This is a genomic window from Bradyrhizobium sp. KZN70725 (genome assembly GCF_055264925.1).
Window position 1 is genome coordinate 1 of record NZ_JBUYWT010000030.1, and the last position, 56,727, is coordinate 56,727.

Sequence of the window (56,727 nt, forward strand, 5' to 3'; positions counted from 1 at the left end):
CTTCATGGCGTCGGCGAGGAACTTGCCGATCTCGGCATCGCCGTTGGCCGAAATGGTGCCGACCTGGGCGATCTCCTCGTTCGAGGTGACCTTCTTCGAGTTCTTCTGGAGGTCGGCGACCACGGCTTCCACCGCCATGTCGATACCGCGCTTCAGGTCCATCGGGTTCATACCGGCGGCGACTGACTTGGCGCCTTCCTTCACGATCGCGGCCGCGAGCACGGTCGCGGTGGTGGTGCCGTCACCGGCCGCGTCAGCGGACTTGGAGGCGACTTCGCGCACCATTTGGGCGCCCATGTTCTCGAACTTGTCCTCGAGCTCGATCTCCTTGGCGACGGCGACGCCGTCCTTGGTGATGCGGGGAGCGCCGAACGACTTCTCGAGCACTACATTGCGGCCTTTCGGACCGAGGGTGACCTTCACCGCGTTGGCAAGGATATCGACGCCGCGCAGCATCCGGTCGCGGGCATCGACGCCGAATTTGAGTTCTTTGGCTGACATGTCTGTCTCCCCTGAGTTGATCTCTGCTCCTCGTCCTGAAGTGCGTGCTCTTGAAGCGGGCGTCTCGAAGAACGAGACAGTTGGCTCTTGGCTCATCTTTCGAGACGCCGGCAGCGCCTGCTCCTCAAGGGAGCGGGCGTACGGCTTAAGCGGCCTTCTTGCTGGCGGAGGTGCCAGTGAGAACACCCATGATGTCGCTCTCCTTCATGATCAACAGCTCCTTGCCGTCGATCTTGACTTCGGTGCCCGACCATTTGCCGAACAGCACGCGGTCGCCGACCTGAAGGTCAATCGGGATCAGCTTGCCGCTCTCGTCGCGGCCGCCGGGGCCGACGGCGATCACTTCGCCCTGCGAGGGCTTTTCCTTGGCCGTGTCGGGAACGATGATGCCGCCAGCGGTCTTCTCTTCGGCGTCGATGCGCTTGACCACGACGCGGTCGTGAAGCGGACGGAATTTCATGCGATCCTCCCTGGCCTTGTGCGCAATCTCGGGATTCGCACCCACAATGAGCAAGTGCTAATCGCAGCTCACTTATACCTGTGACAGTTGGGCGCAAGAGCGTCCGCCTGCGATATTTCGCTGCAAATTGGGTCTCTCGAAGGAGAATGCCCGCGGCGATCGCTGGCGGGCGAAGCAATAGGCCGCCAGCAGTGTCTGTGTCCGATCTGGGCCGTCGCGACTTATTGCACCGCCACACGACTTCGGTGCGGACGGGACTAAACACCTAGGCGGACACGCCATCGTCGCGCACCCCACAAATTCACAGGTACAGACCTAGGAGCGTGGCTGGCCCGAATGATCGTCGCCACCGAGGTCCTCCGCGATCTCCTGCAGCAGCTTCGGTCCCCTGGCGAGCCTGCGGCCAAGTGCGGTGACGAAGGAATCGTAGCGTTCACCTCCCTTGGCGCGCGCGGCTTGCGCGGCCGGCTCCGGCAATGCCGGGGTCGTGGTCAACCAGAACCGGACGAACACGGCAAGCGTCTCGACCGCGATGCCGACGTCGCGCTCAAGCCGGATCATGCGGCGATCGAGCTGGTCGAGGCGCTTCGCGATCACCGCCTCCCGTCGTTCGGCCGCATCCGGGGACAGAAAGGAGGCGATCGCGGCCTCAGCGATCAGCGATTGAGGTTGGTTTCGGCGCGCGGCATAGTCCGTCAGCGCCGTCATAACGGCCGGGTCGAGGTAGACCGAAATCTGGACCTTCTTCTTGCGGACGGTCATGGCGGTCACAGCTCCGTGCCATCGCCGGAGTCCAGCGAGACCTGCCGGGCTACGCCTTGCATGATCCGGGTTATGCGGCTGTTGCGGACGGCCTCATGGTCCGCATCATCGACGGGATCGGCTTCGAACTCGTTCTCGATCGGCGCCCTCCTCTCGACCAGCGTCACGCGGCTGAGCTCGGGCTGCTGGCGGCGTTCGGATCCGGTCGGATCGTCATCTTCGATCGCAGTCATCGGGCCGGCATTGCCGATTTCCGCTTTCGGCTGCAATGGCCGGCCCGTCCAGTCATTCGGCCGCCCCTGGTTGGGAACAGTGAGTGCCGGCACCGGCAGAATGCGTTGCAGGAGGCGCGCGTCGTCGTAATAGCGCGCCTTCTTCGCCCGGATCGGCGAAGCGCCCGCAACCATGACGATCTCGTCCGTCGGTGGCAGTTGCATGACTTCGCCTGGGGTGAGCAGCGGCCGGGCCGTTTCCTGCCGGGAGACCATCAAATGACCAAGCCACGGGTTCAATCGGTGGCCGGCATAGTTCTTCATGGCGCGCATTTCGGTCGCGGTACCCAAGGCATCGGAGACACGCCTGGCGGTGCGCTCGTCGTTGGTGGCGAAGCTGACGCGGACATGGCAGTTGTCGAGGATCGAATTGTTCGGGCCGTACGCCTTCTCGATCTGGTTCAGCGATTGGGCAATCAGGAAGCCCTTCAGTCCATATCCTGCCATGAACGCCAGCGCCGACTCGAAGAAATCCAGCCGCCCCAACGCGGGAAACTCATCGAGCATCAGGAGCAGCCGGTGGCGCTTTGCCTTGGCCTGCAGGTCCTCCGTGAGACGCCGGCCGATCTGGTTGAGGATCAGACGGATCAGCGGCTTGGTCCGGTTGATGTCGGAGGGCGGCACGACGAGGTAGAGGGTCGCCGGTTGCTGGTCGCCCACGACGTCGGTGATGCGCCAATCGCAGCGCCGGGTCACCGCGGCGACGATGGGATCGCGGTAGAGCCCGAGGAACGACATGGCGGTCGACAGCACGCCCGACCGTTCGTTGTCGGACTTGTTGAGCAGCTCGCGCGCTGCGCTAGCGATGACGGGATGTGGACCGGCTTCGCCGAGATGCGCGGTCTTCATCATCGCGACAAGCGTCGATTCGATCGACCGCTTCGGATTAGAGAGGAACACGGCGACGCCCGCCAGCGTCTTGTCCTCTTCGGCATAGAGGACATGGAGGATGGCGCCGACCAGCAGCGCGTGACTGGTCTTCTCCCAATGGTTCCGCTTCTCCAGGCTCCCCTCGGGATCGACCAGGATGTCGGCGATGTTCTGGACGTCGCGGACCTCCCATTCGCCGCGGCGAACCTCGAGCAGCGGATTATACGCCGCTGACTTCGGATTGGTCGGGTCGAACAATAGGACCCGCCCATGTTTTGCGCGGAAGCCCGCGGTCAGCTGCCAGTTCTCGCCCTTGATATCGTGAACGATCGCCGAGCCCGGCCAGGTCAGGAGCGAGGGCACGACCAGGCCGACGCCCTTGCCCGAACGGGTCGGGGCGAAGCACAGCACATGCTCCGGCCCGTCATGACGGAGATAGTCACGCTCGTAGCGGCCGAGCACCACCCCATCGGCGCCAAGGAGCCCGGCCGCCTTCACTTCCCCCGTCTTGGCCCAGCGGGCCGAGCCGTAGGTCTCGACGTTCTTCGCCTCGCGCGCCCGCCAGACCGACATGCCGATGGCGGCAACGATCGAGATGAATCCGCCCGAGGCCGCGATGAACGCGCCGCGCACGAAGATGTCGGGCGCATAGGCGTCGTAGAAGAACCACCACCAGAAAAACGCCGGCGGATAATAGATCGGCCAGCCAACGACGCTGAACCATGGGGTACCCAACTGCCCCTGAAATCCGAGCTGCCAGGCGACATATTCCGTCGCACCCCAGGTCGTCAGAAGCACGATCGCGAGCACGGTCAGGATCTGTCCCCAGAGGATGGTGGTCGCGGACATGGCGTTGGTCCTTTCTGCGCGATCTACAGTCCAAGTCCCCGCTTTCGGCCAAAGCTCCAGTCGATGCCACCGTCGTTGCGTATCGTTCCGGTGACGTGGCGGCCGAGCTGTTTCTCGAGCGAGGGCGTCCAGGGCACGAGCTGGAAGCCGAGTCCGTCGTCGATCATGGCGAAGCGACCGGAGGCGAGCGTGAAGCGCTGGCGGTAGCTGCCGGCGACATGCTCGCCGCTGCCGGCTTGATGGAATGGCTGGCCGGTTCGGGACGCGAGCCTATCACCCAAGGCCTCCAGCTCCCGGCAACGCAAGGTGTCGATCAGGTTGCGCGAGAAGATGATGCGCTGGCCCCGCCGCTCGGCATAACCGCGTTCGAGCAAATGCTCGGCACGCCGCTCCATGGCCTGCCGCACCTCGGCGCCGAAGCCGCCATCCGAAAGCGCGGCCGGCGCGCGAGCGACCGCCTGCCGATCGAGCCAGGTCGCCCCCGATGCCGAGACCTGCGCAGCGAGGTTGAGATCCGACCGGACGGCGAGTGCCACGCGGCGACGTCCTTGCGGGTCGTCGAACTTGCGCAGCTCGACGATCGCGCCCGGCGCGCCGTCGCCGGCGGCGTCGAGATCGGGCAACCTCAAGTGATGGGTTCGCCCGTCCACGCCGTCGACCACGGCATAGGCCGTGCCCTTCAGCTCGTCGTCGAGGCCGCGATCGACCAGCCGGCCGACGATCGGCGCATCGAGGCTTTCAGCCGCGAGCACATAGCTCGCCGCGCCGCGTTCAATGCCGCGTTCGGCTAATGCCCCGTGCATGCGCCTGATGATGTCATCGCGCTCCCCCAGCTCGCGCAGCGTGGTCTCCGCCTGGTCGCTGACCACCCACCGGCCCGGCGCGACCTGATCGGCGAGGCCGAGGGATTCGAGCTTGCGCAAGCGACCGACCTTCAAGGCGTGATATTCGTCCGGCTGCCGGCCCCGATGGGGCGCGAGATCGATGACGCCGGTGGACTGACCGTCGCGCACCAACTGACGGTCCAGCTGGGTCCAGCGTTCGGCCTCGACCTGGCGCTCGAGGTTACGACGGATGCCGAGCTCGGTGCGCGGACCGAGTTCCTGGGTGACCAGATCCTGCGCGCGGGCACGCATTCCCTCCTTGATGTAGTCGCGCGAGATCACGAGGTCCTGGCCGTCATCACCCCGGCCGCGGAGGATGACGTGGACGTGGGGATTGTCGGTGTTCCAGTGATCGACACCGACCCAATCGAGCTTCGTGCCGAGATCCGTCGCCATCTGGTCCATCAGCTCGCAGGCGAAGGATTTAAGGTCCGTCATGTCCACTGCGTCCTCGGGCGACACGATGAAACGGAAGTGATGACGGTCGCCCTCGCACCGCGTGGCGAAGGCACGGCCATCAGCGTCCTCGGTCTGCGGTCCGAACAGGCGCGCCCTGTCCCCATCGCGGGTCACACCCTCACGACGGAGATAATTGAGGTGCGCGGCGAGCGGCGCGGCGCGCGCCGTGTGACGGACGACACGGGTCTTGATCACGGCGAGGCGCGAGCGTCCCGTCAGCAGATGGTTGGCCTGCACGCTGGCGACCCGGCCGCGTCCAAAGCGCGACCGGCTGCCCGGGATGATTCGGCCCGAGCGGGACACCTGCCCGCCGGCCTTCTGGGCCGCCGCAATCGCCTGCGCAATGAAGGGCCGCGCCCGCTGCGAAGCGGATGAGCGGATGCGGCCGGGCCGGATGCGAAACTCCCGATCATCGGCCATCGCCGACCTCGGCAATGTGCGAAAGATCGCAGAACGTCAGAGAGTTGGGTGCGGGGCGCACATTGCGGTCGGCGCGAGCACCTTGCGCGGAAGGCGGAGAACTCCGAACTACACGACGAACCAACCGAGGCGCACATTGCGCCCTTTTATCTCGCAGTCGTCCCGTCGTGCTTTCCCACTGCTCCCGGGTTTCCGCCAACTCCCCTCTAGCGCACCCCAGTGCTCGCCGGTTCACGTAGATGCTCATCGCATGTCTCCGGCTTCCGATTTCGCGATGAACAGGCCAGTCCCCCTGGGAATCATCGACGACAGGACGCCAGCGCCCGACGAAGCGAGAGCGCTGCTCGCGACGAATCCAGCCTGCCGCCGATCTGGAATGCTGTTGCGTTCCGATCGCGCGACGAAGAACGGTGCAGCGGTCCAGGAGAACTGGCCGCCGGACCGGCCAGAAGCGTACCTAATTCCCAGCAAGCTCGCGAGATTCGTGACATAGGCTTGCGTCTCGGCCGGCAAGGAAACACCGGCGAGGTGCTTTTCGTAACGTGCTGGTCCGGCGTTGTATGCTGCAAACGCGCCGGGCATCCCGTAGCGGTCGCTCAGCTCATGCAGATACGCCGTGCCAGCCAGGATATTGTCGCGCGCGTCGTAGGGATCGTTGCCGAGGCTGTACCGATGGCTTAGGTCAGCCCAGGTCCCCGGCATGATTTGCATCAATCCCATTGCGCCCTTCGGCGATTTGGCGCGCACGTCTCCAGCGCTCTCCAGCCGGATGATTGACCTGATCCAGCACACAGGCACCGCGAACCGCTGTGAAGCCTCTGCAATGAAGGGAGCAAATGCATTGTCGCCATGATGGTTCGCCGACTGGACCGTCGATTGCTCCGCTGCGAGAGCGGCACAGCTCCAAACCGTCAGGGCAAAAAGCAGCGTTCGGACAGGCCGAAAACACGCTCCCGACAAATGCAAGCATGCCGTCGTGCTCGCGCCCGTCCAGGGTGAAGCTGCTTCGCGACGGCCGTTCGGCCCCCCTGGACCGCCGCTGCGCGCGACAGCGCCGCGATCCCTGGTCGGGACGGAGGAATGGTCGCGCAACTGATCGAACAGAGAAATGGCAGATCGGAAGCACCAGCAAGGCACGGTCACTCCTCCCACGTCCACACGGGGAGCGCACGGCCGATGACAGCCGACGCAGGCAGAAATCCAAAGTATCGGCCATCCAGAGAGTCGCTTGACTGCCAGTTCATGAGAAAGAGCTCACCGTCGCCGACCACGGCGCATCCTTCCCACTTCGGCAGCGGCCGCCCGCGACCGTCGCGATCCCTCGCCTCGCCCACCGCAATCTCGTCGACAGAAATTGCGAGCCCGCTTCTGCAGACCGTCTGCCCTGGAAGCGCCAGCACCCGCTTGAGCATCGGGACGCCTGCGGGCAGATGCCCATTCAGGTCGAAAAAGGTCGCAAGCGGCTCGGGCGGCCGAACCGCAACCAATTCTGTGACGAAGAAGTCGCCCGCTGGCTCCAGGCGATAGAGTCCGATCGGCACACTGGCCGAAGCATTCCAGATGTAAAGCGGGCTTGGCCCCAGAACGACCGGAGCAACAAGCGTGGCGACACCGCAGACCATCGCGATCAACGTCTTTGAGCCGAACGTCATCGCATGAACCTCTGCCGATGCAGCCAGGCCTGGTGACGCCCCTTTGTGTACGCGCGCGGCAGCTCGTTGACAGAGAGGCGGTTATGAACGTGGTGCCAATAGTCGGGGGCTGCATCCGCCGGATCGATCCCAAGCCCCTCGATAGCGTCGATCAGTTGCAGCACGCGCTCGACCTTGGGCCAGCCCGACAACCGCAGCAAACTCTCACCGCCCGGCTTGACATAGGGGACCGTCGAGCGTCGCTCACCTGGAGCGACCGCGCGCAGAATGTCGATGCGCGAAATGACTGTTCCGAAGTCGCTCGACGTCCAGCGAACGAAGGCGAAGATGCTGCCCGGAGCAAATGACAGCACGCGGCGGTGTCGGTCGATCATCTTGTCTTCGACAGCACGGCCGAACCGAATCCGGTTTTCGATGCTCTTTTCGAGCCAAAAGACTTCGACTTGGGTGAGATCGCTCATGCCCGCGCTCCGTGATTCACAAACCCGGGTTTCTGATCGGAAACCTGTCGAGACCGGCCTTCAGCCGGTCATAGTCTCGCGCACCGGTTCCGCGGCCGACAAACGTCAGGCTCTCGTAAGGCGTTGCAGCCATCAGGCGTGAGGTCTTCAAGCCTGCGTCGCGTCCTTCGACGATCTGGGAAGCCGCCCAGATCAGGACGTCCGCATCCCGGATGGTCGCCATGCCATGTTCCGGCACGGCCTCGTCGCGAATGGAGATTGCGCCCGCGCGGAAATCGATCGGCACGATGCGCTTTGTTTTGGCGAGCGAGAACAACGGATAAGCCATCAGATCCTGCGCGTCGCGTGACGCGAGATCGCCGGGCTGCGCCCGAAAGAGCTCAAGCTGGTCGCGCTCGGAGCGATGTGTGCGCCGCATTGTCACTGTCCTCGCGCTGACATCAGCGACGTTCCTGGCCCGCATACGGGCGCAGCGTCGGGTGCTTCTTGGCCGGCAATACAGTCGCTTTGCCCGGATCAGACGTCGACGTTTTGGCGCCGAGGTCGGCCCAGGCTTTCAGGTCGTCCAACGCGTAGACGACGCGTCCGCCGATCTTCCGATACATTGGCCCGGTACCGAAGGTGCGGTGCTTTTCCAGCGTGCGACCGGAGAGACCAAGGTAGCGTGCAGCCTCCGGCGTACGCAGGAAGCGCGGCGGCAGGCCGGCCATTGGATCGGACATTTGAGAACTCCAGGGTGACAGCACGGAGCCGATTTCGGCGCCGGCGTGTGTGCGGTCATCTTGGAGAAGCGCGATGTCGGAGGGGGATGCCGAAGATTGAGGGGACGATTTTCGATACCCCAGGCGGGTTATGCTATTTGCCTGTGCGCCCGCGTCGCAGAATTTGGCGATAACCGCCGCGCACCAGTGCGAGGCCGGTTTGCACCAGGCGGACGGTCCGGTTGCGCAGATCGTGTGTCTTCCAGGCACGGTCGGGGATACGCTTCCTGCCGAACAATGCTTCTGCGATGATGCGATACGTGCCGCCGTCCCCACGCGCATCGAGCGCGCGAAGAGCCGCGCTCAACCGTTCGCGTCGCTGTTTGGATAACTCGTGAAAGGCAGGACCTGGCGCACGCCCGCTCATGGTTCGCCACAGCCGTCGCGCAGCGTACGCCCGCGCGTCGAAGTCGCCGTCGAACGACAACTCGACGACGTAGTGGGCAGCTACGCTTGGCGCTTCTCTTGACCAAACGCGGTGTTCCACCGCGCCGATGCGCAGCACCGCATGCCAGCCGTCGGCTGCACGGCGAACCTTGCCAGCTGCGAGATCAATCAACGGATGAGACGCTGCGTCACGGTCAATGGACGACGTCATTGCGATCGGAACGACGGTCGGCAGAACCTCGGGCGCCCAAAAGATCGTCTGCTCCGTAAACGACCTCAGCGGGTCATGGGCGAAAGCAGATGCCCCATTTCCTCCTAAACTCGGGTGTCACCTCGCCATCCGGGCTGTTGGCGATCATTGCTTCGTACTCGCGTCTATAGTTCACGTTGCGACGAAGACATTCCCAAGCGATGTCGGTGATCTCTGTATCCCGAAGACTCTTATAGGATTCCGGCGACCGCCAGTCGAACTCAGGCATTGCTTCCACCCGCATGCACGCAGCTAACAAGGATTGCGGTGCAATAATCGTGAACGGGCGAGTTGCAGGAAGTCCCTAGTTTGGCACCACGTGGTGCTCCCGGATGACCACGCTTCGGCGGGAGAAGGCGATTTCTCAAGGAATGCCTTGGTCAATGGATTTCTTCTAGTTCAACCCAGTGCCACGCAACAGACGTCCATGTTCGGTCATCCACTTCGCGCGCGCGAGGTGACTCTGGTATGCGTTGCGCGCCCGGTCCGGCTCACACTCCGGATCGATATGCAGGACGATTCGAGCGACTTCCCGCCAGTCTGCACCCTCACCCTCGGCTTGTAGAAGGCGAATGTACGTCACAACGTGCTCCTCATCGTAAGATGTCGGCACTGGCCCGGCGGGAGCCAGGTCTGCCACGTTAGGATCGAGCGGAGGGATCTGCATGATCTTACGGTCGCGGAGTTTACTGTCTAAGGATTCATAGGGCCGCACTTTGTTAAGTATATCGAGGTGCAATATACTGAACAAGCGGCATCTTTGCCCGCATGGATTTGCGGGAGACATTCGCCACTAACTTGCGTCGTCTACGCAATGCGAGGGGATGGTCTCAAGACGAACTTGCTTTGGAGGCTGAGATAAGCCGGAGCTATCTGAGCCAGCTTGAGAAGGGCGTATACTACGTCAGCATAAAGGTCATTGGTCGCCTTGCCGATAAGCTCGATGTCGAGCCTGATGAGTTCCTAAAACGGACGGCAAAGAGAGGTCGCGCTAAATAGGCGTGGCCCAACTCGCGAACCGAGCCAAAGACTCGGCGAGCGCCGGTCGCAAGTGCGCGTAGTCACCGCCGATCCGGCTGCGTACCCCCCATGCCAGCCGTCGGCTGCGCGCCGAACCTGGCCAGCTGCGAGATCAATCAACGGATGAGACGCTGCGTCACTGCCAATGGGCGACGCGGTCATTTCGATCGGAACGACGGTCGGCAGAACCTTGGGCGCCCAAAAGACCGTCTGTTGCTTGAATGACCTCAACAGGTCATGGGCGAAAGCAGATGCCCCATCTCCTCTTGAATTCGGGCGTCACTTCGTCATCCGGGCCGTTGGCGATCATCGCTTCGTAGTCGCGTCGGTAGTCCATGCTGCGACAAAGACATTCCCAGGCGATGTCGGTGATTTCGGCGTCCTGTAGGCTTTTGTAGGATTCCGGCGACCGCCAGTCGAAGTCAGGCATTGCGTTCGTCTCATTGCACGCAACTAACATGGATTGTGGTACAATAGTTGTGATCGAATGGGTTGCGGGAAGCCCCTAGTTTGGCTCCACGTGGTGCTGCCGAATGACACGTGTTGGCTGAAGAAGCCGATTTCCGAATGGATGTTTGGTCGATGGGCTTCTTCTAATTCGACCGCGTGCCCCGTAGGAGACGCCCCTGTTCGGTCATCCACTTAGCGCGCGCAAGATGACTCTGGTATGCGTTCCGCGCGCGTTCCGGCTCACGCTCTGGGTCGACGTGCAGCACTATTCGAGCGACTTCCCGCCAGTCCGCGCCCTCGCTGTCGGCCTGCAGGAGGCGGATGTACGTTACAACATGCTGCTCATCGTAAGATGTCAGCGCTGGCCCGGCTGGGGCTAAGTCAGCTGTATCGGGATCGAGCGGCGGTGTTTGCATAAATCCTTCCAAAAGCTTGCGCTGTGGCCCCAATAGTTTGGACCGAGTGTCGTTAAAAGCTGCCCCCTAGTTACATTCAGCCAGCCGACGCCAGAGCACCCGGCGGGAACTGCACAGCAGTATAGCCTCATTCTTTTGTCGAAAATACTCCGTGGTGAAATACTCTGCAAGACGATGCCCTCCCGGGCATGAACATCCGCGAAGTACTGGCTCTCAATCTGAGAAAACTCCGCCAGGCAAAGAGCCTGTCGCAAGAGGAGCTGGCACACCGCGCGGATGTTGATCGGACCTACATTAGCGCTCTAGAACGAAGTCTCTACGCAGCCAGTATCGATGTTGTCGATAACTTGGCCCAAGTATTGGGCGTTGAGGCGGCGGATCTTCTTAAGCGTCCTTTGCCGTCGAAAAAGGGCCGCGGTTGATAGAGGCCTAAGGTCTGAAAGATGTAACGCCGTGATATGCCGCGAGCCGGGCCGGAGGCCCGGCGAGCGCCGGACGCGGACACGCGTCGCCGCCGATCCGACAAGTCGGATCGGCGGCGGCGCATCATGGATCGAGCGAAGCCGCGCAACCGGCGCCCGGTTACGCGGCCAGTTCTTCAGATTGCGCCCTCCATCAAGCGCCTTGCTTTGCCTTCCAGCTCAAGGCGCTTGTCCTGATGGACCTTGCTGCGAGCAAACGCAGTAATGCCCGTACGAAATCGAACATGCTTTCCGGCTTGCGATTTTCCTCGCCCAGAACGGTTTCGATGATTTTCGAGGCCTCGGATTTGGATGCTCTTCCTGCCTTCCCGCAAAGCGGCAACATAGATGGAAAAGGCCCCGCCTCGGAAGAGGCGGGGCCGATGACCCCTATGGGATCAGTCGCCGTTGCGGCGCGACCAGATCAGGGTGAAGCCCTCGTCGCCGTCGACCTTCACCAGCGAGGCGTAGATCGGGGCCGGGAAGCTCGGATCGTCGAGCTTGACCGAGAGGTATTCGCGATCGCTGTCGCGGGCGGTCTTCTTCCAGGCGGCGCCGAACTCGGTCACACCGGCGAAGATGCGATAATCAGGCGCCTTGTCGTTGTCCTTCTCGGATGCGGCAAACCGTGCCTTGATGTTCAGCGTCAGCGTCTTGATGAAGCCGACGTAGCCGTTGTCCGAAGCGGTGAAGGTGCCGATAGTAGCCATAGTACTCTCCGTTGGTTGCTCGGGCCGCGCCCATCGCGGCCTCGATGGCGATCCCTGGCCCGGGGAGCGATCGGCCCGCAGCCGTCAGGCCCGCAGCGCCAGCGGAGGACGGCGACAAGCCTGCTTTTTTGTCTCCCGCGAGGAATGCCGCCCACTTCGCGGCAGGGGAAAAAAGCAGGCGTAGCCGTTGCGGGAAGGCGATCGAGGCCTTGGCCGTCCCTCGGGCCTGATCAGCCCATTCGAGGTTGCGTTGGACGCGCGCCATGAACGAACTGACGAAGACAACCATGGCGGCCGACACCGACACAGCACAAGGACTCAGGCTGGAGATCGGACATATGCTGACGGTGACGCATTAACGGCAAGGAAGGCGCACCTGGGAAAACGCCAGCGAACCCAATCGCATCCGCAGCGTACGGGATCGAAGGCAAAGGCGGAGTTGGTCGCCAGAAAGCGATCTCGATATTCGCAGTCATCACACGAACAAGGCATCCGACCTCAATGCTGCTGATTGACCAGCGCGACACTGCATTCCTTGGCCTGCCGCGTACCTATGCGGAACTTCGCGGGGTTGTCGCCGGGTCGCAGTGACGGTGCCGCAAGGGCCGCGGGCGACAGCGCCGTCGTGGGAACGTGTCGTTCGCATGTTCTTTCGATCTGGCCGTCTTCAAACTCCAGGGGAGTAGCTGCTCTGGAGATGACGCCTTCGAAAGAGCAGCGCACCTGCGGCACGCTCGGCATCGCCGGCCAATGGCCTATTCCAGCAGGGACTGGATCGCCAGATTGGCATGCGGAGCAGCCAGTGAATAATTTTCACAAAAATAACAATTTTTGAGTATTTTTCATGGAATGCTCAGACTCTAGTGATTTTGGAGCTTTCAGCGAAGAAAATTCAGGAATTGAGAGTATTTTTCATGAGATCTAGCAAAAACGCACGATTTTCAGGGCAAGTGAGCGTTTTTCATGACCGGCGGCTCCCCGAGACAGCGATTCCGGTCGGCTACGCCGCCCTGATCGACGCCTATGATCTGCCCATCCCGGTTCCCCGGACGCTTTCGGCGATCGGCACCAAGCATCGCATTATTGAAAAGGACCACTGGCACATCTATACGCCGCGCCACGCGCCCGAGGCCTCGCTTGAGGGGCATCTGACCTTTGCGCTCAAATACGAAGGCTTGGATCTCGCCCTCCTCAAGCGGCTTTTCCTCGCCGTCAAGGACGAAGACGTCGCCGAGATTGTGCGGCAGAAGCCTACAGGGGTCTACACGCGCCGCATCTGGTTCTTGTACGAATGGCTGCTCGGCCATGAGCTGAGGTTGCCTGCCGCAGACAAGGTCTCGTATGTGGATGCTGTCGACACCGACATCCAGTTCGCAGGTGCGCCGCAGAATTCGGCCCGGCATCGTGTCCGCAACAACCTTCCCGGCACGCCGGAATTTTGTCCGCTCGTCTTCAAGACATCTGCGCTGAACGAATTCATCGCGCAGGACTGGAAAGATCGCGCGCGCGCCGTCGTGAGCCAAGTGCCGAAGGATCTGCTCGCCCGCACGGCCGCCTTCCTTCTGCTGAAGGACTCGAAGTCCAGCTACGTGATAGAAGGCGAAAGGCCGCCGCAGGATCGAATCCAGCGATGGGGCCGCGCTATTGGCGAAGCTGGTCGCGCACCGCTCGACGAGCAGGAGTTTCATCGCCTGCAGCGCCTCCTGATCGGGGACGAGCGTTTCGTCAAGCTCGGCTTCCGCAAGGATGGCGGCTTCGTCGGCGAGCACGACCGCGACACGCAACGCCCGATTCCGGACCATATCAGCGCGCGGCATGAAGACATCGCATCGCTCATGGCCGGATTGATCGCGTTCGACCACAGCGCCGAGAATGACCTCGATGCCGTTATCGCGGCGGCCGTGCTCGCATTCGGGTTCATCTATATCCACCCATTTGAGGACGGCAACGGGCGCATTCATCGCTATCTGATGCATCATGTTCTCGCACGTCGGGGGTTCAACCCGGCGGGCGTGCATTTTCCTGTGTCCTCGGCCATCCTCGATCGGATCGCCGAGTACAAGAGCGTGCTTGGGAGCTATTCGGGCAGGCTGCTTTCCTGCATCCAGTGGGAGGCAACGCCAATGGGCAACGTCAGGGTTCTCAACGATACCGCAGATTTCTACCGATTCTTCGATGCGACACCACACGCGGAGTTTCTGTACGCCTGCGTGCGTCAGACGATTGAGCGGGATCTTCCGAACGAAACCAACTTCCTTGTCAGCTTCGATATGTTCCGCGCCGGCATCGAGAACATGATCGACATGCCGGAGCGGACACTGAACAATCTATTCGGCTTCCTCAGACAAAGTCAGGGCAAGCTGTCGAAGCGCGCAAGAGAGGATGAATTCGCTGCGCTTACGGAGGACGAGGTCTCAAAGATAGAACAACTATATGCAGATTCGTTCGGCCAAACCGGAGAGTAACTGATGGCACATCAGATTAGATTCGAAGGCGCGGCTTGCGAAGAATATCTCTATCCAGCTCGACATCTCGATCCAGGCGACTCTCGATCTGGCGCTGGCAAAGGAAGACACTCGTCCACCGAGTCGAGGCGGTATCTCGTGGAGCCAATCATAACTGCAGCGAAGAATGAGAGGGTCACGAGAGCAAAGGTCAGCCAGAAAAGCACCGAGCCCAATAACCTTGAGGATTAATCCAAGGGCCAGCATGGTGGTGGTCTCGCACTCAAAGATGACCGATTATGCCTTCCACCATACGGCGCATTTCGACACATAGATCCAAACGCGAGACAAGAACCATTTCGCATGAAGTTCGCTTCGATGAGCGGGCTATCGACCTCTCGCGTTGCTTGCGCGAACCGATTTTCGGCAAGAGTCGAGTAAGACGGCGCTCACGCGCCGTCCTTGCCGAATTTCCAGACCGGAATCCCGAGTTTCTTCGCCTTGTCGGCGAGGTTATCCTGTATGCCGGTCCCCGGAAAGCACATGATTCCCATCGGCATGACTGCCAGCATGGCGTCGTTGCGTTTGAACGGTGCAGCCTTGGCATGCTTCGTCCAGTCCGGTTTGAAGGTGATCTGCGACACCCTGCGATTGCTGGCCCATTTTGCGGCGATCAATTCAGCCCCCTTCGGCGAGCCGCCGTGAAGCAGCACCATGTCGGGATACTTCGCGTGGACCTTGTCGAGCCGGCCCCAGACGAGCGAAACGTCGTTGAAATCGAGTCCGCCGGTAAGGGCGATCTTGGGCCCCGATGGCAGCATCGCCAGGGTTTCTGCGCGATGCTTGGCGGCTAGGAAGTCGCGGCTGTCGATCATCGCGGCAGTGGGCGTGCGATGGCTGACCAGTGATCCGGCGCGAGGCCGCCAGGGCGAGCCAGTGTGAAGCTCAAATTGCTCAGTAGCCAGGTCGCGGAACAGCTCCATGGCGTTGCGGCGTTCGACCAGTGAAATGCCGTCGGCGGTCAACCTTTCGAGCTCAACAGATCGCACTTCCGAGCCGTTCTGCTCGCGTTGGCTCCTCTGCTGCGCCTGCTCATTGTCGTCGAGCCCGTGCTCGATACGGCCCACCGCGCGATGTAAGAGATTGACGGTCGACCAGAGCAGGCCTTCCAGATCGGGCTCAAGTCGGGTGTCGCTTAAAGTTGCCACGAAGGCGTCGAAGATATCGGCGACGGCGCCTGCGATCGCTTTACCTTCGGGCAACGGCCTTGGGTCGGGCTCGCCGTGGAACGGACGGTACCCGTAAAGCTGAAGTTCACTAAGAATGCGGTCGGTCGGTGATGAGTTATGTCGGGGTTCGAACTCGATGTCGTCATGGTCGGTCGTCATGGTGAGAGGTCCTTTGCCGGATCGGCCGCACCCATCGCGGCCTTCGCAGCGATCACCAGACGGCACGCGGACCGAGCCAGAACCCCGAGGCCTAAGCCGAGGGCGCCGAAGCGGAGCGGAGGATGGCCAAAACCCGGCTATTTTGCTTCGCGATGCAAAGGCCCGCAGGGCCGGCGGAAAATAGCCGGGCGCGGCCATTGCCGGGTCGGTGCGCTTGCTGTCCGATCGCCCTCTAGAAGGCCGGGGGCGACCGCTTCCAGCGACACCGAGCTTGAGCCGATCGGCATGAAGGTATCGGGACCGAACTCGCCGCCGCTATCCCGGCTTGCTCGCAGCTAAAGACAAGAAGCGGACGGCGTCCTCTGGAACGAGTTGCTCGCACAACGTTGTTCGAAATTCCACGGCAGCCATGGCGCGTAGATCATCGTTGAAATCGTCGAGCCTCGGCGACAAAGTGAGCGCTTCAATGCCTGCGGCCTCGGCGCGGGTCGTCAGGCTCGTCGCCGCGACCCTTCCGGCCGCATCCGCATCGCGAGCGATATAGAGTCGCCGCAGCGACGGCGGGAGGAGGATGCCGGCAAGGTGATTGGCCGAAAGGGCTGCCACCATCGGCATGGTCGGCAATACGCAGCGAAGCGACAGCATGGTCTCGATCCCCTCGCCCGCTACCAGGACGTCATCAACCGCTCCAAAGCGCACTGCGTTGCCCAAGAGATTGCCCAATGCGCGCCGCGGCGTATCGACGAGTGCCAAGCTGCGCCCCGAGGGATGAAGCCAGGTGCGGTGTACGCCTGTGATTTGTCCCTTGAGATCGGTCACTCGGGCAATCATCGCCGGGCCGACCTCGATCTGCGAGTCTTCGTTGGGCCGATAATAGCATCGCGCATGGAAACGGAGCGCGCCTTCGTCATGGACGGGTTCGATACCGCGTTCTCGCAAATAGAGTTGGGCGATGGTCCGACCAATCGGCTGCGACTTGGCAAACAGACAACGAGCAGCCTCCGCGGATCTGGCTCGGATCGCCCCGCGACCAGGAATCGATGTCGGTTGGGGATTGGGCCTCGGCATACCGAGAAATCGTCGCGCCTCTTTCGCCACATCACGAAAATGAACCAATCCGCAGCTTTGCCGAATGATGTCGAGAAGGTCACCATGCTCTCCGGTGGCGGCATCCGTCCACTTGCCTGCAAGTCCCTGGAGCGTTTCGTTCAACCGTACGAACAGGGATCGACCGGGAGTGTTTCTGCAGTCTCCCACCACCCAATAACGTCCTTGGCGTCGGCCATTGGAGAGATAGTGTCGACAAACCGCCTCGGCATCACGCGACAGGCGATGCGCCAGCTCGGAAGCATCAGGCAACCTTCTATCTTCGGAAATATCACCGGAGCGAAACGGCTTTGCTCTTTCGGAAGTCTCTGTCATCTGAGTTCACCACGACGAGCGACCGAGAGCCTCTCTCTCGGCCTCCAACCCGTCATGGCGGTTCTCGCGCGCCTCTTCCTCTCGTCCGTCAGCAGGGCCTCATGACGCCACCTCCTCATTCGCGACGGCCTGGCTGGTCGATGGGACCGCCGTGATTTCAGGAAGGAAGCCGAGCAGATAGTCAGCGGCCTTGCTCGCCTGCGACGCTGCTCGCAGAATCGCGCGGTTATCCTCACGCAGAACCTCGAGCCACGAACCGATATAATCAGCGTGCCGCACGGTGGGCGCGATGCCAAGTGATGTGCAGCAGAATGCGGCGCAGAGTTCGGCGATCAATTCCTCGAAGGCGTATCTCTTGGTGTCAAAGGAACCGCCAAGGTCGCGATCGAGGCGGGAAGCATGGCCGCTAGCGTGGCCAAGCTCATGGAGCGCCGTGCGGTGCCAGTTGATCGGCTCGAAAAAGGCCGCTGGCGGCGGCACCTGGACGTAGTCCTCCACCGGTGCATAGAACGCTCGAGTGCCTCCGATGCGAAAATCGATACCACTCGCTCTGATCAACGCCTCGACCGTCGGCTCGATCATGCCAGATCGCCACGGCGGTGCCGTGGTCGCAATTTCCGCTGGGAGTACGCATTGATCGGTATTGAAGACGGTAAAGCGCTTCAGGAATGGAACAGCGTGCGCCTCCTCGCCGGTCTCGGACACACGGCGCTTTTCATCAGATGGTACGAAGCGATCGGCATAAACGACAGTAGTACCCTGCTCGCCTTTGCGGACATGGCCACCGATTGCAAGCGCCTGACGATAGGTCAGCCAGCGTTGGCTTGAAAATCGGCGATCCCGGGCTGCACTCCAGAGTATTAGTATATTAACTCCGCTATAGGGACGATGTGACGCGGCATTCTCGGGCATGGCTAGCGGCGCCGTCCCAGCCGCAGCGTCCCAAGGCTGAACCCAGGGTACATGGCCGGCCTCCAGTTCGGCGATGATTCTGTTGGTAATTTCGTCATGCAGGCTCACCCGGTTCTGGCTGGCGCGCACCGAGGGATGATATTTGGACATTGCGGGTCTCCGCGACGGGCGCCGCGAGCCTCTCTCGCAACATTCAACCCGTCACGGCCTCCAGCGACCGCACTCTCCCTCTCTATGTTCGTTTTCGCGCTTGCGCGGCGCAGGTTGGTGTCTCCGGTGCCTCCATCGCGTCAGGGATGGAAGCCCGAAGGGTGAAAACCGGGCGAAGCCCGGGGTTTCAGCGCAGCCGACAGCCCGGCCCGAAAGGGCGACGCCCAGCCGGACCGACACAAGAGGACTCATCGTCAGTCAGTCTGCAGTACGTAGCGATCGGTACTCATGCTCTGCCCATCATTCCAATCGGTCCCCCGAGAAGGATCTCCTCGATCGGAGCAGCTACCGTCAGACGGCCCCGCCATTCCGACAAAAGAGGGCTTGTTAAGGGCCCCAAACGTCGGATCAGCGATAGGACTTGTCGGAATTCGAACTGACGGCCCGCAAGAATCATATGCCTCTCAACGAGCGGATTATCCCCGCGCGCCGCCGAAATTTCTCTCGACGAATTGCCATCGAGCATTTTTCAGGACCTCAAGCAGGGCCTCAATGACTTGAGGCACCGCTGAATACTGGCTCAATCGATGCCCGGCACTTTTTCGCACTCTAGGCCCGCCGATTACCGCACCAATTGTTGATGGCTCTTTTCCTCGCAGCCTTCTCGTGCTCCGAGAGAGCATCCATGTGACTGGAGGGCAGCATGCCAGAAAGCCACAAGGGAGCGGCGAATTTGACTTTGAATATCCGGTTTCGTGCTTTCCGAGGCGTCGCACGAATAAGGACCCTCTCCAGGGATGATGACGCCATTCTACTGAATTCGGCACCGAGATCGTTGCAGCATTGACGCGCGAGCTAACGCCTATGACATCCCGCTCCGCTCTTCCTGCTCGTTATCCGCTCATCGGCGCCTGGCCTGCACTCATGCGTGCCGACATGGCCGCCGCCTATTTGGATTTCGCAAATAGCCATGAACTCGCGCGAGCCGTAGGCCGCGGCGAGGCGCCGCCTCCAATCGGCTATCGTGGAATTGGGCGGGCGCGGCAACCGGTCTGGTCAAGGGCCGCGATTGATGATTTTGCCGCGCCCCGTAGAACTACCAATTTGGACAGATCAGAAGGCGAGGATTTGGCCTCCCTGGCAAGACGTTAAGGTCGCGCTGCAATGAAGCTTCCGCGCTACTGCAGGCTAAAGTCATTGAAGAATGGTCGACGCGGATATTTCTTCGAGCCGCCAACGTGGGCTCGCAATGAAGGCTGCCCTGTCACAGCTGAAGCACTGGGAGAAGACTATGCAACCGCTCTCAACAGAACCAAGAATATTCTGCTGCCTGCCTTCGACAGCTGGCGTTCGGGCGGATTGACCGACATGGTCCCGGCGTCTCCCGTGCCTGGCACTTTTGATTGGCTTGTCGGCGTTTTCAAAGCCAACCACCGATGGCGTGAAATCGATTTCAAGACCCAACGCTTATACGACCAAGGCCTGGCGCTATTCGCCAACCACGAATTGAACGACGGTAGCCGCGCGGGCTCGAAACAGATTGCTGATTTTTCCAAAGCATTTGTCGATGCGGTTTATGCAAATCTGCTCGTCGTTCAATACAAGGACGCGGATGGAAACATCGTCAAGCGCGAACGTCGGCGTTTCGCAAACGCTGCCATGACCGCATGCAGGCGCGCCTGGTTCGTTGGTCAGCGCGCCCAGGAAACGAAAGTGCCAGCCATCAACCCATTCTCGCGGATGGGCTTAAAATCGCGGGCCCCTGGTCAGGCCGTGCGAGAGACGCCTACCGCGACCTGGGAAGAGCTTGTCGCCTTCAGGCAAGCCGCAAAGAGACTGGGGTACCACTCGATCGCAACTGCTGCATTGCTGACCTGGGAGTGGCTGCAGCGCGAGGAACATATATTCGGAGTCTTCGAAATCGAGCACTATCGACCGAAAGAACGCCCCAACAGCGTGAGGATTATGCACCCAAAGAATGGCGAAGAAGCCTGGTGGCCTTTGGTCGATGAGAACAGTGTGCTGCTCTTCCCCGAGCTGATGGCGGAGCTTGATGCTCTCAAAGACTCAGTCGCTTCAGGACTGGCGTTTCGCCGTGATCATGCCCATCGCAGGTCGCCTACTCCTCTGCCGTGGATCACCGAGCGCAAGGATCTGCGCTACCTTCGGCATGTTGTTAAAAAGATAATCATAGCAGCGGGACTTCGGAACGAGCTCTCATTTACGTCCTTTCGCCACGGCGGCTTCACCGAAGGCGCAGACAGCGATCTTACCGACGCTGAACTGCGTGCCGCCGGCCGACATCGCTCGAGACTACAACTACCCACCTACGCCAAACGCACGCGGAAGCAATTGATCGTGGCCGCCAAGAAGCGCCGCGAGGAGCGAGCCAGGACGACCCTCTTGTCAGAAGGCGTGCTCGCTCCTCATTCTTAAATCGTTTCGAGCAATCGACACGCTTGATTCTCAAAACTCAAGTCGGCGTGCGATTCCGAAAAGGAAAACCCTCGATTGGGTTTCCGCTAACGCCCGGTCCATGTCGGCTTGCGCTTCTCGCCGAAAGCCTTGAGGCCTTCCTTGGCGTCCTCGGTCATCGCGAGCAGCGCGATCTGGCTTTCGGTGTAGGCGATGCTTTCATCGAATGACATCGAGGCGATCGCCCGCATCGCGTATTTGCCGCGACGGATCGCCGTCGGCGACTTGTCGACGATGCGCCCGATCAGCCAATCGACCTTGGCATCGAGCTCGGCTGCCGGCACAACGTAGTTGAGAAGACCCGCAGCCTTGGCCGTCGCGGCGTCGAACGGCTCGCCGGTCAGCGCCCATTCGTTGACGAGGCGCGGCGGGGCGATCGACTGCAGCAGGCTCAGCACCTGCATCGGGAACACGCCGACCTTCACCTCAGGCAGACCGAAGATCACGCCATCGCCGGCGACCGCCATGTCGGTCATGCACAACAGTCCCATGCCGCCGGCCATGCAGACGCCGCCGACCCGCGCGATCGCGGGCTTGGTCGCATTCTGCGACAGCCGCAGCAGATCGGCGTAGTCGACATTGGGGCGCGAGAAATCCATCGAGAAGGCCGCGCCGCTGTTCTGCAGATCGGCACCGGCGCAGAACGCCTTGTCGCCCGCCCCCGTCAGCACGATGACGCGGACGTCCTTGTCGTCATGCGCCTCGCGATAACCCTTTGCGATGCCGGCGATCACACCGGCATTGAGCGCGTTGCGCTTGTCCGGGCGGTTGATGGTGATCCAGAACGCCTGCCCGCGCTTTTCGAGAAGAACGCTGTTGTCGGTCATGTTTCCTGCCTGTTTTCTTGGCCAATGTGCCGGTGTCAGCCGACATTTGCGGCAGGATCGGCGCCGACTGCAAGCAGGATTTATGCGGCCATCGATACCTTCCGGATCCAGACCTTGTTGTCGTGGAACGCGGCGCCGCCGAGCGGTGCGACGGCCTCCGCCCCGGTCAGCATGTTGATGCCGCGCCCGCCGATATGGGACTTGTTCGGATGGATCGACTCGGCGATCAGCACGCCGCGGCGAACGCCGTCGAACAGTTTTGCGGTCAATGTGGTCTCGCCGCGCATGTTGCCGAGCGTCACCGCGTCGCCATCGGCGATCAAGAGCGTCGCCGCATCGTCGGGATGAATCATCACGGTCGGCGCGCCCTCGCGGGCTTGCGACGACGGCGTTTCGTTGAAGCTGGTGTTCAGGAAGCTGCGCGAGGGTGACGTCGCGAGCCGGAACGGGTGCTGTGCGTCCGCCTCCTCGATGATGGTCCAGTGGTCGGGCAGCGAGGGCATCTTGTCCCACGCCCCCATCAGCCCGCCGGTGCCGACGGGCACCTTGCCCCAATCGACCTTGAAATGGAACTTCTTGTCGGCATGGGCAAAGCCGTCAAGATAATGCGAGGTGCGGAAATCAGGTTGCAGGTCGCGCCAAATGTCGGCCTCCAGGGCCTCGATCGTGCCGTGGCCGCTCTTCTTCAGCGTCGCATCGATCAGCTGGCGCGGCGTCATGTCGAAGCCGGGATGCACGGCGTTGAGCCGGCGGCCGAGCCCCTGCATCACCTCGTGATTGGAACGGCACTCGCCGGGCGGATCGATCAGCTTCGGACCGACCGAAATGTGCTGATGGCCGCCACCGTAATAGAGGTCGTCGTGCTCCATGAACATCGTCGCCGGCAGCACGATATCGGCCATCTGCGCCGTCTCGGTCATGAACTGCTCGTGCACCGCGACGAACAGATCCTCGCGAGCAAAGCCCTGGCGCACCAGCGCCTGCTCGGGCGCGACCGTCATCGGATTGGTGTTCTGGATCAGCATCGCCTTGACCGGCCCGCCGCCGCGGAGCGCCTCGGCATCGCCGGTCAGGATGCGGCCGATCTTGGACTGATCGAGCACCCGCGTCGAGGGATCGATCGCGTCGTGGCCTTCGATGATCGACTCGTCGAAGCGCCAGATTGCGGCATTATTGAAGAACGCGCCGCCGCCCTCATATTGCCAGGCGCCGGTGACCGCGGGGATGCACGAGGCAGCGTGCATCTGGGCGGCACCGTTGCGGCTGCGGGTGAAGCCGTAGCCAAGACGGAAGAACGAGCGCTTGGTCTGTCCGACCAGCCGCGCGAACGCCTCGATCTCCTCGACTGGCACGCCCGAGATCACTGAGGCCCATTCCGGCGTGCGGGTCTTCAGATGCGCTTCCAGCTCGTCGGGGCAATCGGTATAGCGCGCGAGATATTCGCGATCGGCAAATCCCTCGCGGAACAGCACGTGCATCACGGCGCAGGCAAACGCGCCATCGGTGCCCGGCCGCAGCAGGATCTTGATGTCGGCCTGCTTCATGGTCTCGTTGTTGTAGACGTCGACCGCCGCGATCTTCGCGCCGCGCTCCTTCCGCGCGCGCGATGCATGCGTCATCACATTGACCTGGGTGTTCACCGGATTGCTGCCCCAGATCACGACGAGGTCCGAGACGCCCATCTCGCGGGGATCGACACCGGCGATCTTGCCGGTCCCGGCCGCAAAGCCGATACGCGCGATGGTTGCGCAGATCGTGCCGTAAAAGCGCGAATACTTCTTCACATGCGACAGACGGTTGAGGCCGTCGCGCATCACGAGCCCCATGGTGCCGGCGTAATAGTAGGGCCAGACCGACTCGGCGCCAAACTCCCGCTCGGCCGCGTCGAAGCGCGCCGCGATCTCGTCCAGCGCCTCGTCCCAGGAGATCCGCGCGAACTGGCCGGAGCCCTTCGGCCCGGTCCGGCGCAGCGGGACCATCAGCCGCTCGGCATGATGAATCCGCTCGGCATACCGCGCGACCTTGGCGCAGACCACGCCGGCGGTGTAGGTCTGCTGTTTGGAGCCCCTGACGCGACCGATCGAGCGTCCCTCGATCACCTCGACGTCGAGCGCACATGCCGACGGGCAATCGTGCGGACAGGTGGAATGGCGGATGTCAACCTTGGCATGCTGGTTCATGGCCAAATTGGTAACATCAAATATCCCCCCCGCCGAGGGGCATTATTGACCCAGCCGGCGCGAAATCTGCTCACGTGCCATGCGGCAGGCGCCGGGACGGGCAGCTATTGGCCTGAGCCGTCGCATCAGACGCGGAAGATGCGGGTGTAGTGCGATTTGATCGATTCCCCTTCCCGCTCCACCGCCACCGGATCGTCCTTCATCGTCTTGATGTCCTTTAGCGGCCTGCGTCCAGCCTTCTCCTTGGCCTGTGCATGGACGGATCTGAGGCCGCCGATCTCGACATTGAGCTGCTGGCCCTCACGCCCGAGCGCGAAGGACTGGAACAGCCTGGCGGCATTCGGATGCGGAGCGTCCTTGAAGATCCCGTTCGGGCCGACAATGATCGGCGACCCCTCGGTGGCATAGACCGGCTCGACCGGGCGACCGGTCTCCTTCATCTGAAAGATGTTGTATTCGTTGCCGTCGGCCATCACAGCACGCTCGCCGAGATCGAGCTTCTTGGGTGGATCCGTCGAGGACTGCACCTGCATGATGTTCTGCTTGGCGAGTTGCTCGAAAAAGCTCCAGCCGAGATCGCGCTGCATCTGATAGGTCGCGGTCATGATGGTGCCGCTGTAGCCGGGATGCGCCTTCACGATTTTGCCCTTCCATTTCGGATCGAGCAGATCGGCAAAGCTGTTCGGCGCCTCCTCGGCCTTCACGAGATTGGTGTTGTAGGCAATGATCGAAAGCCAGACCCGAAAGCTTGCGAATTGCCCGTCCGCGTCGCGATGCTCCTCGGGGTAGTATTTTGCGACCTCTTCCGGAACATAGGGCGCGAGAATACCGTCGCGCTTCCACACGATGAAATGCGCGGCGTCGGACGAGTTGACGACGTCGACGGCATGAATGTTGCTGGAATATTCCTGGCCGACCCGCTGGAACACGCGCTCCGCGCCGGTGCGTTCGACGCGCACCGTGATATCGGGATATTTCGCTTCGAACGCCCTCGCCAGCTTCTCCGCGACCGGCAGATCGGTGGAGGTGTAATAGACGACCTGTCCCTCTTTCTTCGCTGCCTCGATCAGCGTCGGCGTCACCGGTTCCGCCGGTGGCGCGGCGGCCGTCACGCGCGTTGAAAGGGCGGCCCCGGTGAGCACGGCGCCCGAGCCCTTCAGCATGTCGCGGCGCGATAGCCCAGGATGTTTCCTCATATGATTCCCCGCACGCGATGGCGAAGTTGTACACCGTCCTCCCGCTCTTATTCCAATGCGCGAAAACGGAGTCTGTCGTCGACAGAGGCTTCAGGTTGCAGCTAGACTTCTGATCAAGAAACAAGACTAAAGTTGGGGGATTCAGTCAATGGCAAGCCTGCGATACGCCTTGGTGTTTGTCGCGGCGTTGCTGACCGTGTCCATGTCAGGCTCATATGCTGACGCCGAAGACTATCCCGCGCGGCCGGTCAGGATCATCGTTCCCTTCGGTCCCGGCGGTCCGGCCGACGTCGTCGCGCGACAGATCGGCGGCATCTTGCAGGAAAGCCTCGGCCAGCCCTTCGTGGTGGAGAACCGCACCGGCGCCGGCGGCGTGATCGGCACCCTCGAGGTCGCCAAGGCGCCGGCCGACGGCTACACCCTCCTGATGATGTCGAACACCCAGACCGCGAACGAATCGCTGGTGCCGCAGCGCAAATATGCGCTGATGCGCGACCTGACGCCGATCGCGTCTTTGAATACCTCGGATCTCGTGATCGTGGTCCACCCCGCCGTGCAGGCAAAGACCTTGCAGGAATTCATCGCCCTCGCAAGGGCACAGCCCGGCAAGCTGAACTATGCCTCGTCAGGTCAGGGCACGCCGTATCACATGGCGGGCGAGCTGTTCAAAGCCGTGGCCGGCATCGACGTCGTGCACGTGCCCTACCGCAACAGCGGCGAAGCCCGCGGCGGCGTCATCGGCGGCCAGGTCCAGATGATGATCGATGCCGTTCCGGCGATGGCGCCGAATGTCGCCGAAAACCGGGTGCGCGCACTCGCAACGACCGGCAAGATTCGTTCGACGGTGCTGCCCAACGTTCCGACGGTGACCGAGGCGGGCGTGTCCGGCTATGAGGCAACGATCTGGCTCGGCCTGATGGCCCCGGCGGACACGCCGACGCCGATCATCGACAAGCTCAACGCGGCAGTGAACGCCGCAATCAAGCGGCCAGAGGTCGAGAAGCTCTGGGCCGCGCAGGGCGCGGCGCCGATGACCATGACGCCGGCGGCGTTCGACGCATTCCTGCGCGCCGATATCGTGAAGTGGACAGACGTCGTCAAAAGGCTGGACAAGGCCCAGTAAGCGCGCAACGGCAGACCGCGAGCGAAGGAACGTTGCGCATGAAGACGTTGAGCATCCTGAGCGGCGGGGCGGCGCAGGGCCTGGTGCGCAGCCTCGCGCCAGCATTTGAAGCTGAGACCGGGCTCAGCATTGCCGGCGATTTTGGCGCGGTCGGCGCCATGGCCGACAGATTGCGCGCCGGCGTACCGACCGACATCGTCATCCTGACCGCCGCTCTGATCGCGAAGCTGGCTGACGAAGGGCTGGTTTTGCGCAGCTCGATCACGGACATCGGCCGGGTTGAAACCGCCCTCGCCGTCCGGGCCGGCGATCCGTCGGTCACCGCCGACGACGCGGCCAGCCTGCGCGCGGCATTGCTCGCGGCGGACGCGATCTTCGTGCCCGATACGAAGGTGTCGACGGCCGGAATTCATGTTGGCAGGGTGCTCGCGCAGCTCGACATCGCTGATGTCGTCGCGGACCGCCTCAAGATCTTTCCAAACGGTGCGACGGCCATGCGACATCTGGCCGAATCCGGAGATCGGCGGCCGATCGGTTGTACGCAATCGACCGAGATCATCAGCACCAAGGGCGTCGTGTTGTCGGGCAGCCTGCCGCCGGAGTGCGGGCTCGCGACGATGTATACGGCGGCCATTCCGACACAGGCATCGTCGGCATCGCAGGCGCAACGCCTGATCGCATTGCTGACGTCGCCGGAAACATCTGCGCTACGCAGCCAGACTGGCTTTGTTTCTGGCCTGACGTCGTAGATGAGACCAGACCACCTAAAGTGCGATGAAATATGTTCAAACGTTATCGCTAGGTCGACAGAATGCATCAGCACGATGCATCGCTTATGGATGCATAAGAGGACCTGCAAATTCGCTGCAATCACATTCTTAAGAAGAATTGCGTCGTCGACATCCAGAGGTAATTGTCGTGTCGTTGCCAACCTGGTTCTCGGTCGGAAGCGATCCAAGGGAAGAGATTGCTGAATTGACGAACGTCGAGCTTGTCGATCCCCAGCGCGAAGTTCGTGATCGTGTGCTGCACAGGCACGGACGCGTTCGGCGCGAACACGAACTGATCCTGCCCCGCGCCTGCCCGTGAGCGCTCCGCTCTTGCTGAAGCGCCACATGAAAGCAGTCTGCGGGTCACCCTGCACGCTGCTCGCGTTGATACAGTAGTCATTGGTTGCAGAGCGATAGCCAACGAATCCCAGATGGATCCTATCTGCGGCCGCCGCAGCGGACCCATGTGCAACGGTCGCCGCAGCCCCCACAACAAGAGCGCGAAGCCGCAACGAACGGGCGCCGACGGCTGCGGAGCGCGAAGCAAACAAAGCATTCAAAACTGTCAGGCCGACGGAAGCCATGACGGATTACGCCAAAGCGCAAAAAGCGATCCACGATAATCGGGAGCGCCTAAAAGCCGAACGGCTGGCGCGGGAGGCCGAAGCGGCCAACTGCACCAAAGGAGGTTGAGCGTCCCATGTGGACGATCACGGACGACCAAAGTTTGTGGCGGGTGATATGGCCCTGCACTTTCGCCGAGTCGATACTGAACTGGAGATATGGATCGCAAGCAGCGGCGACTGTTCATTCGTCATCAGCAACGAGAGTGTCAAACGCCATCCGGAACTGCCCCCTTTGCGTCATGAAGAACTGCCCCCACCGTCTGGATTATGATCTCGGTTGAAGGTTGTTTCCGACGTTAATGGGCCGGAGGGAGGCGGAGCCGACCGGAGCCGTCACCGTCGGGCGGCGGCTTGATGAGGCCGCTCTTGCGCTTGGCGCGGAGACGATAGCTGTCGCCGCGGATCGTCAGCACGTGGCTGTGGTGCAGGAGCCGATCGAGGATGGCGGTGGCGACCACGGGATCGGCGAACACGGTGCCCCATTCGGCAACGCTGCGGTTCGACGTGATCAGCATGGCGCCGGTTTCGTAGCGGCGGCAAGGACGACGCGATCCGTGGGCTAGGAACATGGCCGCGTCTCCGGAGTTGCCATTGGCGTGAATAAATAAGGGAGGGAAGCGAGATGGGACGAGGCGTTTTGCTTTGGCTTTTGGGCGTGCCAATTCCTGTGATCATCCTGCTGTGGTTGTTTTTTGGACACTGACTACGGCGTAATTGCCGAGCGACGTACACCAACGCAGTCTGCCGGCGCAGCTAATTAGGATCCATTTCGGGCGGCACGTCGAGCGATCGAATGATCGAGCCCTGCCTTTCAAGGCCGTGCAATTAAATTGAGATCGGATAGGCACATCCCGTCGTGCTATCGCTGCGCCTAGCCGGACATTGTGGGAGCGCCGATAATCTTTGCAGAGAACAATGTGCGAGTTGCGCCTGTTTGTCGCATTTTGCCGAGCGTGATTTTGGTCGGATCGTCCTTCATACGCGTGATTTCACCGCTCGCTGCGCCCCGCGATCCCGCAAGCGTTAGCGCAAGGATGGCAGCTTGGCGCACAAGACGTCGGTCAAACCCATCATTGCACTCGCACCGGCGATGCGGGCCAATAAGATTTCAGCCATCGCCTATCCGTCAAAACATGGCGGCTGGAAGAGCGGGAGCTTCTGCATGCCTCCGCCGCAGCAATCCGTTTGGAAGATGAACCATGGCACCCACGCCGGCTGCGCGTATTTTAAGCTTGGCAGTGTTGTCGTAATTTCATGCCAATGCCATGCCGATCAACCGAAAGCTGCTGGAAATCCCGCCCGAGGTCGCCCACCGGTTCGCCGCGGACATGAAGGGTTATCACGCAGAACAGGACAACATCTAACGCGATCGGGTCGCGGTCGGCACGAGGCATATGCTGCTGGGGCAGATGCCGTGGGGCACCAAGCTGCGGGTTGACCGAGGTCAAGGATTATTTGAGTTGATGCGATGAAAACTGTCTGGATCTACACGGACACGGCCAAGAAAATCTGCGACGAGGACCACATCAAGGTCTTCGCTTCGATCGAGGCCGCCGAGAAATGGTTCGAGGAAAACGCCCCCGAGGGCGTGGCATTTGAGTACGCTGTCCTGGAGTGAAAATGGCAAAGGCCTTGCTGCTCTCATTGCAATTGCCGCATTGGCTGATAATCGCAGGGGCCGCGCTGATAGTGGTCGGCCTGATTGGCCTTGTGATTAGCCGCCGGCGCCGGACCAATGTCCAGGACGAAGCAACCACAGAGCCAAGTTCCGAGCCACGCCCCCAACTGTCACCGCTGCCGGATCTTCTTAACTCACGACCACGAAAGGATCGGCGTGAGATCTAAGGGTCGCACGAGCGAAAAAGATGGAGGTGTGGCAGGATCACTGGCTTGTAGCTAGCCACCGTCGGCGCATAGTCAACAAATGATCGAGCAGCGACCAGCTTTCATGGCTTGCAAAAATCCCGGCCCCGGCTGGAGGATCGACATTCTGTGGCCCGATGGCGAAACGGAAGTCATCAAGGGTTTTACTACTGAGCACGACGCCGCGAAGTGGATTTCAGAGCACTCGAAGACGTGGCAAGAAATCCCTGACCAACCGCGCTAGAGCGGTTCGCTGGCGTCCACTCATCGCGACGTCTAGCGGCTTCTCAGCGTGCGACGGTCCGATTGATCGAGGCACGCCCTGACGTCCGTCATTTCGCGTCGCCGCTTTGGCTTCAAAAGAGCGGACCCTGCGTTTGCGTCGGAATGAAGCCTCGTCCGCGTCGGTAGAGGTTTCTCGCTCGGACCTCCCTCCCCTATTGAGCAAGCCGGCGTTCGCGGGCTCGGCGGCGCATCCGTCCACGGATCGCGACCTTAACGTTAAACCGAAAAACGATGAGCGCGCCCGGCGTGGCAGTCTCTGAGATATTTCATTCTCTCTTCGTCAAAAGCCAATTTCAAAGTTCAGCGATTTGAATCGATGATCCTGGAATTCGGTATCGTGACCACGATCGTGGGATCTATGCTCGCCTTGTATGCAAGTCGGCGTCGTTCGATCATCCTGGAGGCGTGCGCAGGCGTGCTGCTGATTGCTGGCCTTAGCTGCATTGGCGCGGGGCTCCCGCGTGTTTGACCGCTTCGCAGACTGGAGCGCGCCGCGCTCAAACCGTCGGATATGCCTTCGTGGCCGGGGCCCGAGCGCTAGATGCTCTGGGAATTCCGATGGAGCTATTTCTTTGACGCAGGACCATATTTCGCAATCCGAACAACTGGCGAGCGTCGCAGCTCTGACGCCGAAGGCGGTTGATTTGCTAAATCTTCAAAAGAGGATTTCCGCTGTCCGGTTCGGTTAGGATCGCGGTGTCACTCGATGGCTGCGAGGCGGATACCTTCGACGAGAAGCACATAACCGTCAGGCCGCATCCACGGTCGCTTTTCCGGCCAACGCTCAAGCTGCTCCAGCGACTGGGCGCGCCTCGTCAAACGCCCAAGATAAGCGGCGCGGCAATGCATTGGAAGGTAACTACATAACCCGGATGCAGGCGAGCAGCTTGGCGCATTGCCTGCAGCGCAGGCCCGTGGAAGGAACTGCAAGAGCCCACGCCAGATCAACCAAAGCCACATCAGCAGATCGTGCGGGCTGGCACGGATCGCCTGCTACAATCTTTCGAGTGCTCTCTCGATATCCGCCGCTCCTCAGCAACCTCTATTACTTTCCGCGCGTGGAACAAAAACATCGGCAGGAGAAACGGGCCTCAGCGAGGATACCGAGCTTGCCGCTTTCCCCGGATTCCTACGTACGCGTTAACCACTTGCTGTTCGCAGCCTAAGCAACTCGTTAACAGGGAGGTGCGATTATGCGGTCTTTGAGCGGAGAAATAGTGAAATGCCCAAGGGCATGGTCAAGCTGTTTAAGGAAGACAAAGGCTTCGGATTCATAAAGCCGGATACCGGTGGGGAAGATATCTTCTTCCATGTCACGTTCCTTCTGCCTGGAGTAACACCTAGGCCAGGTGATCGTGTTACTTTCGAACTCGGGGTTGATCGAAGAACCGGACGTAGCCGGGCCGACAAGGTTATGATGGGCTAAGACCCTCACTCCAATGCGAACAACCGATCAGCGCAAAAATCGAAAGACTCTACCAACCGTTGCCGCACCCATTTCACGACTCGGGGATGCGCACCCTTCTCTCCCATGAGTGCGCATGGGCAGCCCCGCCCGCACAAGACATTGATTTCATTTCGGATAACACGCCCCTAAAAACGCAAAATTTGGCATTTCGGACCACCTCAAGCTGACGATCGGCTGTCCTCCGAACGCGCAATGAGGCCGCGCCAGCGAAGTCGCGCGGTGAGCCCGTCAAGAGGGACGGGTTTGAAGTTCGGTCACTCAGCGTCGCTCGAATCGTGACTGATCGCGAGTTCATAACCCGGCAGGGTCTGCCGGCTGACGACATGGCGCAGGTCGTACGCAAACTGTTTGAGCAGCGAGAGCAGCCATTCTTCGTCGGCGACTGCTATTCCTGGCGGCTGGGTGGACCGGTCTTGGCCGAGACATTTCCGCAGTTCGCGCGGAAGCCGACCGTCGTCGTCGTGGTGAAGAAGGCCTTCACATCGACGAGGCCGGAAAGGTTAAGCGTATCGGCGTCGTCGATCCCGCTGGTATTGGTGTGCTTCAGCGCCTCGTACTGGATGGTCCAGACGTTGCCGCCTGTCACGTTGCCGGAGGTGATGGTCTCGTCCAGCACGATAGCGAAGGCGACGGTGCCGTTCGAGTTGGGAATCCAGGTCGTGCCGTTGAACTGGCCCTCGCGCCCGAGCAGGATGTGGCTGTTGGAATCGGTGTAGAGGAAGATCTGCGCTCCGTCGCCGGTGGCGAAAATCTGGGTCGGCGTGCCGTTGGTGATCGTCCCCCCGTGGAGTTCGAGAATTGCAGGTCGGTGACGGTGGTCGTGCCGAGCTGGATGAAATCGGTACCGGCACTGCCGATCGTCCGTGCCGCAGCTTGCGGAAACACCACGCTCGTATCACCCGACTCTTCGCCGGCGGAGCCAGCCACAATGCCCAGACTGGTCTTGAGAGCCGCGCTCATGGTCGTAAGCAGGAAAGACCAGGCAACTTCGTTGTCGGGCCCCGCCTGAACACCCGTGTCATTGTCAGTGCCGCTGGTCTGCAAGCTCGCGGCTTCGTCGATGATGAGATTGCCATTGATGGTCAATACTGGTGCCATGATTTCCTCCCTTCGAAAGGCGGCGCTCGTTCGTACCTTCTTCGGAACAGGCGGTCGCCGCCCGGGCTCGCAATCGCCCAACGGTTTCGCTGCAAAACAATGCGCAATCCAAGCGTCAGCTCTTCGGCGATCTGTGGCGCTCGCCGGGAGGGGACGTCAGTTTCTGGAAGTCCGTTAAGATGGGGCGCAGCGGAAGCTTTGTCGCTATTTCGCGTACGCCCCTCCGACGCTGCCTGAATAATCAGTCGCGGAGAGAAGTACCTGCAATCGAATGATCGGATGCTTTTGCATGCTATTCTCCCTCGATCTGCTGCAAACTGCTGCGAACGCAAGTGGAGAAGCAAACACCGTCCAACAAATTTCGAGGCCATGCCTCCCAATGGAACTGTGCCAGTAAAGGAGTGAGAAAATTCAAGGTAAAGGGTGAAGAAGCAGTAGCACCTATGGGGTAACGCGCATCCCGCACACCTATTTTGATAGGACAATGACAATATCGCCCTTTACGTGTGGACACGGCGGGGATGCTGCCAACAGCGCGCGATAAGCCGGCACGATGATCATGCAAGAAGTACTCTGGAAGCTGGGCCGGAAGGTCAGCTCCTAACGCTGGACGACTCCTCCACAGGCACGAGAGTGCCAAGGAGTGGGCGCCGTTTGAGGTTCCCACGATTCGGACTAGCAGCCTATGCAGTCAATTTCGACGATCGGTCTGGATATCGCGAAGTCGGTCTTCCAAGTGCACGGCGTTGATGCAGCCGGCTAGGTGGTCATACGCCGACAGTTGAAGCGCCGGCACGTCTTGGCATTTTTCCAGAAGCTGCCGCCACGCCTGGTGGGGATCGAGGCTTGCGCATCATTGCATCATTGGTCACGCGAGCTGCGGACGATGGGGCATGCGGTGCGGTTGATGGCTCAGGCCTATGTGAAGCCCTACGTCAAGCGGCAGAGCCTTTCGCTCGATCCGGGACCGGGTAGTAAGACGGCATGTGATCGAAGCCGTCGAGGCGATGGCGGATCGCCGCGAGGCTCCCGACGACAATGCCGACACGGTGAACATCGCGGACAACCAAGATCGAGCCACCATCCGGCCAGAACGCGGCCATGAAGGCGAACAATGATCGCGATGTCAGCAGCGGCGAGGCAGCGCGATCTCGGCCTGGTTGACCCCTATCCCCAAGATCGAGATCGCACCTTCGTAATGCCCGGATCAGTCGTCGTACCATTCACTGGAACTCCCCGCGTGTTCTTTGCGTCGCTCGAGGCTGAAACGGCGGTGGCGGCATGAGTATGTTTCTTGTTTTCGGACATGCCTTCAGCGCGTCCATTGAGCCGAAGATCGTGCATCTTCTGCACGATCGCGAGGCCTTTAAGAAGGCATTCGTGGCTGGGTTTGAGGAGGCAGCTGCTGCCGGATTTGATGCCGTGGATAAATTGCCGGTCGTGCTCGATGACACGCTGATCAGAACAACCTTCCAAGTGTTGGAAGATAAGTTCAATCGATCAAACGACACATCGGAGCGGCGTAAAATCGTCGCCGAAATACTAAATCTGGCAGAATTGGCAAAATGATCGCCCCTCGACATCGAATTGCGCGCCCTCTTGCTGCCCGAATCGGAACCGCTCATGGCGCGGCCGGAAACTCACACTTCGGCATGTCCTGACGGCCCGGCCCACCCCAGAGCTACCCCAAGGCCGGGCCGCTTTTTTCTAATTTTCAGCAGGAATATTACAGCGCATTGGGGCGCACGACTTCGCCCACCGATCATATCCCATCTCAAAGCTAATGTTGCCGCGGAGCGCAGCCGACCAACAGTGGTGTCGGGCTCGACCATTTCCGCTATTCACGACTTAGGGAATACGCCAGCGCGGAGCGCAAGTCCCTGATGCTTCTCCGCCAACTCCGAATATCAGGGACCGCGTAGTTTGCGCCGGTTTGCGGGAACGGCTTGGTATGATCCAAACGATTTAGCAATCTACGGCTTCAGAGCACTGCTCATGCTCTCTCTGCTTGAGGGATGAGTTGGATTTTCCGAGCGACGACTGAGCATTGTTGCTGCGTCCGGCATGACCTTTGTCAGTACCGCTGTTTCTCACACTATCGGCGTCTATCAGGCGGGACCACGGGCCACGGCTGGGACCTTGGTTAGAAAAAACGAGTTTGGCTTCAAGAGGGGTCTAAGAAAAATTCTGGATTCGATGCAGAAATTTCTGCGTCGGGCGCTTACCAAGCACCTAGAAGAGGGAGCCCCACCACGGTGCGCCCCGAATCCCTATTTTTGAAATGCGTGGGAGCGCTTCAGGCGGCGTCGCGAATCTCCGTGTCTTCGGCGAACGAGCTGGCGTCAGCACACGCGTCTTCTGATGCCTTTGTAGTTAATGACGTTGAACGCAGGCGAGCAGTTTCAAATGCGGAGATATGTCGTGCCGCGCAGTTGGCTCCTGCCGCGGCCATGCTGTTCGCGCCATCAGACAAAGAATGAATGGCGTTAGCATCGTACAGTCAAGCGCCTGAGCCGAAAGTGTGCTTACCGTTCCTTCGAATGTTGTCTGGACTTTTCAGACAGGCTCCTCCTGCCAGAATCGCGGACTGTACCTTTTCAAATGACCGTTGCTCGATTTGGCGGACACGCTCGCGCGATATTTCGTACTCCAAGGCGAGCGCTTCGAGCTTCGGGGGATCTTCACTCAAATAGCGTGCTGTGAAGATATGCCTTTCACGGGGGCTTAGCTTCTCAATGGCTGCTGTCAATGCTTGGCGCCGTTGAGCCAGTTCCTGGTGCTCGGCCAGCGTCACGTCATGAGTAGGCGACGGATCTACCAGTCGTTCGAGGGCATCGCCGACGTCGCCGGCATCGTTGTGTCGTAAATTCAGGGACAGGTCGCCACGCAGGCGACGGTCCATATTCACGACTTCACGTTCGGGTACCTTGAGGTGAGTGGCGATCGTCTTGACCTGTTCTGGCCTCAGATCCCCGTCCTCCAAGGCGGCGATCGCACTCTTCGATTGCCTCAGCTTGAAGAATAACTTCTTCTGGGCAGCGTCCGCCGTGATCTTCACCAGCGACCAGGAGCGAAGAACAAAATCCTGGATCGTTGCCTTGATCCACCACATGGCATAGGTGGAAAGGCGGATGCCCCGCTCCGGATCGAATCGCCGCACGGCCTGCATCAGGCCGACATTGCCCTCGGAAATGATATCGGCAATGGGTAGGCCATAACCTCGATATCGCATGGCGATTTTCGCAACGAGACGCAGGTGGCTTGTCACCAGGCGATAAGCCGCTTCACGATCGCCGTGGTTTCGCCATCGCCGACCAAGGGTGGTCTCTTCCTCCTGAGTGAGAATCGGAAATTGTCTAATTTCCGTTAAATACTTCGTCAGCCCGGTGCCGAGCGACGGCAATTTCTGAGAAACAGTTTGAGACATTTCCCCCTCGCAGCGCTCAACAAATTCCCGCCTCTGCCGCGCTCGTCAGAGTCGCGGCAGAGCAACAAAAGCATCGGTCTACAGGGCGGGACTATCGTCCGCCTCATGGCTGCCAAAACGTCGGCCTTTTCGGTTGGAACCATCGGTCCTTCGATCCGAATCGGACTCCAGAAGGCACAGGGCATCCACGATGTCGTCGAAGCTCACGGCTCCATCGATTGTCTGGTTCAATTCTGGATCGTCTTTCACGGCGCAAGCATCCGCGGCCCAAAGCGATAGAATGGCCCGTTTCTCGTACGATGTGAGGTCGAAATCTTCGACAACGTCCATTGGATGAGCGAACGCCTGGGCTGGATGCAGCAGCCCGGCCATCTCCAGGTTCGTTGTTCGTCGGCGATCCGTCTGCAGCGAGAGGCGATCGGGAAACGTCTCGTGCAAAAGAGCCTCCACGGAACGCTGCTCTTCGCTCATCCGGCGTGCGATATACGCTCGCTCCAGGTCCGACAGCCGCGTCTCGAGGAGCCTGCGGTAGCGCCGAATATTGGCGCAATGGGCACGCAGGCGTTCAAGATTTCCCTCGATCATCATTCGTCCCCTTCCGGCTCAGGCGGCCAAGGCACGCTCGGTTGAGCGCAACCGACAAGGCTTTCCACCCGGAGGATTCCGGGGTCCGCCGTCGAGTTCGCACAGGGCCTCGAGGATTTCGTCGATCGATACGGGCTTCTTCAGTCCGGCGGGCGAGCGGAGCGACGGGCATGATGTTATCGCCGATGCGTCGGACGCCCAGGATGCCAGAATTGCCCGCTTCTCGGCCGTCGTCAGGCCGGCGTGGCACACGACATCCCTGGGATGTTCGAAAGCGGTGCCGGGATGCAGGAGCGCGTTGAAGTCAAACACGTTGTCGTCAGCGGTCGTCGGCCGCATGGTATCCTCCTTTGCATTGACGACGAGCGGCAGCCGCGCGAAGCCTCGCGCGGCGCCGGTCGGAGCCTGCTTAGGCTGCCTTGGCTTCCAATTTCTGGACATTGTCGGCCGATACGCCGTTGATTGCGATACGGCGCGGCTTCATGGCTTCCGGAATTTCCCGGACCAGCTCGATCTTGAGTAAGCCGTTGTCGAATGCGGCGCTCTTGACCTGAACGTAATCCGCCAGGTTGAACTGCCGCTTGAAGCTGCGGGTGGAGATGCCGCGATAGAGATAATCGCGCTCAGCCTTCTCCGACTTGCTGCCCTCAATGGTGATCACGTTCTGTTCGGCCGTGATCGCGATCTCGTTGGGCGCAAAACCTGCAACCGCCAACGAAATCTGGTAGCGGTCCTCAGACAGCCGTTCGATATTGTAGGGCGGATAGTTGTCCTCGCCGGCCCGCTGGGCCATTTCGGCGAGGTCAAAAAGGCGGTCGAAGCCAATGGTCGAACGCCAAAGGGGCGAGAAATCATAAGTGCGCATAGCCAAATCCTCCAAAGAGCAAGATGGTTACGAGCGGCACCGGACACGACCGGTGCCCGTCTCAACGGCCGGACCCCTGAGGCGCCCGGACACCACCCTTCGGTGGCGACAAAAGAATTAGCAAAGTCGTTTTTGGTTTCAAGAGGGGGCCAAAAATTTTTTAGGGCTTTTGGTCCCCAGTAACCTGACCTGACGTCCGTTTCGTTAACAAGCGAGTTATGCACCCGGGTCCGCAATTCGGACAGCGCGGTTGAGGCGCAGGTACGCCGTCCTCGAGCGCCAGGGAAGCTGCGTGACCCATAGACGGGCCGCGCGTGGAGCATTAGCTCACTTGGGGTGCAGTCCCTTCCAGGTCGGACGGAAGACGAAGGACGTTGGGTTCATTGCTGTCTGGCAACAGCAGCGTGTCCATCTTGAACAGCGGCGGGCTCGGTTTCCAGCTCATCCACTGCATCGAATCCAGATAGGGGATGGGCGGAAGCGGCAGAAGGTGGTTCGCGCGCTCAGGGGTCTGCTTTGAGGGACCGTCCAGGCTCCAGGCACCCGCCGGGAGCAGCATTGCCGCATAAGCGAACGCGCCCGCAATCATCATTCGGGCCCGGCGGTCTGAAGTCTCAGCACGAGCGGAAAGAGTATCATTTCTTGTCATCTCATCCTCCTAATTTCGGCAAGCCGATCCAAGCGATGGTGAGAAGGCTGAGGGCGAACATGAGCCAATGCATTACAGCCGCCCCGCCGTTGGGTGATGGAGATTGCATGCGTCTGCTCATCTGAAGCTCCTTGGTGCTACCGTTGCTTTCTCGTGGTGGGTGGAATGAGCCCGGCCGTCGCTGGCCGGGCTCGGAGTTGATCAGAAATCCATGGACGGCGCGGCAGGCGCCGTCTCCGCCTTCTTCGGCTTGTCGGCAACCAGGGCCTCCGTCGTGATGAGCAAGGCGGCGACTGAGGCCGCGTCCTGCAGCGCGGTGCGGACGACCTTGGCAGGATCGATCACGCCCGCTTTGACCATGTCCTGGTACTCTCCCGTGGCTGCGTTGAAGCCCCAATTGTAGTCGGCGTTCTCGAGCAGCTTGCCGACGACGAGCGAGCCGTCTTCACCGGCGTTCTGGACGATCTGCCGGGCAGGAACCTGGATGGCGCGACGCACGATATCGATGCCGGCCTTCTGATCTGCATTAGAAGCTTTGAGACCATCGAGCGCCTTCAACGCGCGCAGGAGCGCCACGCCGCCTCCGGGCAGGATACCCTCCTCGACCGCGGCGCGCGTTGCGTGCATTGCATCGTCGACGCGATCCTTTTTCTCCTTGACTTCGACCTCGGTGGCACCGCCGACGCGGATCACGGCGACGCCGCCAGCGAGTTTCGCCAAACGCTCCTGGAGCTTCTCGCGATCGTAGTCGGAGGTAGTCTCCTCGATCTGCGCCTTGATCTGGGTGACGCGGGCCTCGATGTCCTTCTTGGCGCCTGCGCCGTTGACGATGGTCGTGTTCTCCTTGTCGATGACGACCTTCTTGGCGCGCCCGAGCATGTTGAGGGTTACGTTCTCGAGCTTGATTCCGAGATCCTCCGATATCGCCGTTCCGCCGCTGAGGATCGCAATGTCCTCGAGCATGGCCTTGCGGCGCTCGCCGAACCCGGGCGCCTTGACGGCTGCCACTTTCAAGCCACCGCGGAGCCGATTGACGACAAGAGTCGCGAGTGCTTCGCCCTCGACGTCCTCGGCGACGATGAGCAGTGGCTTGCCCGACTGCACCACCGCCTCCAGCAGCGGCAGCATGGTCTGGAGCCCGGAGAGCTTTTTCTCGTGGATCAAGATGTAGGGATCCTCGAGCTCGACCCGCATCTTCTCTGCGTTGGTCACGAAGTATGGCGAGACATAACCGCGATCGAACTGCATGCCTTCGACCACTTCGAGCTCGGTATCGAGGCTCTTGGCTTCCTCGACGGTGATCACGCCCTCATTGCCGACCTTCTGCATGGCATCGGCAAGGAAACGGCCGATCTCGGTGTCGCCGTTGGCGGAAATGGTGCCGATCTGCGCGATTTCCTCGTTGGAGGTGACCTTCTTGGCATGCACCTGCAGGTCCTTGACGATGACTTCAACCGCTAGATCGATACCGCGCTTGAGGTCCATCGGGTTCATGCCGGCGGCGACCGATTTTGCGCCTTCCTTGACGATGGCTTGGGCTAGCACGGTCGCCGTCGTGGTACCGTCACCGGCGAGATCGTTTGTCTTCGAGGCGACTTCGCGCACCATCTGTGCGCCCATGTTCTCGAACTTGTCTTCGAGCTCGATTTCCTTGGCAACAGTGACGCCATCCTTGGTGATGCGCGGGGCGCCGAAGGATTTTTCGATGACGACGTTGCGTCCCTTGGGACCAAGCGTCACCTTGACCGCATTGGCGAGCGTATCGACGCCGCGCAGCATCCGCTCGCGGGCCTCAGTTGAGAATTTCACGTCTTTGGCAGCCATATTATCTGCTCCTTTCTCGAATGACTGTCAGCTTCCAGCTTGCTCAAGCGGCCTTCTTGAGCGAGCCGGCTTTGTCGACCACGCCCAGAAGATCGCTTTCCTTCATGATGAGGTAGTCCTGGCCCTCGATTTTCACTTCGGTGCCGGACCACTTACCGAAAAGCACGCGGTCGCCGGGACCAACGTCGAGCGGCACCAATTGTCCTTGCTCATTCCGACCGCCAGGGCCCGCGGCGACGATTTCGCCTTCCTGCGGTTTCTCCTTTGCGGTGTCGGGAATGATGATGCCGCCAGCGGTCTTTTCTTCGGCATCAATGCGGCGCACGAGCACGCGGTCGTGCAATGGACGGAAATGCATGCACATCCTCCTGATTAGGTCAGCGATGTCAAAAATCCGGGTCCGGAAACCGGCCCCCGGGCGGAAGCGACTTAGGTAACGGACAAAATCCGTTCAAGAGCTTCTACGAAAATTTTGGCGGCTCATCCGAACGATGCACTGAGGGCTCTTGAACAGTCGACTTGAGCCAACCAGTTAATCGCCGCCACCGCCCCGGAGGACGGGGCGATAAACGCGTGTGCTACCGGAGAGAAATGATGCGATACTTGCGCGGGCTTGCGCGACTCGGGCTCGGCTCGACGCTGGCATTAACCCTTTCCGGACCGCCAGTTCTCGCCCAAATTCCAGACGTTAACACCGGCCGCGTGCCAACCCTTGCGCCGTTGGTCAAGGAGGTGACGCCGAGCGTCGTCAACATCTCGGTGCAGGGACGCGTGCGCGAGGACAATCCGCTGTACCAGGATCCGTTTTTCCGGGAGTTCTTCGACGTTCCGAAGCAGCTGGAGAAGGAAATCAACGCCACCGGATCGGGCGTGATTGTCGACGCCCAGCGCGGCTATGTATTGACGGCAAACCACGTTGTTGCCAACGCGACCGCGGTGCAAATCAGAACCAAGGATGGCCGAAAGTTTGCCGGTCGCGTGGTCGGCCGCGATGCGCCGACCGATATCGCGCTACTACAGGTCAAGGGGCCCGTCGGGTTGAAAGCCATCGCGCTGGGCGACAGCGACGCGCTTCAGGTCGGCGACTTCGTCATTGCGGTGGGCAATCCCTTCGGCCTGGGCCAGACCGTCACGTCAGGCCTTGTCAGCGCGCTCGGGCGCACCGGCCTTGGTAAGCACGGCTATGAAGATTTCATCCAGACTGATGCTGCGATCAACCCCGGCAACTCCGGTGGCGGCTTGATCAATCTGCGCGGCGAACTCGTTGGCATCAACACGGCGATCATCTCTCCGGGAGGCGGCAATGTGGGAATTGGCTTTGCGGTACCCATCAACATGGCCCGCAAGGTGATGGAGCAGCTCGCGCAGACAGGGCGGGTCGAGCGTGGCCGCATCGGCGTTGCGCTGGAGGATCTCGAGGCGCCCGCTGCGGGTGTGACGCAGGGTGCCCGTGTCAAGGAGGTTAGCCCCGGCTCGCCCGCAGAGCGCGCGGGCCTTCGCCGCGGCGACATCATTCTGAAGGCCAACGAAATCCCGATCCGCAGCGCCACGCAAATGCGCAACCTCATCGGGCTGACCGCGGTCGGTCAGCAAGTGCGGCTGACTATTGAGCGAGAGCGCGCCACAGAGAGCGCCACGGTCGAGGTCGCACCGTTGGCCGAGCCCAAGCCGAGAGGGCGCGGGCCGGGGTGACGAATGTCTGCATATGGTCGATTCCGTTGAAAAAGGCTGGCAGTATTTCGTTTTAGTAGCTCCGCCGCGACGTGGCCGAACTGCTCTACCGACCCTATGCGAGCCTCCGGGTGGGCATCGGGATCAGCTTGGCCATCTTTCGAAGGTTTGTGGGCGGTGGCTGCGAGGATGAACTCGTCGCGCGCGCCGTTTGGACCTCGCAAACGCAAACGGTCGAGCTTGAGAATGCGCTTGAGGTGCGCGAACAACGTCTCGATTTTCTTGCGGAGCCGGCGCGAGGTGCCTCCCTCCCACGATCTCGCGATCTGGCGCGCCATGTCGCGAGCGCCCTCATAGATTGAGCGCGGCACTCTCCGTGAAGCCTGCTTGGGGCAACGCCGAGCCTTCAATGCGCATCGATCACAATCGCGCTTGCTGGCGAGGTAAAGCATGGTGGCACCATCATTCACCAACGTTCCCGTCGTGGTAAGAACTTTGCCACCAGGGCAACGATAGATGTCCCCAGCATGGTCATAGGTGAAGTCGTCGCGCGAGAAGATCCCGTCTGTGCGGGGCCGACTTGTCGAAGACTGTAACGTGCGGCTCGATGCCGTGCTCATAGACTAGCCAGGCGAGCATCTCGGCCGAGCCATAGCCGCTGTCGCCGAGGAGCCGGCTCGGATAGAGATCAAAGCGCTCCAGCGAGCGCTCAATCATGCGCTTAGCGGTCAATACCTCCGCCTGCCGGATTGCCGTCGTTGCCTCAACATCGACGATGATCGCGTTCTCGATGTCGACCAGGTAGTTCGTCGAATAGGCGAAAAACGCTTGGCCGCCGTGCGCCCCGTCCAGCGCGCCGCCGGATCGGAGAGCGATATGAACTTCGGGGTGACCTCGGTCGCGGCTCCGAAAGCGGCATAGCCAGACGCTCATCGATTGCTCGACCGGCAGCATCCGGCAGAAGTCCCTTATCGCCTTCGATCCCCTTCTGCCGATTTGCATCGGCCTTGATTAGGCTCGCATCGACTGCAGATCCTTCGCCGCCGACCAGTCGTTCATCGATGCAGCGGCGCAGCACGCTCTCGAACACGCGACGGAAGAGGTCGCTCTGCCCGAAGCGCCCATGCCTGTTCTTGGAGAATGTCGAATGATCCGGCACCGCCCCATCCAGACCGAGCCGGCAAAACCGCCGGTAGGCCAAATTGAGGTGAACTTATCGCACAGACGCCGCTCCGATCGGATACCGAAGCGGTAACCGATCAGGAGCAACCGGATCATCAGCTCGGGATCGATCGAAGGCCGACCGATGCTGCTGTAGAAAGGCGCCAGGTCCCCAGGTCCAGCCGGACCTGTTCAAGATCGACAAACCTGTCAATCAACCGCAGCAAGTGATCAGTCGGGATTTGTCTTTCGAGCGAGAACTCATAGAACAACGCGGCCTGTTCGACTTGCCGAGGCCCCGTCATGATCTTCAGTCCTGCCAACTAGACAGACTGAATCACCGATATCTCTGCGTCGCAACAGACCGCCATTTTCAACAGAATCGGCCATAAGCAAAAGTTGTAGCGGCGAGAGCAGCGAAGCTCGATTGGCATCTCACGTCGGAACGGCGATTTCGCAAACCAGCCCTTCCGCGCGCCAGTCAAAGAGCACCTTCCCGCCAAGTGGATTGATCGTCCCTTCGATGAGCCGACTACCAAATCCCTTGCGTCGGGGCGCCTTTACCCTCGGTCCGCCCAGTTCGGTCCAGCGCAGCACCAGCTGTCCATCCTCGGCGCGCGACCAGGCCAATTCTATCCGGCCTCTTGTGTTGGATAGCGCTCCATACTTGATAGCATTGGTTGCTAACTCATGCAGGACAACAGCAATCGCCTGCGCAGCGATGGGTTCTAACACCGTCTGCAGCCCCTCCATCACAATCCGCTTCTGGTGACTCTCTTCGAGGTAAGGGGCAAACTCCTGCTTGGCGATCGCCGAGACTTCGGCTCCTATCCACCGCGTTTCAACAAACAGCGAGTGAACATTTGCCATCGCTTGGATGCGCCCGCTGATCACTTCCTTGAGGCCCTCGGAGGTGTCGGACTGAGAAAGGTTGATAATTGCCTGTACGTTAGAAAGGATGTTCTTGCTTCGATGCTCCGCCTCGCGAGCCAGAATGCTAATCTGCTCCTGAGTTCGCTTCTGCTGGGTAATATCTCTAGCAATTTTTGATGCGCCGACGATGTTGCCGTGGGCGTCTTTGACAGGAGAAACAGTTAGCGAAACGATGATTGAGCTACCATCCCGACGTCGCCGGACAGTCTCGAAATGGTCGATGCGCTCACCTCGTCGGATGCGGGTTAAAATCTCCCGTTCTTCGCTGAGCCGGTCTTGCGGAATCACGAGTGTAATGGGCTGACCAATAGCCTCCGTGGCCGAGTAACCGAAAATGCGCTCGGCCGCCTTGTTCCAACTCGTAATAATGCCGTCTAGATTCTTGCTCACAATTCCATCGTCGCTGGACTCGACGATGGAGGCCAGAAGATTGGCCAATCGCTCAGCGCGCTCCAGAGCCCGCTCGCTGGCCAACGGCTTGAGTTGAAATCCCGACTCGTTTTTAGGCCCCAATGGCCGCTCCCCGAAACCCAGATGCTGCACCGCCGTTGGGCCCAATCATAACACCAAACGCAAAGAGCTGCGACGTTTCCGCTGGGTCAAAAGCCGCCCTTGGCGGTCAGACCGGGCGACTTCCGCTTTATGACCGCAAGCCAACGTTTATGAGTACACGCCTCAGATCGAGCACTTTGCGATGTTCACGTGCGCTAAAGGGCCGCGACTGCTGCCCCCCTCGATGTGCTAGCTTCACACGGAAGCGAGCGGGGGACGTGGCTATCAAGGATAGGCCATGGTTGACCAAGGACAATGGCAAGTAGCTGGAAATGCCGCTGAGACATACGAGGACGCCCTTGTTCCGGCTGTCTTCGCACCTTGGGCACCGCTCGTAGTTGCACTCGCAGACCCGCGAGCAGGTGAGCGCGTATTGGACGTCGCATGCGGTACCGGCGTGGTGGCGCGGCTCGCCGCGCAGCGAGTAGGCCCCGCCGGGAGCGTGACCGGTCTCGACCTGAATCCCGGTATGCTGGCGGTCGCCGCCTCAATCGCAGCTGCCCGCCCGACCACAAGCGCACCGATCACGTGGCAAGAGGCCAGCGCGACGAACATGCCTCTGCCTGCGGGGACATTCGATGTCGTGTACTGCCAATTGGGACTCCAGTTCTTTCCAGATCGACCCGCCGCACTGCGCGAGATGTATCGCGTGCTGGTACCTGGCGGCCGCCTCGGCTTTATGGTGTGGCAGGACATCCAATACAGTCCTGGGTTCAGCGCCTTAGCCGGTGCGCTTTCGCGGCACGTCAGCACTGAGGCGGCGAGCATAATGCGCGCTCCTTTTGCGCTCGCCGATGCCAAACAGCTACGCGCGCTTGTGGCTGCGGAAGGTTTCAGCGACATAACGATTGAGTCGGCTGCAGGAGCCGTTCGTTTTCCGTCAGTTTCGCGGTTCGTGCAGGACTATGTGCGCGGATCGCCGCTCTCAGGCCATGTGGCCAAAGTCTCGGATGAAACCCGTAGGGTCTTGGTCAGCGAGGTAGAAGACGCGCTGACGTCTCATGTCGCCGATGATGGGTTAAAGTTTCCGATAAAGGCACACCTCGCCAGTGCGGTGAAGGGAGCATAGTGGTCGGACATAGCCGATGTTCAAATGAAGGTTTCGCTGGCGCTTGCGGGTTGGGGCCGACGTCCGGGATGGTCAAAAGCCGACCACGACGCCCCGCTCGACTTTGGTCGGCTTCCCTCCCGGCTGCGGACATTGGGGCATTCTAAGAAAGGTCGGTAGCGTGCACTGCCCACGATCCGCCTGCTTCACGAAGCGCCTCATCAGCTTCCCCCCACACAATGACCAGGGAATCTTAGAAAAGCATCGACGTTTTCACACGGCCAGGGCCACAAAGCGAGCCCATTCGGTCAGGGCTGCGAGTTTGCTCTGCCTCAAGGGCGGACATCCCGGATTTATGAGTGCGTGCGTAGAGCGCGATGCGATCAGGTTGAATGGTCATAGCGAAGTCGGTGGGCTCCCGCTCGCAAGGAGTGCAGCGCGGCGGTCGAGAGACCGATTCAACCCGACCTCATCATGCTCCAGCAGGCCGTCGTCACGCCCGCGGTTCGCCGAGCGCGTGCATCAGCCGGTTGGTCTAGCCAAACAGCGCCGCCGACAACACCAGATCGAGCTATTCCAGCGTTTGAACGGCCTTGCCGAAATCAGTGCGAACATTGCCCTGCCTACTAGCGCTCCCGCAAAGTTTCCTGCCGATAGCGGCGGAGCGGCGACAACAGATAGCTCAGGATGGTCCGCGATCCCGTCTTGATCTCCACCGTGACGGCCATGCCGGGCGACAGATTGACCATTCTGTCGTCGATCTGCATTTGGGCAGAATCGAGCGAGATTCGCGCGCTGTAGTTCAGTTCCTGGCCTTTCGGCTCGCTGCTCTCGCGTGCCGTACCCAGCGCCCGATCGCCGGCGCGATCCTGCGGGCGGTCGCGGATCACGGCGTCCTGTGACACCGACAGCACCTCGCCATGCAACAGGCCGTAGCGGGTGAAATTGAAAGTATCGACCTTGATTTCGGCTTGTTGTCCGGCATGGATGAAGCCGATATCGCCGTTCGACACCATGGCCTCGATCTCGAGCCGGCTCTCGCTCGGCACCACCACAAGCAGCTGCTGCGCCGGCGTCACTACGCCGCCAACGGTGTGAACCGCAAGCTGCTGCACCACGCCGTCCACCGGCGCCGTCAACTGCTGCAGCTTCGTTCTTTGCTCGGCCTTGATCAGGTCCTGGGTGAGCCCGCTCGCTTTCTGTTCGGCCTTGGCGAGGTCGTCGGAGATCGTGTGCCGATACTCCGCTGCCACTTGGCTGCGCGTCTCGCGAATCGCTGCGATGGCCGCTTCCGTCTCGTGCAAGCGACTGGTCTGAACCACGAGTTCCTCCTGCTGCTCGACCAGGAGCTGGAACACCTCGAAATAGGTCAGCTTCGAGCCCAGTTCCTTCTCCACAAGCATCTTGCGGATATCGACGCGTGATTGAATGACCGGAATGATGGTCTCCAGCTTGTGGATCGTCGCCCCTGTCGTGGCCAGTTCGGCTTCCTTCTGAGCTTGCTGTCGCGCGAGCGCGGCGATCTTGGCGCGATGCTCCGTCACCTGATTGAGCAGCAGCTGACGCTGCGTGTTGATCAGCTCCGGATCTACGCCGGCCGACGGCATGAAATCGGCCGCTGGATTCTCCGAAAGCGCCGCGCGCAAACGTGCGATATTGAGCCGCTCGGCAAGGAGGTCGTTGCGCAGATGATCTCGCTCCGCCTCGTTCGCGGTCGGATCGAGCTCGATCAGGACATCGCCGGCCCTGACCACCTGGCCGTCCTGTACCCGAATGGAGCGCACGACGGCGGTCTCGAACGGCTGGATGATCTTGACGCGACTGCTGGGAAGGACTTTTCCCGTGGCCGACGCGACGATATCGATCATGCCCCACCAGGCCCAAGCCAGAGCCAGGCAGAACAAGACGACGATCGTACTGCCGATCGCGCGACCGAGCGGCGATGGCGGCGTCTCCACGATTTCAAGCGCGGCGGGGAGAAACGCCAGCTCTTCGCGGCGCCTCCCTCGCGGACTGCGGAACGCGATCACGTGTTGCGTTGACGGTTTAGGCGCCGCGAGTTCAGCCGACCTCATGGAATCCTCCCTGCAGCCGATGCAGCGACGCATAGCGGCCGCCGGTCTTGATCAATGTGTCGTGGCTGCCATCCTCGACCAGGCGGCCGCGATCGAGCGTCACGATGCGGTCCGCCGTCCGCACGGTCGACAGCCGGTGCGCGATCACCAGCACGGTCCGCCCGTTGGCGATATCCTTCATGTTCTGTTGAATGATTCGTTCGCTCTCATAGTCCAACGCGCTGGTCGCTTCGTCGAAGATTAGGATGCGCGGGTCGGTGACGAGGGCCCGCGCAATGGCGATCCGCTGGCGCTGGCCGCCGGATAGAGTCGAACCGCGTTCGCCCACCATGGTGTCATAGCCTTCTGCGAGTTCGAGGATGAATTCATGCGCGCCTGCAAGCCGCGCCGCCGCGATCACGCGCTCCATCGGCATCGCCGGATCGGCAAGCGCTATGTTGTCGCGCACCGAGCGGTTGAACAGCACGTTTTCCTGCAGCACGACGCCGATCTGGCGGCGCAGCCAGGTGGGCTCGGCCATCGCGAGATCCATTCCGTCGACCAGCACGCGTCCGCGTTCCGGAACGTAAAGCCGCTGGACCAGCTTGGCGAACGTGCTCTTGCCGGACCCGGAAGGTCCGACAACGCCGACGATCTGGCCTGCCGGCACCTCGAACGAGACGTCGCGCAGGACTTCCTGCCCGTCCACGCGATAGCGGAACGAGACGTGGTCGAACTTGATGTCCCCCCGAATCGCCGGCAGCCGCGCCCGCGCCGCCGAATAGGTCGGCTCGGCGGCGGTGTTAAGAATATCACCGAGCCGTGCGATCGACAGGCGCGCCTGGTGGAAATCCTGCCAGAGCTGCGCAAGACGCAGCACCGGCGTACTCACCCTGCCGGCGAGGATATTGAAGGCGACCAGCTCGCCCACGGAAAGGCTGCCGTCGATCACGAGCCTTGCGCCACAGTAGAGGATACTTGCGGTGACGAGTTTGCTGACGAGCTGCACCGTCTGGCTTATACTGTTGCCGAGGCTCAGGACCCGGAAACTCGCAGCCACATAGCCCGCCAGCTGCTCTTCCCAGCGCCGCTGCATCTGCGGCTCGACCGCCATGGCCTTGACCGTCTCGATCCCGGTGACGCTCTCGACCAGGAAGGCCTGGTTCTCGGCGCCGCGGCGGAATTTCTCGTCCAGCCGCTGCCGGAACAGCGGCGTCGCTCCGGCGGAGATCGCGATATAGAATGGGAACGAGCCCAGCACGATCCAGCTGAGCAGCGGCGAGTAGAAGAACATCACGCCGACGAAGACGAAGGTGAAGAACAGGTCGATGAGCAGCGTCAGCGCCGAACTGGTGAGGAAGCTCCGGATGTTTTCCAGCTCGCGAACTCTGGCCACCGAATCGCCGACGCGACGCGCCTGAAAATAGGCCATCGGCAAAGCCAGCAATTGCCGAAACAGCCGTGCGCCGAGTTCGACGTCGATGCGGTTGGTGGTGTGCGCGAATAAATAGGTCCTCAGAATTCCCAGCACGGTCTCGAAAGCCGAGATCGTCACCAGCCCGAGCACGAGGACATCGAGCGTGCTCAGCGATCGATGCACCAGCACCTTGTCGATGACCACCTGGAAGAACAGCGGCGAAGCCAGGCCGAGCAGTTGCAGGAAGAATGAGGCGACCAGCACTTCACCCAGCAGATGCCGGTATTTCTGGATCGCGGCGACGAACCAGCTGATGTCGAATCGCCGCGCCATGTTGGACAATCCGGCACGTCGGGTCACCAGGATCAGCTGCCCATCCCAGATGGCGAGGAGTTCGTCCCGTGACATCAATGCTGGCCGAGGCGCAAGCGGCGACTGCACCAGCACCCGGTCCGCATCTGCCTTGGCAAGGAGAAGGAATCCGCCATCGCGCAGGGACGCGATGGCGGGCAAGGGCGTGCTGCCGAGCCGTGACCAATCGGTTCGGTAGGCACGGGCCTTGAGGCCGAGATCCCTGGCGCAGCGGAGCATATCCGCTGCGCCGATCCTGTCCGTTCCCAGCCGATGCCCGATCTGTCCGGCATCGGCCGCAACGCCCTGGAGATGCAGCAGCGTTACGAGGATTTCGAGACCCGGGTCGGTCGGTCTCGCACCATTGGTTTCGATGCTCATGGTTGTTCTCCAGGACGACGCCGTCGGCGTCAGGCGGCGTGCGGCTGAGCGAGCTGCGGCTGCTGGCTCAACGCCGGCTCGGCGACGGGCATCGCGCCGTGATCCGCTCCCGCCGAGACGAAGCTCGACGCCATGAACTGGCCGAGCAGGCTCGCGCTTGCCGCCGCCGTATGCGCGAGGCCTGGCGCCGCGCCCGGGATCACGACGTTGTGTCCCGCACCGCCATCGAGGACATTCTGCGGGCTGCCGCCGAGCAGAATGTCATCGTCCGCGCCGCCACTGAGGATCTCGCTGCCGTTCCCGCCGATCAGGACATCGTCGCCGCCGCCGCCATTGGCAGTGAGCAGGATGCCGTTGCGCAGTCCGGAAGCCGAGATCGCATCGTCGCCGCCGAGGCCGTTGATGACGAGACGGTCGCCGGCGCCGACATTGGAGATGGTCACGTCCGTCGCAAGACCCGTCACCGTGATGACGCCGTTGCTTTCGGTGACATTGATCGCGTCGTCACCGTTGGTCGCATTGAGCACAACCGTGTCCGGCTGCGCGTCATTACCGCCGAGGTCGATGTTGACCTGACTGACGCTGGTGCCGGTCAGGTCGTTGACGGTGATGGTGTCCGCACCAGCTAGCGCATTGACATCGATGGTCTCGATGCCGGCGAGGTTCATCGAGACCGTGCCGACGTCGCGGGTTAGGGTGGCGCCGCTGCCCTTGGCCGAGACGGTCATGTTCTCGGTCACATTGGCGCCGTTGAACACCAGGGTGTCGTTGCCGTCACCGCCGTCGACTTTGTCGCTGCCGTCACCCGGATTCCAGACGAAGGTGTCGTCGCCCGCGCCGCCGAACAGCTGATCGTTGCCGCGGCCGCCGATGATGGTGTCGTTGCCGTCACCGCCGAGCAGCGTGTCGTTGCCGTCGCCACCGGTGATGGAGTCGTTGCCCGCACCGCCGTCTACGGTTAGCTTGATCAAGCTGGAAAGGCCGTTTCCGGCGGTGAAGACGTCGTCGCCGCCATTCATGTTGAGCACGATGTTCTCGGTGGTGCCGATATCGAGCGAGAACGGCGCCGGGCTGATGCGATCGAATCGTACGCGGGAGCCGTTGGCGGTGAGGATGAAGTTTTCGGCGCCGTTGCCGCCGTTGACCTGGGCGGTGTCGATGCCGTCGCCACCTTCCATCAGGTCGGTGCCATCGCCCGGATTCCAAACCATGAGATCGTTGCCGGCGCCGCCGAACATCTGGTCGTCGCCCGCGCCGCCAACCAGCGTGTCGCTGCCTCCGCCGCCGAACAGCAGGTCGTTGCCGCCCTTGCCGATCAGGGTGTCGTCGCCCGCGCCGCCAAACAGCCGATCGTTGCCGGAGCCGCCGGTGATGACGTCGTTGCCGGCGCCGCCGAACAGCTGAGCTGCCGGGAGTGCACCGTTGGCCTCGTCCAGCGCGATTGTGTCGTTGCCGCCGGTGCCGAACACCTGGATCAAGGAGGTGTTCGCGACCGTCGAGGTGCCCCCCGTGACCGCGACCGCGCCGCCATTCACGAGGATCGTTCCGGCCGCGGAGCGACTCACGGTGATCGAGTTGTCGAGATTGTCGTCGAACACCGACAGCAGGCCGGTGGTCGGAGAAAAGCCAGCTTTGATAGCCATGGTCGTCATCCTTCTAGAGGTTTCGAGCCCCTCGACCGATGCTTAGCCGCGAAGAGGATGACAGGCTTGAAGCCGGCCTTGAGAACGCCGTGATTTGCCTGAAGAAGCCCTGCTGATTTCCTGATTGTGCTATTGTGATCGGGCCGTGATCGCCTGAGCCCCCAGCCGGACGCGGCAAACACGCGCCGCGGCGCACCAAAGACGGGTTGCAACCACGGTCGATGCGGTCCAAATCGCGACAGGCCGTTGCGGCAGTCCGGTCCAGGATACGAGCATGCAGTTTCATTTCGCCGATTACGTGCTTGATACCAGCGCCCGCGAGCTGCGGCTCAGGTCTGAACTGATTGCAGTCGAGCCCCAGGTCTACGACCTTCTGCTCTACCTGATCGAGAATCGCGATCGCGTCGTCACCAAGGACGATCTGGTTGCTTCGGTGTGGGGCGGCCGCGTCACCTCGGATGCGACGCTGACCAGCCGCGTCTATGCCGTGCGCAAGGCGGTCGGCGACAGCGGCCAGCAGCAGAAGCTGATCCGCACCATTTCGCGCAAGGGTCTGCGCTTCGTCGGCGAAGTGCGCACGCCGCCGATGGACGACGAGCTCGGAGAGCTTTGCGCGGAGCCGGACTTGAACGAATCCAGCGAGCGAATTGCGGCATTACCTCTGCCTGACCGTCCCGCCATCGCCGTGCTGCCTTTTGCCAACATGAGCGACGATTCGGACCAGGATTATTTCTCCGACGGCATCAGCGAGGACCTCATTACCGCGCTCTCGAAGCTGCGCTGGTTCTTCGTGATCGCGCGCAACTCGTCGTTTGCCTACAAGGGCAAGTCCGTCAACATCAAAGAGGTCGGGGCGACCCTCGGCGTCGGTTATGTCATCGAAGGCAGCGTGCGCAAGGAAGGCGATCGCGTGCGCATCACCGCGCAGCTCAACGACGTCGCCACCGGCAGCCACCTGTGGGCGGAGCGTTACGATCGCAGCCTCGCCGATGTGTTTGCCGTGCAGGACGAGATCACCGAGGCGATCGTTGCGTCGATCGAGCCGCAGCTCTATGCGGCGGAGCATTTTCACTCCAAACGCAAGACCCCGGACAGCATGGACGCCTGGGGTCTGGTGATGCGGGCGATGTCGCATTTCTGGCGGATCACGCCAGCCGACTATGTCAAAGCGCAGGAACTGCTGGAGAAGGCGATTGCGATCGATCCGTACTACGGACAAGCGCTTGCCGTTCTGTCCGCCAGCCACACCTTTTGCGCCTACAATGGCTGGAGCGAGATGGCGACATCGGTGCCGATTGCCGAACGCGCGGCGCTGGCGGCAGTCCGCGCCGACAGCGAGGATCCCTGGGCGCACCATGCGCTGGGTTGCGTTCATGTGCTGCTGCGACGTTTCGACGAAGCGCTTGGCGAGTTTGAGCTGGCGCTGAAGCTCAATCCAAGCTTTGCGCTAGCGCTGAGCGTGTACGGCCTGGCGCTGACGTTCAGCGGCCATTGGAAGGAAGCCGGCGTCGCCACCACGAAGGCGTTGCGCCTCAGCCCGCGCGATCCATTTGCGGCGATCTACAACGGCATCGCCGCCCATGCCCAGTTGGTCGGACGAAATTACGAGGAGGCGATGCGCCTGGCCGGTGCCAGCATTCGGCTTCGCACCGATCATGTCTCCGGCTACCGCATGCTGACTGCGGCGGCTGCGATGGCCGGACGAGGCGAAATCGCCACGGCTGCATTGCAGGAACTGCTCCGCAGACAGCCCGATTTCTCCCTGGCCTGGATCGGGAAGAACTTGCCGTTCAAATACGAGGCCGACCGCGAGCACTATCTGGAAGCCTTCCGCCGGGCCGGCTTGAGTTAGCTTGTGCTCGTCCTGGGCTCAAAGTACCACAAATCAGGATGACCGACGAAACCTCTCCCCGCCGGCCCCAATGTCTCAGATGGGTCAACCTGAGAAGAACTCAGTAGGAGCATATGTTTTCCGCTTTGTCCCCGAAAGCGGACATTCGTCGTGGCGGTCGGGATGTCTCAGAGGGGCCGATATTGTTGCAAAAGTCGCTGTAACCGACGGATGCCCCTTTCGGCCATTCGGCAAAGTGGACCGGCTTTGATCCGCCGACCCTGCCCCTCTCTACGCAACTCCTACACTACGCGATGCACAGAGCATGAGCGGGCGGAGGTCGTGCAACGAGCGACGCGAGGCGCCTGAGATTTTGCGCGATGGCAGCCAGATCAAACTCGTCCTGTGCGCCTCTGGTCCACGCAATCGAAGCCGACCGAGCCTGAGAATGCGCTTCAGGTGCGCAAACCGCATCTCGATCTTCTTCCGCTCACGTCGCGACGTCTCGAAGCCCTCGGTGCCAACAAACGACCGGGCGACGTCCCGGGCATGCTCATGGATGTCGCGCGGGATCTTACGCGAATGTCTTCTCGTGACCCTGGCTGTGTGAAAACTCAAAAATCAGAAACGCGTCGAAGAATGATATTTTTCAGTTCGACCCTCAAAGTTCAATCCGCTTGCGCGTCAAACGATTAAAACAGTGTGGGACGAGTACTTCTTCTATCGTAATTGTGCGTCTTTGCGTTTTCACACAGCCAAGGAATGAAGCCGACCAAGGTCCAGCGGGCTGCCGATTCGGCTTTTGCAAGGCATACGAACACCGATTTTCCCGGGACGATCTGAGCGACCTCACACCTGACCTCGAGCCGGCCAAGTTGGCGGCCAGCACCTCGCTGGCCAGCACTCAGCTGTCGAGCGTTGCACCTACGCCGGTGGATTTGGGCGCAAGCTAATGCCACCACACCACGCAGTCGATTTATTCTCCTGTCTCTGAGGCCAGTCTCCAGAGAACGGGAATTTCCTTGAATTTACAGAGAGACTTTTGAGAGCTTTCAGACCCGGCGCGCCATTTGGGCCGGCTACCGGAGACTCTAAAGGATCGAAAAATGCCCCATTTCCCGGGCGTTTTGGGCCAAAGAGAAGGAAATTCTCCAAATCCGGCACTGGATGGCTGGGGTGGGAGGGATCGAACCTCCGAATGGCGGAATCAAGATCCGCTGCGGTCAACGGCGTTCGTGAAACGATAAGAAGTCGCACGGCGAACGTACCGTCGTCTTCAAGACAGCACCGGTCTATTTGCGTCGGTAACACCACCAGTAGACTTGCAGGCGCCTCCGATTGGATTCCCGCCCTCGGACCTCAGGGGCAATCTGATAGCCACCTTAGTTTAGTGACGTCTCCTGAAGATAATCAGTTTTTGGTCTGATTCTGGCTCTGCAGAATGTGTATTTCGGCGCGCGCCAAGTGGCGACGAAGTGCGGCAATTGCTTGAAGATTCACCTCGAAGGCAACGGGGCCCATCTCCTTAGTCTCCAGTCGAATGGCAGCATGTCCGTCGGAACGCAACATCGTCTCCGAACCAGTCACATTCAGGATCACAAGGTTTCGGTCCATTTTCCCTCCCATCGAACCCGTCTCCTCACGAGGACGCTTCCTCGTTGCCTAGACGAGGCAGTGCTACCGTCGGGCTTGGCTTCGGCGTAAGCAGACCCTATTCCGCCTCGCTTCACTCATTTTAGCATAAAATCGCCGTTCCGTTCCGCCAACGGACTACGCGGCTCCGCCGCACACCGCTGGATCGCGTCGGCTCTTGAGAAAATCCCGCTATTCGTCGTTAACAGGAAGTTCGTCTTAATTGATCGGCATCTACGCCGCGTTGGCAGCTAGTGAATGCGGTGAAAGCGCAAGGTTAGTGGATCATGAAGCGGATGGGGACGGACGGCGGTCTGTCGCGGTTTCAGCCCGATTTGGGGGCACCAGCGGGGGCTTTGATGTCCGGCATCGGCGCGAAATCGCGAGAGGGCTAAGTGGCCTTTGATCCAGCGAGATTGCTGGCGGCGCCAATCCGCTCAAATAGCGCTCGCGAAAGTGGCGATAGTGATCAATGCCTTCACTTGCATACTGAACGGTGCGGTCGTGATATTGGCGTTTGTCGTGTTCGTGGCCTGATCAAAGTCGAGCGAGGGTGACGCATCGCCGATCTGACTGAATGCTATCCATTACACGGCGACTTGCCCGCAAACAGCGCGATGGCATGCGCGGGCGTATTGCAGACGAAGTGCCGAAATGGCGCGACATCATCGCAAAGGCGGGGATCAAGCCGGTCTGAGCAGATCAACATTGCGCGACACGCACAGCGTGTGATCTTGCGAGCACTAGCCAGCATCCCTACGCTCCACCTCCATAACAAAACAACCAGGGAGGCGATCGTTATGACTACAAGGCGGGATTTCCTGAAAGCGGGAGCAACTGCGGCGGCAGGCATCGTGTTCTGCGGCTGCGGGCTCGTCCACAACGCAAATGCGCAGCAATCGCGCCAGCAGTTGCCGGTCACGGTCAACGGCAAACGTGTCAAGACGATCGACATTCACTCGCATTGCCATTTCCGCGAGGCGGGCGCGCTGCTCGGCGCGGACGCCGGAAAATATCAACTGCCGCCGGTCAACGGCGCCTCCGAGGCCTTTGTCGAGATCGACAAGCGGCTGGCTGCGATGGACGCGCAGGCCGTCGACATGGAGGTGCTTTCGATCAATCCGTTCTGGTACGACCGCGACCGCGATCTGGCCGGAAAGATCGTGAAAATCCAGAATGAGAAGCTCGCCGAACTCTGTGCCTCGAAGCCTGACCGGTTCGCGGCCTTCGCCTCGCTGACGCTGCAGGCTCCGGACCTTGCGGTGCAGGAGCTGGAGATGGCGGTGAAAAAGCAGGGGCTGAAGGGCGCTGCGATCGGCGGTGTCGTCGACGGCGCCGAATTCTCAAATCCGAAGTTTCATCCGGTATGGGCCAAGGCCGAGGAACTCGGCGTTCCCCTGTTCATCCATCCGCAGGGCGTGCCCGAGCTCAACAAGCGGCTCTCCGGCAATGGGTGGCTTGGCAACACGATCGGCAATCCGCTCGAGACCACGATCGCACTCTCCCATTTGATCTTCGAGGGCACGCTCGATCGCTTCCCGGGGCTGAAAATCATCGCCGCACATGGCGGCGGTTATCTCGGCTCGTACGCCGACCGCTCGGACCATGCCTGTCTGGTTGGACCCAAGGGATGCAATCCGGAGATCAAGCTCCAGAAGGCGCCGGCGGAGTATCTGAAGCAGATATATTTCGACTCTCTGATCTTCACGCCGGAGGCGATCCGGCACCTCGCCGCCCAGGTCGGCGCCGGCCAGATCGTGCTGGGAAGCGACTATCCCTATCCATGGCAACTGGCGCCGGTCGACCACATCTTCGCCTCGTCGTCGCTGAGCGACGATGACAAGGCCAATATTCTCGGGCGGACCGCAGCAAAGCTGCTTGGAGTAGCCGCGTGAGGACGGCTTGCTGTTGAACAAGCGCCTGTCGTCGCGCCTTGCGCGACGACGGCATCAACGATCAGTAGGCCTTCACCGTCCGGATCTCGCTGCCCGGCCGCACCGTTGGTGCCACCTGCGCGATATTGGGTATCGGATCAGTGTAGACGGCGTCGGTTCCGACGAACTCCGCTTGCGCCGCGTCCGATATCCATCTGACCGCAGCCGGGTGACTGACCAGCATCCCGATCAGCGCAACGATGACGAGCAGCGGCAGCGCGACAAGCTTGATGCTGAAGCTCTGGTAATTGTGCTGTGGGTTCTGCCGCCGCTTGTCGAAAGAGCTCTGCATGGATTCCTCCATATTGTGCTCCCCTGACGCGTCACTTACCGCAGCGCACGCAAGGCCGATGTGAATGGCTTCACAGGCCTTGTTCAGCTCACCGTTTCGTGAAATGCGCGACCGACCGGGCAGCCGGCGCGACTACTCGCCGTCGTTCGCCCCGGCGTCGACCAGTTCCTGGAGCGTCTCAGGCTTCAGCACGACGATCGCGCCA

The 56,727-nt window shown here is 61.1% G+C and carries 51 protein-coding genes and 6 pseudogenes (1 of these 57 only partly in view); 15 read left to right on the forward strand and 42 right to left on the reverse strand.

Going from position 1 to position 56,727, the window contains the following annotated elements; translation table 11 throughout:
- From ACZBJS_RS25430 to ACZBJS_RS25490, 13 genes and pseudogenes are all read right to left on the reverse strand, one after another.
- A partial coding sequence (locus ACZBJS_RS25430) for a TCP-1/cpn60 chaperonin family protein (protein ID WP_463439407.1) occupies positions 1-501 on the reverse strand: 501 nt, incomplete at its 3' end.
- A 145-nt stretch (positions 502-646) separates the two neighbouring features.
- Positions 647-961: a co-chaperone GroES gene (locus ACZBJS_RS25435; RefSeq protein ID WP_141341691.1), complete on the reverse strand. Its 315-nt coding sequence runs from the start codon at positions 959-961 to the stop codon at positions 647-649.
- Between the two features lie 315 nt (positions 962-1,276).
- Positions 1,277-1,723: a CopG family transcriptional regulator gene (locus ACZBJS_RS25440; protein WP_463439408.1), complete on the reverse strand. Its 447-nt coding sequence runs from the start codon at positions 1,721-1,723 to the stop codon at positions 1,277-1,279.
- A 5-nt stretch (positions 1,724-1,728) separates the two neighbouring features.
- Entirely contained in the window at positions 1,729-3,714 is a 1,986-nt protein-coding gene (locus ACZBJS_RS25445) for a conjugal transfer protein TraG (protein WP_463439409.1), read from the reverse strand.
- A gap of 23 nt (positions 3,715-3,737) precedes the next feature.
- On the reverse strand, positions 3,738-5,477 hold the full coding sequence (locus ACZBJS_RS25450) for a relaxase/mobilization nuclease domain-containing protein (protein ID WP_463439410.1): 1,740 nt from the start codon (positions 5,475-5,477) through the stop codon (positions 3,738-3,740).
- A gap of 243 nt (positions 5,478-5,720) precedes the next feature.
- Positions 5,721-6,275, reverse strand: a complete 555-nt coding sequence (locus ACZBJS_RS25455) for a lytic transglycosylase domain-containing protein (RefSeq protein ID WP_430641107.1) — start codon at positions 6,273-6,275, stop codon at positions 5,721-5,723.
- A gap of 341 nt (positions 6,276-6,616) precedes the next feature.
- Positions 6,617-7,129 carry a S26 family signal peptidase gene (locus tag ACZBJS_RS25460; protein ID WP_316396861.1) on the reverse strand — a complete coding sequence of 171 codons (513 nt, stop codon included), beginning with the start codon at positions 7,127-7,129 and terminating at the stop codon, positions 6,617-6,619.
- Complete coding sequence (locus tag ACZBJS_RS25465) at positions 7,126-7,590, reverse strand: DUF2840 domain-containing protein (RefSeq protein ID WP_463439411.1); 465 nt, start codon at positions 7,588-7,590, stop codon at positions 7,126-7,128. The genes ACZBJS_RS25460 and ACZBJS_RS25465 overlap by 4 nt, the downstream gene beginning before the upstream one ends.
- A gap of 43 nt (positions 7,591-7,633) precedes the next feature.
- Positions 7,634-8,008: pseudogene (locus ACZBJS_RS25470) on the reverse strand (replication initiator protein A); the annotation flags it as partial.
- 22 nt (positions 8,009-8,030) lie between these two features.
- A complete protein-coding gene (locus ACZBJS_RS25475; RefSeq protein WP_212061060.1) occupies positions 8,031-8,312 on the reverse strand; it encodes a helix-turn-helix transcriptional regulator in 282 nt (93 codons plus the stop codon).
- Positions 8,313-8,445: 133 nt separating this feature from the next.
- Positions 8,446-8,949: a DUF2285 domain-containing protein gene (locus ACZBJS_RS25480; RefSeq protein WP_316396859.1), complete on the reverse strand. Its 504-nt coding sequence runs from the start codon at positions 8,947-8,949 to the stop codon at positions 8,446-8,448.
- 73 nt (positions 8,950-9,022) lie between these two features.
- Positions 9,023-9,232, reverse strand: coding sequence for a transcriptional regulator domain-containing protein (locus ACZBJS_RS25485; protein ID WP_463439412.1), 210 nt, complete (start codon positions 9,230-9,232; stop codon positions 9,023-9,025).
- A 150-nt stretch (positions 9,233-9,382) separates the two neighbouring features.
- Positions 9,383-9,655, reverse strand: a complete 273-nt coding sequence (locus tag ACZBJS_RS25490) for a DUF2285 domain-containing protein (protein WP_253641008.1) — start codon at positions 9,653-9,655, stop codon at positions 9,383-9,385.
- Between the two features lie 101 nt (positions 9,656-9,756).
- On the opposite strand from ACZBJS_RS25490, the gene ACZBJS_RS25495 reads away from it, so the two are divergent.
- A complete protein-coding gene (locus tag ACZBJS_RS25495) occupies positions 9,757-9,987 on the forward strand; it encodes a helix-turn-helix domain-containing protein (protein WP_168855976.1) in 231 nt (76 codons plus the stop codon).
- 256 nt (positions 9,988-10,243) lie between these two features.
- Here the strand turns inward: ACZBJS_RS25495 and ACZBJS_RS25500 are convergent, their stop codons facing one another.
- Positions 10,244-10,438 (reverse strand): transcriptional regulator domain-containing protein, encoded by a 195-nt coding sequence (locus ACZBJS_RS25500; RefSeq protein WP_316396857.1) that lies wholly within the window; start codon positions 10,436-10,438, stop codon positions 10,244-10,246.
- 163 nt (positions 10,439-10,601) lie between these two features.
- Positions 10,602-10,874 (reverse strand): DUF2285 domain-containing protein, encoded by a 273-nt coding sequence (locus ACZBJS_RS25505; RefSeq protein ID WP_316396856.1) that lies wholly within the window; start codon positions 10,872-10,874, stop codon positions 10,602-10,604.
- Between the two features lie 188 nt (positions 10,875-11,062).
- On the opposite strand from ACZBJS_RS25505, the gene ACZBJS_RS25510 reads away from it, so the two are divergent.
- Positions 11,063-11,296: a helix-turn-helix domain-containing protein gene (locus ACZBJS_RS25510; RefSeq protein WP_092089923.1), complete on the forward strand. Its 234-nt coding sequence runs from the start codon at positions 11,063-11,065 to the stop codon at positions 11,294-11,296.
- A 176-nt stretch (positions 11,297-11,472) separates the two neighbouring features.
- Here ACZBJS_RS25510 and ACZBJS_RS25515 read toward each other — a convergent pair.
- Both ACZBJS_RS25515 and ACZBJS_RS25520 read right to left on the reverse strand, forming a co-directional pair.
- Positions 11,473-11,648: pseudogene (locus tag ACZBJS_RS25515) on the reverse strand (DUF932 domain-containing protein); the annotation flags it as partial.
- 85 nt (positions 11,649-11,733) lie between these two features.
- Complete coding sequence (locus tag ACZBJS_RS25520) at positions 11,734-12,045, reverse strand: DUF736 domain-containing protein (protein WP_141341719.1); 312 nt, start codon at positions 12,043-12,045, stop codon at positions 11,734-11,736.
- Between the two features lie 914 nt (positions 12,046-12,959).
- Here ACZBJS_RS25520 and ACZBJS_RS25525 point away from each other — a divergent pair.
- Positions 12,960-14,510 carry a Fic family protein gene (locus ACZBJS_RS25525; RefSeq protein WP_316396855.1) on the forward strand — a complete coding sequence of 517 codons (1,551 nt, stop codon included), beginning with the start codon at positions 12,960-12,962 and terminating at the stop codon, positions 14,508-14,510.
- Positions 14,511-14,938: 428 nt separating this feature from the next.
- Here the strand turns inward: ACZBJS_RS25525 and ACZBJS_RS25530 are convergent, their stop codons facing one another.
- From ACZBJS_RS25530 to ACZBJS_RS25540, 3 genes are all read right to left on the reverse strand, one after another.
- Positions 14,939-15,877, reverse strand: a complete 939-nt coding sequence (locus tag ACZBJS_RS25530; protein WP_141341725.1) for a DUF2493 domain-containing protein — start codon at positions 15,875-15,877, stop codon at positions 14,939-14,941.
- Positions 15,878-16,192: 315 nt separating this feature from the next.
- Entirely contained in the window at positions 16,193-17,299 is a 1,107-nt protein-coding gene (locus tag ACZBJS_RS25535; RefSeq protein ID WP_410469745.1) for a DUF7146 domain-containing protein, read from the reverse strand.
- Between the two features lie 99 nt (positions 17,300-17,398).
- The gene (locus ACZBJS_RS25540; protein ID WP_463439413.1) at positions 17,399-18,361 is read right to left on the reverse strand and encodes an ArdC family protein; all 963 of its coding nucleotides are present in this window, start codon (positions 18,359-18,361) and stop codon (positions 17,399-17,401) included.
- Between the two features lie 1,164 nt (positions 18,362-19,525).
- On the opposite strand from ACZBJS_RS25540, the gene ACZBJS_RS25545 reads away from it, so the two are divergent.
- Positions 19,526-20,797, forward strand: a complete 1,272-nt coding sequence (locus ACZBJS_RS25545) for a hypothetical protein (protein ID WP_463439414.1) — start codon at positions 19,526-19,528, stop codon at positions 20,795-20,797.
- Positions 20,798-20,883: 86 nt separating this feature from the next.
- On the opposite strand, the gene ACZBJS_RS25550 is transcribed toward ACZBJS_RS25545, so the two are convergent.
- From ACZBJS_RS25550 to ACZBJS_RS25560, 3 genes are all read right to left on the reverse strand, one after another.
- On the reverse strand, positions 20,884-21,663 hold the full coding sequence (locus ACZBJS_RS25550; protein WP_463439415.1) for an enoyl-CoA hydratase/isomerase family protein: 780 nt from the start codon (positions 21,661-21,663) through the stop codon (positions 20,884-20,886).
- Positions 21,664-21,743: 80 nt separating this feature from the next.
- Positions 21,744-23,843, reverse strand: coding sequence for a molybdopterin oxidoreductase family protein (locus ACZBJS_RS25555; protein WP_463439416.1), 2,100 nt, complete (start codon positions 23,841-23,843; stop codon positions 21,744-21,746).
- A gap of 125 nt (positions 23,844-23,968) precedes the next feature.
- A complete protein-coding gene (locus ACZBJS_RS25560; protein ID WP_463439417.1) occupies positions 23,969-25,039 on the reverse strand; it encodes an ABC transporter substrate-binding protein in 1,071 nt (356 codons plus the stop codon).
- Between the two features lie 202 nt (positions 25,040-25,241).
- Between ACZBJS_RS25560 and ACZBJS_RS25565 the strand changes: the two genes are divergently transcribed.
- A complete protein-coding gene (locus ACZBJS_RS25565) occupies positions 25,242-26,162 on the forward strand; it encodes a tripartite tricarboxylate transporter substrate binding protein (RefSeq protein ID WP_463439453.1) in 921 nt (306 codons plus the stop codon).
- Between the two features lie 38 nt (positions 26,163-26,200).
- Positions 26,201-26,911, forward strand: coding sequence for a molybdate ABC transporter substrate-binding protein (locus tag ACZBJS_RS25570; protein WP_463439418.1), 711 nt, complete (start codon positions 26,201-26,203; stop codon positions 26,909-26,911).
- Positions 26,912-27,032: 121 nt separating this feature from the next.
- Here the strand turns inward: ACZBJS_RS25570 and ACZBJS_RS25575 are convergent, their stop codons facing one another.
- Together ACZBJS_RS25575 and ACZBJS_RS25580 are read right to left on the reverse strand one after the other, a co-directional pair.
- The gene (locus ACZBJS_RS25575; RefSeq protein ID WP_463439419.1) at positions 27,033-27,221 is read right to left on the reverse strand and encodes a hypothetical protein; all 189 of its coding nucleotides are present in this window, start codon (positions 27,219-27,221) and stop codon (positions 27,033-27,035) included.
- Positions 27,222-27,823: 602 nt separating this feature from the next.
- Positions 27,824-28,094 (reverse strand): annotated as a pseudogene (locus tag ACZBJS_RS25580) (ATP-binding protein); the annotation flags it as partial.
- A 932-nt stretch (positions 28,095-29,026) separates the two neighbouring features.
- Between ACZBJS_RS25580 and ACZBJS_RS25585 the strand changes: the two are divergent.
- Together ACZBJS_RS25585 and ACZBJS_RS25590 are read left to right on the forward strand one after the other, a co-directional pair.
- Positions 29,027-29,176, forward strand: coding sequence for a hypothetical protein (locus ACZBJS_RS25585; RefSeq protein ID WP_463439420.1), 150 nt, complete (start codon positions 29,027-29,029; stop codon positions 29,174-29,176).
- Positions 29,177-30,928: 1,752 nt separating this feature from the next.
- Positions 30,929-31,132 carry a cold-shock protein gene (locus ACZBJS_RS25590; protein WP_463439421.1) on the forward strand — a complete coding sequence of 68 codons (204 nt, stop codon included), beginning with the start codon at positions 30,929-30,931 and terminating at the stop codon, positions 31,130-31,132.
- 427 nt (positions 31,133-31,559) lie between these two features.
- On the opposite strand, the gene ACZBJS_RS25595 is transcribed toward ACZBJS_RS25590, so the two are convergent.
- A complete protein-coding gene (locus ACZBJS_RS25595) occupies positions 31,560-31,973 on the reverse strand; it encodes a DUF5801 repeats-in-toxin domain-containing protein (protein WP_463439454.1) in 414 nt (137 codons plus the stop codon).
- Positions 31,974-32,957: 984 nt separating this feature from the next.
- Between ACZBJS_RS25595 and ACZBJS_RS25600 the strand changes: the two are divergent.
- From ACZBJS_RS25600 to ACZBJS_RS25610, 3 genes and pseudogenes are all read left to right on the forward strand, one after another.
- Positions 32,958-33,215 (forward strand): annotated as a pseudogene (locus ACZBJS_RS25600) (IS110 family transposase); the annotation flags it as partial.
- A 43-nt stretch (positions 33,216-33,258) separates the two neighbouring features.
- On the forward strand, positions 33,259-33,390 hold the full coding sequence (locus ACZBJS_RS25605) for a hypothetical protein (protein ID WP_256528152.1): 132 nt from the start codon (positions 33,259-33,261) through the stop codon (positions 33,388-33,390).
- 163 nt (positions 33,391-33,553) lie between these two features.
- Positions 33,554-33,841, forward strand: coding sequence for a hypothetical protein (locus tag ACZBJS_RS25610; RefSeq protein WP_141341754.1), 288 nt, complete (start codon positions 33,554-33,556; stop codon positions 33,839-33,841).
- Between the two features lie 931 nt (positions 33,842-34,772).
- On the opposite strand, the gene rpoH is transcribed toward ACZBJS_RS25610, so the two are convergent.
- The 7 genes from rpoH to groES form a co-directional block, all read right to left on the reverse strand.
- On the reverse strand, positions 34,773-35,699 hold the full coding sequence (gene rpoH / locus ACZBJS_RS25615; RefSeq protein WP_463439422.1) for an RNA polymerase sigma factor RpoH: 927 nt from the start codon (positions 35,697-35,699) through the stop codon (positions 34,773-34,775).
- 78 nt (positions 35,700-35,777) lie between these two features.
- A complete protein-coding gene (locus ACZBJS_RS25620; RefSeq protein ID WP_463439423.1) occupies positions 35,778-36,287 on the reverse strand; it encodes a hypothetical protein in 510 nt (169 codons plus the stop codon).
- 15 nt (positions 36,288-36,302) lie between these two features.
- On the reverse strand, positions 36,303-36,623 hold the full coding sequence (locus ACZBJS_RS25625; RefSeq protein WP_141341757.1) for a hypothetical protein: 321 nt from the start codon (positions 36,621-36,623) through the stop codon (positions 36,303-36,305).
- A 70-nt stretch (positions 36,624-36,693) separates the two neighbouring features.
- Complete coding sequence (gene hspD, locus ACZBJS_RS25630; protein WP_456782384.1) at positions 36,694-37,149, reverse strand: small heat shock protein HspD; 456 nt, start codon at positions 37,147-37,149, stop codon at positions 36,694-36,696.
- Positions 37,150-37,471: 322 nt separating this feature from the next.
- The gene (locus tag ACZBJS_RS25635; RefSeq protein WP_463439424.1) at positions 37,472-37,798 is read right to left on the reverse strand and encodes a hypothetical protein; all 327 of its coding nucleotides are present in this window, start codon (positions 37,796-37,798) and stop codon (positions 37,472-37,474) included.
- 201 nt (positions 37,799-37,999) lie between these two features.
- The gene (gene groL, locus ACZBJS_RS25640) at positions 38,000-39,622 is read right to left on the reverse strand and encodes a chaperonin GroEL (RefSeq protein ID WP_463439425.1); all 1,623 of its coding nucleotides are present in this window, start codon (positions 39,620-39,622) and stop codon (positions 38,000-38,002) included.
- Between the two features lie 43 nt (positions 39,623-39,665).
- Positions 39,666-39,980: a co-chaperone GroES gene (gene groES / locus ACZBJS_RS25645; RefSeq protein WP_168856006.1), complete on the reverse strand. Its 315-nt coding sequence runs from the start codon at positions 39,978-39,980 to the stop codon at positions 39,666-39,668.
- Positions 39,981-40,216: 236 nt separating this feature from the next.
- On the opposite strand from groES, the gene ACZBJS_RS25650 reads away from it, so the two are divergent.
- The gene (locus ACZBJS_RS25650) at positions 40,217-41,314 is read left to right on the forward strand and encodes a trypsin-like peptidase domain-containing protein (protein WP_076828168.1); all 1,098 of its coding nucleotides are present in this window, start codon (positions 40,217-40,219) and stop codon (positions 41,312-41,314) included.
- A gap of 94 nt (positions 41,315-41,408) precedes the next feature.
- On the opposite strand, the pseudogene ACZBJS_RS25655 reads toward ACZBJS_RS25650, so the two are convergent.
- Positions 41,409-42,759 (reverse strand): annotated as a pseudogene (locus ACZBJS_RS25655) (transposase).
- A 130-nt stretch (positions 42,760-42,889) separates the two neighbouring features.
- Positions 42,890-43,825 carry a PAS domain S-box protein gene (locus tag ACZBJS_RS25660; RefSeq protein ID WP_463439426.1) on the reverse strand — a complete coding sequence of 312 codons (936 nt, stop codon included), beginning with the start codon at positions 43,823-43,825 and terminating at the stop codon, positions 42,890-42,892.
- A gap of 352 nt (positions 43,826-44,177) precedes the next feature.
- Between ACZBJS_RS25660 and ACZBJS_RS25665 the strand changes: the two genes are divergently transcribed.
- Complete coding sequence (locus ACZBJS_RS25665) at positions 44,178-45,008, forward strand: methyltransferase domain-containing protein (protein ID WP_463439427.1); 831 nt, start codon at positions 44,178-44,180, stop codon at positions 45,006-45,008.
- 605 nt (positions 45,009-45,613) lie between these two features.
- Here the strand turns inward: ACZBJS_RS25665 and ACZBJS_RS25670 are convergent.
- From ACZBJS_RS25670 to ACZBJS_RS25680, 3 genes are read right to left on the reverse strand one after another with little or no spacing between them, the layout of a single operon-like run.
- Entirely contained in the window at positions 45,614-47,062 is a 1,449-nt protein-coding gene (locus tag ACZBJS_RS25670) for an HlyD family type I secretion periplasmic adaptor subunit (RefSeq protein WP_463439428.1), read from the reverse strand.
- Positions 47,049-49,190 carry a type I secretion system permease/ATPase gene (locus tag ACZBJS_RS25675; RefSeq protein WP_463439429.1) on the reverse strand — a complete coding sequence of 714 codons (2,142 nt, stop codon included), beginning with the start codon at positions 49,188-49,190 and terminating at the stop codon, positions 47,049-47,051. Before ACZBJS_RS25675 ends, ACZBJS_RS25670 begins: the two co-directional genes overlap by 14 nt.
- 29 nt (positions 49,191-49,219) lie before the next feature.
- On the reverse strand, positions 49,220-50,833 hold the full coding sequence (locus ACZBJS_RS25680) for a calcium-binding protein (RefSeq protein WP_463439430.1): 1,614 nt from the start codon (positions 50,831-50,833) through the stop codon (positions 49,220-49,222).
- A 274-nt stretch (positions 50,834-51,107) separates the two neighbouring features.
- Here ACZBJS_RS25680 and ACZBJS_RS25685 point away from each other — a divergent pair, with 274 nt between their 5' ends.
- On the forward strand, positions 51,108-52,685 hold the full coding sequence (locus ACZBJS_RS25685; RefSeq protein WP_463439431.1) for a winged helix-turn-helix domain-containing protein: 1,578 nt from the start codon (positions 51,108-51,110) through the stop codon (positions 52,683-52,685).
- A gap of 286 nt (positions 52,686-52,971) precedes the next feature.
- Here the strand turns inward: ACZBJS_RS25685 and ACZBJS_RS25690 are convergent.
- Both ACZBJS_RS25690 and ACZBJS_RS25695 read right to left on the reverse strand, forming a co-directional pair.
- Positions 52,972-53,246: pseudogene (locus ACZBJS_RS25690) on the reverse strand (transposase); the annotation flags it as partial.
- An 828-nt stretch (positions 53,247-54,074) separates the two neighbouring features.
- On the reverse strand, positions 54,075-54,278 hold the full coding sequence (locus ACZBJS_RS25695) for a hypothetical protein (protein ID WP_016843872.1): 204 nt from the start codon (positions 54,276-54,278) through the stop codon (positions 54,075-54,077).
- 818 nt (positions 54,279-55,096) lie between these two features.
- Here ACZBJS_RS25695 and ACZBJS_RS25700 point away from each other — a divergent pair.
- Positions 55,097-56,191, forward strand: a complete 1,095-nt coding sequence (locus ACZBJS_RS25700) for an amidohydrolase family protein (protein ID WP_463439432.1) — start codon at positions 55,097-55,099, stop codon at positions 56,189-56,191.
- 61 nt (positions 56,192-56,252) lie between these two features.
- Here the strand turns inward: ACZBJS_RS25700 and ACZBJS_RS25705 are convergent, their stop codons facing one another.
- Together ACZBJS_RS25705 and ACZBJS_RS25710 are read right to left on the reverse strand one after the other, a co-directional pair.
- Positions 56,253-56,522 carry a hypothetical protein gene (locus ACZBJS_RS25705; protein WP_168856014.1) on the reverse strand — a complete coding sequence of 90 codons (270 nt, stop codon included), beginning with the start codon at positions 56,520-56,522 and terminating at the stop codon, positions 56,253-56,255.
- Between the two features lie 132 nt (positions 56,523-56,654).
- Positions 56,655-56,727: the 3' end of a Crp/Fnr family transcriptional regulator gene (locus ACZBJS_RS25710; RefSeq protein WP_463439433.1), read on the reverse strand. 599 nt of this gene lie beyond the right edge of the window; the window shows 73 of its 672 coding nt (coding positions 600-672); its start codon lies off the right edge, out of view — the gene reads right to left on this strand; it ends in the stop codon at positions 56,655-56,657.

Coding starts and splice junctions, on each gene's coding strand:
- ACZBJS_RS25435 (WP_141341691.1), bottom strand. CDS start 961: ATGAAATTCCGTCCGCTTCACGACCGCGTCGTGGTCAAGCGCATCGAC.
- ACZBJS_RS25440 (WP_463439408.1), bottom strand. CDS start 1,723: ATGACCGTCCGCAAGAAGAAGGTCCAGATTTCGGTCTACCTCGACCCG.
- ACZBJS_RS25445 (WP_463439409.1), bottom strand. CDS start 3,714: ATGTCCGCGACCACCATCCTCTGGGGACAGATCCTGACCGTGCTCGCG.
- ACZBJS_RS25450 (WP_463439410.1), bottom strand. CDS start 5,477: ATGGCCGATGATCGGGAGTTTCGCATCCGGCCCGGCCGCATCCGCTCA.
- ACZBJS_RS25460 (WP_316396861.1), bottom strand. CDS start 7,129: ATGACGTTCGGCTCAAAGACGTTGATCGCGATGGTCTGCGGTGTCGCC.
- ACZBJS_RS25465 (WP_463439411.1), bottom strand. CDS start 7,590: ATGAGCGATCTCACCCAAGTCGAAGTCTTTTGGCTCGAAAAGAGCATC.
- ACZBJS_RS25475 (WP_212061060.1), bottom strand. CDS start 8,312: ATGTCCGATCCAATGGCCGGCCTGCCGCCGCGCTTCCTGCGTACGCCG.
- ACZBJS_RS25480 (WP_316396859.1), bottom strand. CDS start 8,949: ATGACGTCGTCCATTGACCGTGACGCAGCGTCTCATCCGTTGATTGAT.
- ACZBJS_RS25485 (WP_463439412.1), bottom strand. CDS start 9,232: ATGCGGGTGGAAGCAATGCCTGAGTTCGACTGGCGGTCGCCGGAATCC.
- ACZBJS_RS25490 (WP_253641008.1), bottom strand. CDS start 9,655: ATGCAGATCCCTCCGCTCGATCCTAACGTGGCAGACCTGGCTCCCGCC.
- ACZBJS_RS25495 (WP_168855976.1), top strand. CDS start 9,757: ATGGATTTGCGGGAGACATTCGCCACTAACTTGCGTCGTCTACGCAAT.
- ACZBJS_RS25500 (WP_316396857.1), bottom strand. CDS start 10,438: ATGCCTGACTTCGACTGGCGGTCGCCGGAATCCTACAAAAGCCTACAG.
- ACZBJS_RS25505 (WP_316396856.1), bottom strand. CDS start 10,874: ATGCAAACACCGCCGCTCGATCCCGATACAGCTGACTTAGCCCCAGCC.
- ACZBJS_RS25510 (WP_092089923.1), top strand. CDS start 11,063: ATGAACATCCGCGAAGTACTGGCTCTCAATCTGAGAAAACTCCGCCAG.
- ACZBJS_RS25520 (WP_141341719.1), bottom strand. CDS start 12,045: ATGGCTACTATCGGCACCTTCACCGCTTCGGACAACGGCTACGTCGGC.
- ACZBJS_RS25525 (WP_316396855.1), top strand. CDS start 12,960: ATGAGATCTAGCAAAAACGCACGATTTTCAGGGCAAGTGAGCGTTTTT.
- ACZBJS_RS25530 (WP_141341725.1), bottom strand. CDS start 15,877: ATGACGACCGACCATGACGACATCGAGTTCGAACCCCGACATAACTCA.
- ACZBJS_RS25535 (WP_410469745.1), bottom strand. CDS start 17,299: ATGACAGAGACTTCCGAAAGAGCAAAGCCGTTTCGCTCCGGTGATATT.
- ACZBJS_RS25540 (WP_463439413.1), bottom strand. CDS start 18,361: ATGTCCAAATATCATCCCTCGGTGCGCGCCAGCCAGAACCGGGTGAGC.
- ACZBJS_RS25545 (WP_463439414.1), top strand. CDS start 19,526: ATGAAGCTTCCGCGCTACTGCAGGCTAAAGTCATTGAAGAATGGTCGA.
- ACZBJS_RS25550 (WP_463439415.1), bottom strand. CDS start 21,663: ATGACCGACAACAGCGTTCTTCTCGAAAAGCGCGGGCAGGCGTTCTGG.
- ACZBJS_RS25555 (WP_463439416.1), bottom strand. CDS start 23,843: ATGAACCAGCATGCCAAGGTTGACATCCGCCATTCCACCTGTCCGCAC.
- ACZBJS_RS25560 (WP_463439417.1), bottom strand. CDS start 25,039: ATGAGGAAACATCCTGGGCTATCGCGCCGCGACATGCTGAAGGGCTCG.
- ACZBJS_RS25565 (WP_463439453.1), top strand. CDS start 25,242: ATGTCAGGCTCATATGCTGACGCCGAAGACTATCCCGCGCGGCCGGTC.
- ACZBJS_RS25570 (WP_463439418.1), top strand. CDS start 26,201: ATGAAGACGTTGAGCATCCTGAGCGGCGGGGCGGCGCAGGGCCTGGTG.
- ACZBJS_RS25585 (WP_463439420.1), top strand. CDS start 29,027: ATGAAAACTGTCTGGATCTACACGGACACGGCCAAGAAAATCTGCGAC.
- ACZBJS_RS25590 (WP_463439421.1), top strand. CDS start 30,929: ATGCCCAAGGGCATGGTCAAGCTGTTTAAGGAAGACAAAGGCTTCGGA.
- ACZBJS_RS25610 (WP_141341754.1), top strand. CDS start 33,554: ATGAGTATGTTTCTTGTTTTCGGACATGCCTTCAGCGCGTCCATTGAG.
- rpoH (WP_463439422.1), bottom strand. CDS start 35,699: ATGTCTCAAACTGTTTCTCAGAAATTGCCGTCGCTCGGCACCGGGCTG.
- ACZBJS_RS25620 (WP_463439423.1), bottom strand. CDS start 36,287: ATGATGATCGAGGGAAATCTTGAACGCCTGCGTGCCCATTGCGCCAAT.
- ACZBJS_RS25625 (WP_141341757.1), bottom strand. CDS start 36,623: ATGCGGCCGACGACCGCTGACGACAACGTGTTTGACTTCAACGCGCTC.
- hspD (WP_456782384.1), bottom strand. CDS start 37,149: ATGCGCACTTATGATTTCTCGCCCCTTTGGCGTTCGACCATTGGCTTC.
- ACZBJS_RS25635 (WP_463439424.1), bottom strand. CDS start 37,798: ATGACAAGAAATGATACTCTTTCCGCTCGTGCTGAGACTTCAGACCGC.
- groL (WP_463439425.1), bottom strand. CDS start 39,622: ATGGCTGCCAAAGACGTGAAATTCTCAACTGAGGCCCGCGAGCGGATG.
- groES (WP_168856006.1), bottom strand. CDS start 39,980: ATGCATTTCCGTCCATTGCACGACCGCGTGCTCGTGCGCCGCATTGAT.
- ACZBJS_RS25650 (WP_076828168.1), top strand. CDS start 40,217: ATGCGATACTTGCGCGGGCTTGCGCGACTCGGGCTCGGCTCGACGCTG.
- ACZBJS_RS25665 (WP_463439427.1), top strand. CDS start 44,178: ATGGTTGACCAAGGACAATGGCAAGTAGCTGGAAATGCCGCTGAGACA.
- ACZBJS_RS25670 (WP_463439428.1), bottom strand. CDS start 47,062: ATGAGGTCGGCTGAACTCGCGGCGCCTAAACCGTCAACGCAACACGTG.
- ACZBJS_RS25675 (WP_463439429.1), bottom strand. CDS start 49,190: ATGAGCATCGAAACCAATGGTGCGAGACCGACCGACCCGGGTCTCGAA.
- ACZBJS_RS25680 (WP_463439430.1), bottom strand. CDS start 50,833: ATGGCTATCAAAGCTGGCTTTTCTCCGACCACCGGCCTGCTGTCGGTG.
- ACZBJS_RS25685 (WP_463439431.1), top strand. CDS start 51,108: ATGCAGTTTCATTTCGCCGATTACGTGCTTGATACCAGCGCCCGCGAG.
- ACZBJS_RS25695 (WP_016843872.1), bottom strand. CDS start 54,278: ATGGACCGAAACCTTGTGATCCTGAATGTGACTGGTTCGGAGACGATG.
- ACZBJS_RS25700 (WP_463439432.1), top strand. CDS start 55,097: ATGACTACAAGGCGGGATTTCCTGAAAGCGGGAGCAACTGCGGCGGCA.
- ACZBJS_RS25705 (WP_168856014.1), bottom strand. CDS start 56,522: ATGCAGAGCTCTTTCGACAAGCGGCGGCAGAACCCACAGCACAATTAC.